60 protein-coding genes, 1 pseudogene and 1 riboswitch (1 of these 62 cut by a window edge) are annotated in these 55,767 nt (G+C 54.8%); of the genes and pseudogenes, 32 read left to right on the forward strand and 29 right to left on the reverse strand.

All coding sequences use genetic code 11. The features are described from left to right. From ET33_RS24220 to ET33_RS24240, 5 genes are all read left to right on the forward strand, one after another. Positions 1-1,154, forward strand: the 3' portion of a protein-coding gene (locus ET33_RS24220; RefSeq protein ID WP_036687957.1) for a putative bifunctional diguanylate cyclase/phosphodiesterase. The gene continues 1,099 nt to the left of window position 1, outside the view; 1,154 of the gene's 2,253 nt are visible here — the last part of the coding sequence; the start codon falls outside the window, past its left edge; its stop codon occupies positions 1,152-1,154. Positions 1,155-1,178: 24 nt separating this feature from the next. Further along, a complete protein-coding gene (locus tag ET33_RS24225; protein WP_036687961.1) occupies positions 1,179-2,825 on the forward strand; it encodes a thiamine pyrophosphate-binding protein in 1,647 nt (548 codons plus the stop codon). A gap of 39 nt (positions 2,826-2,864) precedes the next feature. After that, positions 2,865-3,275 carry a carboxymuconolactone decarboxylase family protein gene (locus ET33_RS24230; protein WP_036687966.1) on the forward strand — a complete coding sequence of 137 codons (411 nt, stop codon included), beginning with the start codon at positions 2,865-2,867 and terminating at the stop codon, positions 3,273-3,275. 158 nt (positions 3,276-3,433) lie between these two features. After that, positions 3,434-3,922 carry a hypothetical protein gene (locus ET33_RS24235; RefSeq protein WP_036687969.1) on the forward strand — a complete coding sequence of 163 codons (489 nt, stop codon included), beginning with the start codon at positions 3,434-3,436 and terminating at the stop codon, positions 3,920-3,922. Positions 3,923-4,171: 249 nt separating this feature from the next. Further along, complete coding sequence (locus tag ET33_RS24240) at positions 4,172-4,483, forward strand: hypothetical protein (RefSeq protein WP_036687973.1); 312 nt, start codon at positions 4,172-4,174, stop codon at positions 4,481-4,483. A 323-nt stretch (positions 4,484-4,806) separates the two neighbouring features. Here the strand turns inward: ET33_RS24240 and ET33_RS24245 are convergent, their stop codons facing one another. The 6 genes from ET33_RS24245 to ET33_RS24265 form a co-directional block, all read right to left on the reverse strand. Beyond that, on the reverse strand, positions 4,807-5,007 hold the full coding sequence (locus tag ET33_RS24245) for a hypothetical protein (RefSeq protein ID WP_036687976.1): 201 nt from the start codon (positions 5,005-5,007) through the stop codon (positions 4,807-4,809). Next, a complete protein-coding gene (locus ET33_RS24250; RefSeq protein WP_036687979.1) occupies positions 5,004-5,417 on the reverse strand; it encodes a HAMP domain-containing protein in 414 nt (137 codons plus the stop codon). The genes ET33_RS24245 and ET33_RS24250 overlap by 4 nt, the downstream gene beginning before the upstream one ends. Positions 5,418-5,516: 99 nt before the next feature. Continuing rightward, the gene (locus ET33_RS40455) at positions 5,517-5,672 is read right to left on the reverse strand and encodes a hypothetical protein (RefSeq protein ID WP_327204068.1); all 156 of its coding nucleotides are present in this window, start codon (positions 5,670-5,672) and stop codon (positions 5,517-5,519) included. An 84-nt stretch (positions 5,673-5,756) separates the two neighbouring features. Then, on the reverse strand, positions 5,757-5,990 hold the full coding sequence (yedF, locus tag ET33_RS24255) for a sulfurtransferase-like selenium metabolism protein YedF (protein ID WP_036687982.1): 234 nt from the start codon (positions 5,988-5,990) through the stop codon (positions 5,757-5,759). Continuing rightward, positions 5,980-7,188: a selenium metabolism membrane protein YedE/FdhT gene (gene yedE, locus ET33_RS24260; RefSeq protein WP_036687986.1), complete on the reverse strand. Its 1,209-nt coding sequence runs from the start codon at positions 7,186-7,188 to the stop codon at positions 5,980-5,982. The genes yedF and yedE overlap by 11 nt, the downstream gene beginning before the upstream one ends. Before the next feature lie 383 nt (positions 7,189-7,571). Further along, positions 7,572-7,799, reverse strand: coding sequence for a helix-turn-helix domain-containing protein (locus ET33_RS24265; RefSeq protein ID WP_036687989.1), 228 nt, complete (start codon positions 7,797-7,799; stop codon positions 7,572-7,574). Positions 7,800-7,970: 171 nt separating this feature from the next. On the opposite strand from ET33_RS24265, the gene ET33_RS24270 reads away from it, so the two are divergent. Further along, positions 7,971-8,213 (forward strand): hypothetical protein, encoded by a 243-nt coding sequence (locus ET33_RS24270; RefSeq protein ID WP_036687992.1) that lies wholly within the window; start codon positions 7,971-7,973, stop codon positions 8,211-8,213. 77 nt (positions 8,214-8,290) lie between these two features. Next, entirely contained in the window at positions 8,291-8,941 is a 651-nt protein-coding gene (locus tag ET33_RS24275) for a hypothetical protein (RefSeq protein WP_036687995.1), read from the forward strand. A 30-nt stretch (positions 8,942-8,971) separates the two neighbouring features. Here the strand turns inward: ET33_RS24275 and ET33_RS24280 are convergent, their stop codons facing one another. Further along, entirely contained in the window at positions 8,972-9,280 is a 309-nt protein-coding gene (locus ET33_RS24280; protein WP_036687998.1) for a hypothetical protein, read from the reverse strand. Between the two features lie 168 nt (positions 9,281-9,448). Here ET33_RS24280 and ET33_RS24285 point away from each other — a divergent pair, with 168 nt between their 5' ends. The 3 genes from ET33_RS24285 (at position 9,449) to ET33_RS24295 (ending at position 11,519) form a co-directional block, all read left to right on the forward strand. Continuing rightward, positions 9,449-10,039 (forward strand): MarR family winged helix-turn-helix transcriptional regulator, encoded by a 591-nt coding sequence (locus tag ET33_RS24285; RefSeq protein ID WP_036688001.1) that lies wholly within the window; start codon positions 9,449-9,451, stop codon positions 10,037-10,039. A gap of 108 nt (positions 10,040-10,147) precedes the next feature. Beyond that, positions 10,148-10,630, forward strand: coding sequence for a hypothetical protein (locus tag ET33_RS24290; protein ID WP_036688003.1), 483 nt, complete (start codon positions 10,148-10,150; stop codon positions 10,628-10,630). 22 nt (positions 10,631-10,652) lie between these two features. Further along, complete coding sequence (locus tag ET33_RS24295; RefSeq protein ID WP_036688005.1) at positions 10,653-11,519, forward strand: SDR family oxidoreductase; 867 nt, start codon at positions 10,653-10,655, stop codon at positions 11,517-11,519. Positions 11,520-11,580: 61 nt separating this feature from the next. On the opposite strand, the gene ET33_RS24300 is transcribed toward ET33_RS24295, so the two are convergent. Beyond that, the gene (locus ET33_RS24300) at positions 11,581-11,811 is read right to left on the reverse strand and encodes a hypothetical protein (protein WP_036688008.1); all 231 of its coding nucleotides are present in this window, start codon (positions 11,809-11,811) and stop codon (positions 11,581-11,583) included. A gap of 380 nt (positions 11,812-12,191) precedes the next feature. Here ET33_RS24300 and tnpA point away from each other — a divergent pair, with 380 nt between their 5' ends. From tnpA to ET33_RS24325, 4 genes are all read left to right on the forward strand, one after another. Then, on the forward strand, positions 12,192-12,590 hold the full coding sequence (gene tnpA / locus ET33_RS24310; RefSeq protein WP_036688012.1) for an IS200/IS605 family transposase: 399 nt from the start codon (positions 12,192-12,194) through the stop codon (positions 12,588-12,590). A gap of 4 nt (positions 12,591-12,594) precedes the next feature. Next, entirely contained in the window at positions 12,595-13,650 is a 1,056-nt protein-coding gene (locus ET33_RS24315) for an RNA-guided endonuclease InsQ/TnpB family protein (protein WP_036688014.1), read from the forward strand. 391 nt (positions 13,651-14,041) lie between these two features. After that, positions 14,042-14,141: riboswitch (purine riboswitch) on the forward strand. Between the two features lie 77 nt (positions 14,142-14,218). Next, a complete protein-coding gene (locus tag ET33_RS24320; RefSeq protein ID WP_036688016.1) occupies positions 14,219-15,652 on the forward strand; it encodes an NAD(P)/FAD-dependent oxidoreductase in 1,434 nt (477 codons plus the stop codon). Positions 15,653-15,821: 169 nt separating this feature from the next. Further along, a complete protein-coding gene (locus ET33_RS24325; protein WP_051775571.1) occupies positions 15,822-16,445 on the forward strand; it encodes a uracil-DNA glycosylase in 624 nt (207 codons plus the stop codon). Between the two features lie 110 nt (positions 16,446-16,555). Here the strand turns inward: ET33_RS24325 and ET33_RS24330 are convergent, their stop codons facing one another. Then, positions 16,556-17,029, reverse strand: a complete 474-nt coding sequence (locus ET33_RS24330) for a hypothetical protein (RefSeq protein WP_036688018.1) — start codon at positions 17,027-17,029, stop codon at positions 16,556-16,558. A 225-nt stretch (positions 17,030-17,254) separates the two neighbouring features. Here ET33_RS24330 and ET33_RS24335 point away from each other — a divergent pair, with 225 nt between their 5' ends. Continuing rightward, positions 17,255-18,517 carry a Glu/Leu/Phe/Val family dehydrogenase gene (locus tag ET33_RS24335; RefSeq protein ID WP_036688021.1) on the forward strand — a complete coding sequence of 421 codons (1,263 nt, stop codon included), beginning with the start codon at positions 17,255-17,257 and terminating at the stop codon, positions 18,515-18,517. Positions 18,518-18,993: 476 nt separating this feature from the next. On the opposite strand, the gene dapA is transcribed toward ET33_RS24335, so the two are convergent. Next, positions 18,994-19,884, reverse strand: coding sequence for a 4-hydroxy-tetrahydrodipicolinate synthase (gene dapA / locus ET33_RS24340; protein WP_036688024.1), 891 nt, complete (start codon positions 19,882-19,884; stop codon positions 18,994-18,996). Between the two features lie 130 nt (positions 19,885-20,014). Here dapA and ET33_RS24345 point away from each other — a divergent pair, with 130 nt between their 5' ends. After that, complete coding sequence (locus ET33_RS24345) at positions 20,015-20,887, forward strand: LysR family transcriptional regulator (RefSeq protein ID WP_036688026.1); 873 nt, start codon at positions 20,015-20,017, stop codon at positions 20,885-20,887. A 113-nt stretch (positions 20,888-21,000) separates the two neighbouring features. Here the strand turns inward: ET33_RS24345 and ET33_RS37715 are convergent, their stop codons facing one another. Then, on the reverse strand, positions 21,001-21,099 hold the full coding sequence (locus ET33_RS37715) for a hypothetical protein (RefSeq protein ID WP_054974735.1): 99 nt from the start codon (positions 21,097-21,099) through the stop codon (positions 21,001-21,003). A gap of 548 nt (positions 21,100-21,647) precedes the next feature. On the opposite strand from ET33_RS37715, the gene ET33_RS24355 reads away from it, so the two are divergent. Further along, positions 21,648-22,979 carry an IS3 family transposase gene (locus tag ET33_RS24355; protein WP_036688441.1) on the forward strand — a complete coding sequence of 444 codons (1,332 nt, stop codon included), beginning with the start codon at positions 21,648-21,650 and terminating at the stop codon, positions 22,977-22,979. Between the two features lie 342 nt (positions 22,980-23,321). Here the strand turns inward: ET33_RS24355 and ET33_RS24360 are convergent, their stop codons facing one another. Beyond that, positions 23,322-23,822, reverse strand: coding sequence for a DinB family protein (locus ET33_RS24360; RefSeq protein ID WP_036688031.1), 501 nt, complete (start codon positions 23,820-23,822; stop codon positions 23,322-23,324). 72 nt (positions 23,823-23,894) lie between these two features. Further along, positions 23,895-24,884 (reverse strand): helix-turn-helix transcriptional regulator, encoded by a 990-nt coding sequence (locus ET33_RS24365; RefSeq protein WP_036688032.1) that lies wholly within the window; start codon positions 24,882-24,884, stop codon positions 23,895-23,897. 118 nt (positions 24,885-25,002) lie between these two features. Between ET33_RS24365 and ET33_RS24370 the strand changes: the two genes are divergently transcribed. Next, on the forward strand, positions 25,003-25,185 hold the full coding sequence (locus tag ET33_RS24370) for a hypothetical protein (RefSeq protein WP_036688035.1): 183 nt from the start codon (positions 25,003-25,005) through the stop codon (positions 25,183-25,185). A 28-nt stretch (positions 25,186-25,213) separates the two neighbouring features. Here the strand turns inward: ET33_RS24370 and ET33_RS24375 are convergent, their stop codons facing one another. After that, positions 25,214-26,350: a stalk domain-containing protein gene (locus tag ET33_RS24375; RefSeq protein WP_036688038.1), complete on the reverse strand. Its 1,137-nt coding sequence runs from the start codon at positions 26,348-26,350 to the stop codon at positions 25,214-25,216. Between the two features lie 209 nt (positions 26,351-26,559). On the opposite strand from ET33_RS24375, the gene rsgA reads away from it, so the two are divergent. Beyond that, the gene (rsgA, locus tag ET33_RS24380; RefSeq protein ID WP_081890468.1) at positions 26,560-27,639 is read left to right on the forward strand and encodes a ribosome small subunit-dependent GTPase A; all 1,080 of its coding nucleotides are present in this window, start codon (positions 26,560-26,562) and stop codon (positions 27,637-27,639) included. A 148-nt stretch (positions 27,640-27,787) separates the two neighbouring features. Further along, positions 27,788-29,077 carry an MFS transporter gene (locus ET33_RS24385; RefSeq protein WP_036688043.1) on the forward strand — a complete coding sequence of 430 codons (1,290 nt, stop codon included), beginning with the start codon at positions 27,788-27,790 and terminating at the stop codon, positions 29,075-29,077. Between the two features lie 51 nt (positions 29,078-29,128). Here ET33_RS24385 and ET33_RS24390 read toward each other — a convergent pair whose 3' ends face one another. Beyond that, entirely contained in the window at positions 29,129-29,737 is a 609-nt protein-coding gene (locus ET33_RS24390) for a methylated-DNA--[protein]-cysteine S-methyltransferase (protein ID WP_081890469.1), read from the reverse strand. Next, on the reverse strand, positions 29,731-30,372 hold the full coding sequence (locus ET33_RS24395) for a bifunctional transcriptional activator/DNA repair enzyme AdaA (protein ID WP_051775572.1): 642 nt from the start codon (positions 30,370-30,372) through the stop codon (positions 29,731-29,733). Before ET33_RS24395 ends, ET33_RS24390 begins: the two co-directional genes overlap by 7 nt. A 158-nt stretch (positions 30,373-30,530) precedes the next feature. Here ET33_RS24395 and ET33_RS24400 point away from each other — a divergent pair, with 158 nt between their 5' ends. Further along, positions 30,531-31,490, forward strand: a complete 960-nt coding sequence (locus ET33_RS24400) for a DNA-3-methyladenine glycosylase family protein (RefSeq protein ID WP_081890470.1) — start codon at positions 30,531-30,533, stop codon at positions 31,488-31,490. Here ET33_RS24400 and ET33_RS24405 read toward each other — a convergent pair. Then, the gene (locus tag ET33_RS24405) at positions 31,466-33,814 is read right to left on the reverse strand and encodes a sensor domain-containing protein (protein ID WP_051775573.1); all 2,349 of its coding nucleotides are present in this window, start codon (positions 33,812-33,814) and stop codon (positions 31,466-31,468) included. The genes ET33_RS24400 and ET33_RS24405 overlap by 25 nt on opposite strands. A 311-nt stretch (positions 33,815-34,125) precedes the next feature. On the opposite strand from ET33_RS24405, the gene ET33_RS39330 reads away from it, so the two are divergent. Beyond that, positions 34,126-34,266 (forward strand): hypothetical protein, encoded by a 141-nt coding sequence (locus ET33_RS39330; protein ID WP_167336446.1) that lies wholly within the window; start codon positions 34,126-34,128, stop codon positions 34,264-34,266. Positions 34,267-34,407: 141 nt separating this feature from the next. Further along, the gene (locus ET33_RS24410; RefSeq protein ID WP_036688047.1) at positions 34,408-34,734 is read left to right on the forward strand and encodes a YnfA family protein; all 327 of its coding nucleotides are present in this window, start codon (positions 34,408-34,410) and stop codon (positions 34,732-34,734) included. An 81-nt stretch (positions 34,735-34,815) separates the two neighbouring features. On the opposite strand, the gene ET33_RS24415 is transcribed toward ET33_RS24410, so the two are convergent. Beyond that, positions 34,816-36,489, reverse strand: coding sequence for a glutamine--tRNA ligase/YqeY domain fusion protein (locus ET33_RS24415; protein WP_036688053.1), 1,674 nt, complete (start codon positions 36,487-36,489; stop codon positions 34,816-34,818). 277 nt (positions 36,490-36,766) lie between these two features. Between ET33_RS24415 and ET33_RS24420 the strand changes: the two genes are divergently transcribed. After that, a complete protein-coding gene (locus ET33_RS24420) occupies positions 36,767-37,345 on the forward strand; it encodes a hypothetical protein (RefSeq protein WP_036688056.1) in 579 nt (192 codons plus the stop codon). A 95-nt stretch (positions 37,346-37,440) separates the two neighbouring features. On the opposite strand, the gene ET33_RS24425 is transcribed toward ET33_RS24420, so the two are convergent. The 3 genes and pseudogenes from ET33_RS24425 to ET33_RS24435 all read right to left on the reverse strand — a co-directional run bounded on the left by ET33_RS24425 (position 37,441) and on the right by ET33_RS24435 (position 38,627). Then, the gene (locus ET33_RS24425) at positions 37,441-37,752 is read right to left on the reverse strand and encodes a hypothetical protein (RefSeq protein WP_235206804.1); all 312 of its coding nucleotides are present in this window, start codon (positions 37,750-37,752) and stop codon (positions 37,441-37,443) included. 235 nt (positions 37,753-37,987) lie between these two features. Continuing rightward, positions 37,988-38,200: pseudogene (locus ET33_RS24430) on the reverse strand (family 4 glycosyl hydrolase); the annotation flags it as partial. Between the two features lie 79 nt (positions 38,201-38,279). Continuing rightward, entirely contained in the window at positions 38,280-38,627 is a 348-nt protein-coding gene (locus ET33_RS24435) for a helix-turn-helix domain-containing protein (protein ID WP_036688066.1), read from the reverse strand. Positions 38,628-38,684: 57 nt separating this feature from the next. Between ET33_RS24435 and ET33_RS24440 the strand changes: the two genes are divergently transcribed. The 3 genes from ET33_RS24440 (at position 38,685) to ET33_RS24445 (ending at position 40,106) form a co-directional block, all read left to right on the forward strand. Beyond that, a complete protein-coding gene (locus ET33_RS24440) occupies positions 38,685-38,909 on the forward strand; it encodes a hypothetical protein (RefSeq protein ID WP_036688069.1) in 225 nt (74 codons plus the stop codon). A gap of 99 nt (positions 38,910-39,008) precedes the next feature. Further along, on the forward strand, positions 39,009-39,734 hold the full coding sequence (locus ET33_RS38580) for a hypothetical protein (RefSeq protein WP_088833617.1): 726 nt from the start codon (positions 39,009-39,011) through the stop codon (positions 39,732-39,734). Between the two features lie 81 nt (positions 39,735-39,815). Further along, entirely contained in the window at positions 39,816-40,106 is a 291-nt protein-coding gene (locus ET33_RS24445) for a hypothetical protein (protein ID WP_036688072.1), read from the forward strand. Between the two features lie 383 nt (positions 40,107-40,489). Here the strand turns inward: ET33_RS24445 and ET33_RS24450 are convergent, their stop codons facing one another. From ET33_RS24450 to ET33_RS24470, 5 genes are all read right to left on the reverse strand, one after another. After that, positions 40,490-41,476: an N-acetylglucosamine kinase gene (locus tag ET33_RS24450; protein ID WP_036688075.1), complete on the reverse strand. Its 987-nt coding sequence runs from the start codon at positions 41,474-41,476 to the stop codon at positions 40,490-40,492. Positions 41,477-41,504: 28 nt separating this feature from the next. Further along, complete coding sequence (locus ET33_RS24455; RefSeq protein ID WP_036688458.1) at positions 41,505-42,515, reverse strand: LacI family DNA-binding transcriptional regulator; 1,011 nt, start codon at positions 42,513-42,515, stop codon at positions 41,505-41,507. Positions 42,516-42,649: 134 nt separating this feature from the next. Next, complete coding sequence (locus ET33_RS24460; RefSeq protein ID WP_036688079.1) at positions 42,650-44,020, reverse strand: ABC transporter substrate-binding protein; 1,371 nt, start codon at positions 44,018-44,020, stop codon at positions 42,650-42,652. 42 nt (positions 44,021-44,062) lie between these two features. After that, on the reverse strand, positions 44,063-44,944 hold the full coding sequence (locus ET33_RS24465; RefSeq protein ID WP_036688083.1) for a carbohydrate ABC transporter permease: 882 nt from the start codon (positions 44,942-44,944) through the stop codon (positions 44,063-44,065). Continuing rightward, positions 44,941-45,834, reverse strand: a complete 894-nt coding sequence (locus tag ET33_RS24470) for a carbohydrate ABC transporter permease (protein WP_036688086.1) — start codon at positions 45,832-45,834, stop codon at positions 44,941-44,943. Before ET33_RS24470 ends, ET33_RS24465 begins: the two co-directional genes overlap by 4 nt. Before the next feature lie 409 nt (positions 45,835-46,243). Here ET33_RS24470 and ET33_RS24475 point away from each other — a divergent pair, with 409 nt between their 5' ends. After that, on the forward strand, positions 46,244-47,587 hold the full coding sequence (locus ET33_RS24475; protein WP_036688091.1) for a DUF2252 domain-containing protein: 1,344 nt from the start codon (positions 46,244-46,246) through the stop codon (positions 47,585-47,587). 170 nt (positions 47,588-47,757) lie between these two features. On the opposite strand, the gene ET33_RS24480 is transcribed toward ET33_RS24475, so the two are convergent. After that, on the reverse strand, positions 47,758-48,627 hold the full coding sequence (locus tag ET33_RS24480; protein ID WP_235206805.1) for a hypothetical protein: 870 nt from the start codon (positions 48,625-48,627) through the stop codon (positions 47,758-47,760). A 126-nt stretch (positions 48,628-48,753) separates the two neighbouring features. Continuing rightward, positions 48,754-49,647, reverse strand: coding sequence for a LysR substrate-binding domain-containing protein (locus tag ET33_RS24485; protein WP_036688099.1), 894 nt, complete (start codon positions 49,645-49,647; stop codon positions 48,754-48,756). A gap of 170 nt (positions 49,648-49,817) precedes the next feature. On the opposite strand from ET33_RS24485, the gene ET33_RS24490 reads away from it, so the two are divergent. From ET33_RS24490 to ET33_RS24505, 4 genes are read left to right on the forward strand one after another with little or no spacing between them, the layout of a single operon-like run. After that, on the forward strand, positions 49,818-50,789 hold the full coding sequence (locus ET33_RS24490; protein WP_036688101.1) for an ABC transporter ATP-binding protein: 972 nt from the start codon (positions 49,818-49,820) through the stop codon (positions 50,787-50,789). A gap of 18 nt (positions 50,790-50,807) precedes the next feature. Then, positions 50,808-51,902 carry an ABC transporter substrate-binding protein gene (locus ET33_RS24495; RefSeq protein WP_036688104.1) on the forward strand — a complete coding sequence of 365 codons (1,095 nt, stop codon included), beginning with the start codon at positions 50,808-50,810 and terminating at the stop codon, positions 51,900-51,902. Between the two features lie 12 nt (positions 51,903-51,914). Then, positions 51,915-53,585, forward strand: a complete 1,671-nt coding sequence (locus ET33_RS24500; protein WP_036688109.1) for an ABC transporter permease — start codon at positions 51,915-51,917, stop codon at positions 53,583-53,585. Positions 53,586-53,591: 6 nt separating this feature from the next. Beyond that, positions 53,592-54,884 (forward strand): MBL fold metallo-hydrolase, encoded by a 1,293-nt coding sequence (locus ET33_RS24505; RefSeq protein ID WP_036688113.1) that lies wholly within the window; start codon positions 53,592-53,594, stop codon positions 54,882-54,884. Here the strand turns inward: ET33_RS24505 and ET33_RS24510 are convergent. Next, complete coding sequence (locus ET33_RS24510; protein ID WP_036688117.1) at positions 54,881-55,744, reverse strand: EcsC family protein; 864 nt, start codon at positions 55,742-55,744, stop codon at positions 54,881-54,883. The genes ET33_RS24505 and ET33_RS24510 overlap by 4 nt on opposite strands. Positions 55,745-55,767: the final 23 nt, after the last annotated feature.

Genomic DNA, 55,767 nt, shown 5'->3' on the forward strand with positions numbered 1-55,767 from the left:
TGGGGCATTCCAACGGAGATCTGCTGCTCAAGCAAATTGCCGAGCGGCTGACAAGCAGTCTCGAGGCGACGGATCTGGTGGCACGCATGGGCGGCGACGAATTTATGTTCCTGTTTCCGATCGTGACGGACGAGCAGCAGGTCGTCCATCGGGCCGAACGAATTCTGAGCCTGTTCCAGCATCCGTTCAACATGAACGGGTACGAGTTTCATATTACGGCCAGTATCGGCATCGCGTTCTACCCAGACGACGGTCTCGACATCGAGATGCTGATGATTCATGCGGATACGGCGATGTACCGGGCGAAGCAGCGCGGCAAAAATCAATATGTCATTTATTCCGACGACATGCAGACGAAGTCCCATGAGAAGATCAAGATGGAAACGTCGCTGCGCCGCGCGATCGACAATAACGAATTCGTGCTGTATTACCAGCCGCAAATCGATATCAAAAGCGGAGATATCAAGGGTGCCGAGGCGTTGATCCGCTGGATGCACCCCGAGCGCGGGCTTGTGTCTCCCTATGAATTCATTCCGTTAGCCGAAGAAACTGGACTTATTATCCAGATGGATCAATGGGTGCTGCGCACCGCTTGTATGCAGAACAAGAGCTGGCAGGAAAAAGGACTGCCGCCGATGCGCGTCGCCGTGAACTTGTCCTCCCAGCAATTTTCCAAAGAATATTTGGCCGAGACGGTCAAAGGTATTTTGGAAGAGACCGGGCTTGAGCCGAAGTTCCTTGAGCTGGAAATAACCGAAACGATGACGATGGATGTGGAGCATACGATTCCGACGCTGCGGCAGCTGCATGGTCTCGGGGTCCAGATCAGCATTGACGATTTCGGAACGGGGTACAGCTCGCTCAATTATTTGAAAAAGTTTTCGATCGACCGCCTGAAGATCGATCAGTCGTTCGTGCGGGATATTATGACGAATTCCCACGATTCGGACATCGTCGGCACCATCATCGCGATGGCGCACAATCTGGGGCTGGAGGTTATTGCGGAAGGCGTCGAAGAGAAAGACCAGCTCCGTTTCCTGCAGTACCAAAAATGCAACGAAGTGCAAGGGTACTACTTCAGCGAGCCGATCCCGGCAGAGAAGTTCGAGCTGCATTTTCAGGAGCTGCAGGAGAAGGTCAAAAGAAAATATTGATGTCTTCAAAAAAAGGGGATCACCATGAAAACTGTGGCTCAATTATTAGTGGAGCATTTGATTCGATGGGGCGTTACTCATGTATTCGGCATCCCAGGAAAGCCGGTGACGCCTCTGGTCATGGAGATGGACCGGCAGGGCATCGCCTTCGTGCTGAGCAAGCATGAAGGCGGTGCAGGATTCGCAGCGGCGGGCTACGCCTTCGAAGGCGGGCGGCTTGGCGCGGCGCTGGGCACGGCGGGGCCGGGCGGCATCAACATGCTGACCGCTGCAGGACAAGCGAAGGCGACGGGGGTTCCCGTCCTGTTCTTGACTGGGCAGCCACCGATCAAAGAGATCGGCAAGGTGCTCGGGCAGGACAGCACGCTGTTCGGCACCGACCTCGTCAAGATGTTCGAGCCGGTGACGAAATTCAGCGCGCGCATCGAGCGCGGCGAGCTGCTGGAGACGTACCTGCGCCATGCGATCGAACAAGCCTGCACCGGGGTGAAAGGCCCCGTCCATCTCTCCATCCCCTTGGACGTTCTGACAGAGGAAGTCCGACCTTTTCAAATTCCGCTGCCGACGCATTATCCGGCCCTTCTTTCCGCTAACCTCGATCAAGTGATCGAATGGCTTGATGCGGCAAGGCATCCGGTGCTGTTCGTGGGCGGCGGCGTGCACGCTTGCCGGGCTTACGAAGAGCTCCAGCAGTTGGCCGAACGATGGAGCATTCCCGTGATGACGATGCCGGGAGGCAAGGGTGCGTTCGTATCCGGGCATCCGCTGTCGCTCGGACCGTTCGGTCTTGGCGGCAACGAGACGTCCAAAGCCTATATGAGCGAAGGCGTCGACGTGATGATGGTCGTGGGCAGCCAGCTCAGCGACTTGGAGCTGCCCGGACTGACGCCGGACATGTACCCGCAGCGGATGATCCATTTCGACTACGAGCCGACGTTTATCGGCAAGGCGGTGCCCGTGCCGGTGCTCCCGGTGCTTGGAGACTTGAAGCGCAATCTTCAGGAGCTGCTACGGTTGACGGATGGCCGTCGGGTAGAGCTGACAAGCTCGTATGCCGAGGTTGCAGCCGCGTCGGAACCGGCCGCCGAAGCGGAGGAGCCGGCGGAGAGCCGGTGGCTGACCGGACGGCAGACGATGCGTGTCTTGCGATCGGCGCTGCCGAAGGAGGCCATGGTGTACGGCGATGCGGGCAGCCATTCCTTTTATGCGGTGAAGCACTTTGACATCGAAGTGCCGGGGACGTTCTACTTCGAAGAAGTGTATGCGACGATGGGCCGCGCTATCGGGTACGCCGTCGGCGCCCAGCTCGCGGAGCCGGACAAAACGATCGTCTGCCTGACCGGGGACGGATGCCTGTTCATGAACGGCACGGAAATATCGACGGCGGTAAATGCCGGCGCTCCGGTCATTTTCGTTGTGATGAATAACAGCAGTCTGGATATGGTGGAGAAAGGGATGGCCCGGCATCTGGGCCGCGCGATCGGGACGAATTATACGGTGCCGGTGCACGCCGCCAAGTTCGGGGAAGCGATGGGAGCGGAAGCGTTCCGCTGCTCGACCGAGGCCGAGCTGTATGCTGCGGTGACGCAGGCACTGGCGATGAGGCGTACGGCCGTGATCGAAGTGATGGCCGACCCGCTGGAAATTCCACCGACGATGGCGCGCGGGTAACCGGAGAGGGTCATGAATACATAAGCAGAGGTGAGTGCGATGGGAAGCGAAGACCGGTTGACGAATGCCGAGCGGTATGAACGGGGCATGAAGACGTTAGTGGAGATGGTTGGAGAAGAAGGGGCGCAGACGATCGGGAATATCGGCGCTTTTTTTCCGGATATGGCACATCAGATCGTATCCTTCGGATTCGGCGATTTGTATTCGCGCAAGACGCTGGACCTGAAGCAGCGGGAGATTATTACGATCACCTCGCTCATCACGCAGGGGGCGACGGAGCAACTGCCGTTCCATGTGCATGCAGCGTTGAACGTCGGCTTGACACCGGAGGAAATTTTGGAGATCGTCCTGCACTGTGCAGGCTACGCCGGGTTCCCAAAAGCATGCGGAGCCTTGAATGTGGTCAGCGAAGTGTTCAAAGCACGGAACATTACGCCGGTTACGGCGTAGAAACAAACAGCAACGGCCCAAGCGCGCGAAATTTGGAAAGGCGCAGCTTGGGCCTTTTTTTGCAAGTAAGGGTTTCCGCGATTTTGGTGAAATTACTCACATCATAGAGGATTTTGACAAAAATTGTAGAGTCCTTATGTTCCAGAATGAGGTGAAATATGAGAACTAATTCCAAGATGAAACAGTACCTTGATTCTTTGATGAAGAATAACAGAATAAATAACTTCACAATTGATTTAATTAAAATTGAGAGTATTATATTTCCAAAATTTTTTGAGTGGGATGGTTGTGTTCTCCTAAGTCAAGGAAGAAATTATGAACTATCGAGCCACTTTTTACCGAATCAGTTTATGCCTGATAGAACAGCATTTGAAGCTGATTATAACCATATTCACTTAAATGATATTTTTGACGAGGGTGTTCATCCTGATGTAATCTTACACATCGGAATAAAGATACTCGAAGTCTGGGCGGCTGTTCTCTATAGGCAATACAACGGTCGTAGGAAGTTTATGCTACTACTCTCTTATGACGGTGAAGAGGTCGTTTTACGTTTCTATGCTGTTAGGGAGAAGGAAGTACCGTGGCTTGATACATCTAAACTAGAATCATATTTAGACGGATTAATGCTTATTGAAGGCGGCTAATCTTACGTTGGTATAACATTTACCGCGGGGAAAGAATATATTTTTAAGTTTTCAAAAGAAATAACATTTTATGGCCGCAAACGAGACTAACTCCTTGTTTGGGTTCTTTTCATAATGAGGCAACTTGGATCTAGAAGTGATTTAGCGGGTCAGAGGATTTGTTATTGAGTGGAAGATCAAAATTTCTCATATAATGGTGCCACGGCTATGCGGAATATGTTTAGCGATGAAGGATGGTGATAAATTGTTTTGAAACGAAAGTTATTATTATGGATATCTATAATTTTACTAGTAATTACGGCAGTTACATTGCTTTTTAGCCATAATCAATTGGAAGAGAAACATGAAGAAGAGATAAGAAGGGTTATATCATCTAATGGAGGGGGAGTAGTAAAAATCGAAAGGGTGGAGCCCGAAGATAGCCCTTTTGCAGATGATTTTAACAAGAGCAATGTTGTTTATAAAATAACCTATCATAAAAGAGTGCAAAACAAGGGGGATGCGATTGAATTTTACTCTATTGGTTGGTCTTCCAATTTTAAACATGATGTATCTTATTAATAACTACATGCTAGGTTACAAATCTAGAACATCAGTATTTTTGGCAATCATATTTTAATGTACTGTTTTTTTTACTTTCGTTATATGCAATTGGATTTTCGCACCAACTACTCCTTGAAGTGATGGTGTTTATTGCTCTTTATGGATGGATAGCTAAACGAAAAGTATAGCTGCTCAGTAGGAAGCGGGGGAAAATCAATTTTCCAGGGGCCACAGATGTTGCCAGCGGGATTTTTAAAGGCTTATTCCAACTTGAACGACGAGGTGTGAGGATATGGACGGCTCTATATGCCGTATAGAAGGCTGCGCAGGTATGTTATTTATCAGCTCTGTCTTCTTCTTCGTTTACCAAGACAATAAGTTGGTCTATGGTAATTGGACGTATGGATGGCTTGATTGCCCTGCAGCGCGGCTTCCTCCGTCATTTGGATCGCATTGAAGACGTCTCCAGACTTGGCAGCGGTCTGCTGGGCGTTCAGGGCAATCATCCCGATAATTTTCGGAGCTATGCCCGACCGCTTCATTCTGCGTTTCCGTTCCGCTCGCGACCTCCCGTACCGTGGCCGCAATATGCTCGGATGCGGCTCGTTTCCTCGGCGCGGACGCTGAGTTGGACCGCATACGCCGCGAACCGTTCCGCATGAGCGCCAACCTGCCGCACAAGTCCCTGCAGGTGCCGGACCATATGATTAAGCGACGAAGCCAGCTCTTGAAACTCGCCTCCCGACCGGATCGCAAGCTGCTTGGTCAAATCCCCTTCCCCCTCGGCAATTTCTTTCAGCTGCCTATTAACCATGACAAGCGGCTTCGAAACCCGCGAGGCTACGATCAGGCCGAAAACAAGGGCAATTCCAATGGCCGCGGCGCTGGGCGTTACGATGAGCTGCTGGGTGGAGGCGACACGGGCTGCATTGGTTTCATAGGCATGGCGCATCGCTTCTTCCTGCCGGTCCACGATGATTTTAGCTTTGATTTCCGTGCCTGCCGGCAGCGCCTCCTGGCTGACGACCCCGCGCCTGCTTCGGGTTCGTTTTCAGCAAGGCGACCACTTTGTCTGTGCTCTTTTGCAGCGTTCGGTTCCATTTGGTAATTTGTGTTGACTTGGAAATGATACCTCAAATGTCGTACCAACGCCTTGCTCGCTATGCACGGTAATCGTGCCATCATGTTTTTCAATAATTGTTTCCACGATGGACAGGGAGGACGTTAGCCGAAGCTACAATAAGAAAAAGGATCGGGCCGCGAATGATTCGCTCCCAATCCTTTGGTTTTTTTAGGCCTGAATATAAAAGTTTAAATCCTGCCCATTTTTGACGGGTTCCTGCGCGAACGTATAGCCGTGCTTGACGACTTCTTCCGGGATGTTGCGGAAAGCCGCCGGACAGTCGACAATGACACGAAGCAGCTCCCCCTTCTTCATGTCCCGCAATGTTTCCAGCGTATAAATAACAGGGTATGGACAAGATTCCCCTCTAAGATCCAACGTGAAATCAACTTCAACCGACATTGTTATAGTCCCCTTTCTTGAATCCAACGCCGAAGCGGTAATTTTTTTGCCAGTATACGGCTACGGCATATCCGATTCCCAGCAAGATCAATGTCACCAGCAGCGCGCCGACCGGCCCCATGTTCGTGAGCAGATTGATTTTGGCGCCGCTTTGCACGAGAACGTTGTAGACACCGAGATGATCCCAAGCGTAGGCGAGGGCCGTGGCCCCGATAATGTTGCCGATAAATACGGGTAAGAACACGACTTGTCCTTCCATCAGCCGGTACATCATGCCTGTCTCGCAGCCGCCAGCCAGTACGATGCCGATGCCGAACAGCACGCCGCCGATAAATGTGCTTGGCGCGGCGATCTTGGTAATCGGGTCCAAACCGTAAATCAGGATGATTAGCAGTGTCGCCACGGAACTAATTGCCATGCCGACCGTGATTGCTTTCGTCATAGTGGCCCGCCCGCTGATCCATAGATCGCGGAACGCAGATGTAAAGCAAATCTGCCCTCTTTCAATCAAAATGCCGAATGCAGCCCCGAATAGAGCAACTACGCCCAACATCATGCGGCCGGAGATAAAAAAGTAAACGATAAGACCTGCATATAACAAAGCAATGACGGTCCCTGCAATAGGTTGAATTTTTCTGGTCTTGGCAGCGCTTTGGGCCATATTGCCTTTTTGCAGGACAGGCTTGCCTTTCCACCATCTTGTATTGACGATTTTAACGCCCGCGTAAGTACCGATTGCGGTGGCGATCATAAATATCCAAGCATGAAATGAAAACTGAGGCACGCCAGTGAAAAGGGCAGCCAGATTGCAGCCTAGAGCCAAACGGGCGCCAACACCCGCGATAAATCCGCCAATCAGCCCTTGCAGCAAGCGGCGCTTTTGCTTCGGAACTCTTACCTTAAAATTATTGCTGAGCAAAATCATAATCAAGGCGCCAATGAACATGCCCCACACGATCCAGCCGTCTGTTCTGCTGAAGGTCGTTCCATCCATATGAATCAAGCCATAATAGGCCCAATTGGAAATATCCACGCCGAAAAGCTGTAAAACATGACCTCCCAAACGAGTGAATTCGCCGGTTACGGCCCATACGGTTCCGGTAATTCCGAAGTAGAGTGCGCTCAAAACACCTGCAATTCCCATCGCGGCATAAGGGCTCCAGTAATTGTTGAGCAATTTACCTAACATGTGTTTCATTTTTCTTATCCCTTCAATCTGTCAAAATGCAATCCTTGACCGGTTTGTATGCGGCAACGCACTTCTTATATATACGTGGAGTGAAAATGCCATCTCCATTTTACTACAATCAGCGTCCGTTGTGGGCAGAATCTAGCAAAAGCAGGTCCGGGAGACTTTGGCGATACGACTCATAGCGAAAGAAACCGTGTGCGCTATAAGCTGCTTATTGATGTGTAGGATGCGGGGAAAATCAGATGTTGCCGACGGGATTTCTAGAGGCATATTCCAACTTGAACGACGAGGTGGAAGGGGCCTTTTTTGCATACCTAAAACACCGTCAAGATAGGGTGCACGGAGAAAGTAGATGGCTCTACAGCCATATAGAAGGCTGCGCAGGTATGTTATTTATCGGCTATGTCTTCTTTCTCGTTTACCGAGACAATGAGTTGGTCTACGGTAATATCCAAGGCATCGCAGATTTGTTCCAACGTGCGGATGTATACTCTGTCTACAGAATCAGAACAGAGATGGCTAATGGTTGCGGGGCGCATATTCATTCTTAGTGAGAGCTGCCGCTGGCTAATTCCTCTTTCCTCTAACAGTTCCTTCAATCGAATTTTGATTTTCATATGGTATTCCTCCACTAAAGAGAAGTTACGTTTAACAGTATAACTCACAATTACTATAGCATAAGAATCAAAAGATATCATTGAAACTTACGCTTAAAGGTAATATAATATTTACATACTCTTAAGAGTAAGACTCATAAAAGTATCAAAACATTGGCGGGAGGGATAAGTATGGAAGATGTAGCCAAGCATAAGATCTTGTTAGGTGAAGAAGCTAAGCTGCTGTTGCAGATTCAAACGTGCCAAGAAGTTATTTTCACACTCAAAAGTATTGTTCGTCAGTGTGGAAAATCGTTGCATATGTTGACAATGGAAGATATCCTCACGCTCATTCACCAGATGGAGATGGATTTCCGGGTCGAATTGCTCCATGTGAACCTTGAGCAAGCTAGGCAAGATAGTAAATATCATTAGTTTTGCTGGAGTATAATAGGTCAAAGAGGATAGCTTTCGGCAAAAGAGGCGGAAATTACAACGGGAAGTGATTCGATTTGTCTGATGCATCTAAGGCAATTAACGAGTTGGCGAGAGACCGTCGTTATTCGAAAGAAGAGATGATAAAGAGGCTTGAACATCTAATAACTCAACTTGAATTGGGGCAGCAATTGGAGCTGCACAGTTCGCTTTCGGAAGAGGCCTTAAGCATGATTTATTCTTTTAGAAAAAGATTGGCCGTCGCTCCGGCAGTACAAGAGCATCTCGTATGGCGATACTTTAAGGGGGGAGTCTCGAAAAGTGGCGACAGCATTGACGCAAAGCTGTTTGATGAAATGATTCATGAATTCATTGATTCTGGGTCGCTGGGTGTCGAAAGTATTATTATACAAGTGGTAAAATCGGACATTTTGACAGAGTCGCAACTGGAAAAAGCCAAGTCGGTATTGACAAGCAAAGCTTTTGAAAAGGAGTATCTGGCTTGTTCTTTTCGCAAAAAAATAGATTCAGGGATGATGTTAGATTCCGGGGATATTCATAAATTGCTTGAAATTAGAGCTTATTCCATACTAGAGCTTGCCATTGACAAAAAGGCAGTAACATCTGATGGCCTGAATTGCTTTGTGGCTCCGGGAGAGGGTACATCGGATAAAAAAATGAAATTGAATCTATTCCGAAAAGCGCAGCTAAATAGAACCTTATCCTAGCTATTCTACTACAATGCGACTGGCTCACGTTTAATCGCCGGCCACATAGATCGCTTGAATATGGCTTTGACTCAAGGCATCGATTAAACAGTCCAACGCTGCGTGATACGTGGAATCCATAAACAATCTGATTTGTTTTAAATCTTCGACAAAATGGTGCAGATCGGGTTGGTGAAACCGGATATTCGTCTTGTAGTAATCCTTAATTTTGCTTAAATAGGGATAGCTGCTCCAAAGCGGCGGCATTCCCATGAATATAGCTTCGTGTAAACTACTCGGAATTTCAATGAATCCTGCCCTAGCGCCTTTGTCATCGTATAGGATAATATCCAGTCCCATAGCTCCTCCAAATATCTTGCATGTGATGATGGCTTGCGATAACCTTGCCGAACTGCAGGTTGCAAGCCGATTTTATTTTAATTCGCGGTATCCCCAGATTCAAGCTCAAACTCGCTGAGCAAGAAAAAATTTCTTGACAACAAATTAGTTAGGTGCCATACTATATTCATGGCTAACGATAACAAAGTTTGGAATCAGAATGATGCGATTCCCTCGCTTGTCCAATCGAAGCGTCAGATTGAGCGTTATGGGTTGGATGTTGACGCACAGGCCATCCTTGTTGCTACCAGACTGCTGGCAGCAGGAACGAAGCTTGGGCATGCCTCCGAGGTCCATTTTGCAAGATTCGGTTTATCGACAGGGCGATACCGGGTGCTAGTCGAACTGGAGGATAACGAGGGAGAAGCGTTGCCGTCGCAATTGGCGGAAAATTTAGGTGTTACGCGGGCTACAATGACAGGGCTGATCGACACTCTGGAGCGGGACGGGCTCGTATCCCGCCGGACCAGCGCTCAAGATGGCCGTCAGAGATCGGTCGTTCTGACGGAGGAAGGAGCGAAGAAGCTTCAAGCTATGGCTCCGGAGCACTTCGCGAGGCTGGAAGCGATGGTTGGCCTTCTCAGTATCGAGGAACGCGGCGTATTTCTTGACCTGCTTGGGCGGATAACGCAAGGCATCTCGGCACTTACGGACGAGACGATCGAACCGGACAAACCGGCGGGCGAATCCAAGAGAAAGCAACACAGAAACAAAGGGTAAAACGGGCTAGTATCACTAGCCCATTTTCACCCACATATAGTTAGGTTCCTAATTATGTGTGGCATAAATAAGTGTCGAACAACATGAGCACAAGAAAGGAGCAAGTGCATGAACAGGATGAAATCCGCGGATAAGCGGGGAGGCGCTCCTTACATCGCGTCTGCCGGTTCTCGCGCAAAAAGCTTTGTGCTGTGGCGAGAAGTGGCCATGGCCTATATCTCCCCCGCCGTCATGGCGGGAATCGGAGGATTGGTTACCGCCGACAAGGGTCTTCAAATTGCGGCGCTGACCACCATTGGCGGAGCATCGGCCTTGATCGCCTGGATGCTGGGCCTCTGGCTGCGAAGCGCGGGAGGCAAAAATCGTTGGGTTGCCGGCGCGAATCGCCTGATTGTCACGGGTACTTTTACCTTGGGCGGTATTGCCTTCGGTTTATTGGCTGCCTGGGCGACGACTTATTTGTTCGGGATCATGCGGCCGTTTGATCCTGTGGCTTGGGTTGATCGGGTATGGCTCGATTTCCCAATGTCCGGAGCGATAGCAAGCACGATCATGATCTGGCGCTGGCGGCTCGCCGCAGCCAAAAACTAATTATTCAAAGGAGAAGATAAAGATGATTGTTATTCTTGGAGCAACAGGTACGATTGGCAGTGCGCTTGTGAAACGTTTGGTTGATCTCGGTGTGCCCGCGCGGGCGCTGAGCAGAGAGCCGGAGAAGCTGCGGCATCAGCTTGGGGAGTGGGGCGGATCGATGATTGAGGTCGCGGCGGCCGACGCTACCGATCCTGAGTCGATGCGGCGCGCTTTCGCAGGGGCCAGCCAGCTTTTCCTGGCGATGTCCAACAGTCCGAGACAGGTCGAGATGGAGACCTCGATCATTCGTATGGCAGCCGAAGCCGGAATCGGGCATATCGTAAAAATATCCAGCCCTGCCTACGACCCGAGCGCCCCGGTAGCCGTGGCGGGATGGCACCAAAAAATCGAGAAATTTTTGTCCGAATCCGGGCTCACGCATACCGTGCTGCGTCCTTATGCGTTCATGCAAAACCTACAGCGTCTGGCGCCGACCGTCGTCCACCAAGGGGCTTTCTACGGCTGCATGGGCGAAGCGGCGTGCAATTTCATCGACTGCCGGGATATTGCGGATGTTGCCGCAGAAGCGCTGACCAACCGCGAGGCCGCCGGCCATGTATACACGCTTACCGGGTCGGAGGTTTTCAGTTATCCGCAGATTGCGGACAAGCTGGCTGCCCTGCTCGGCAAGCCGGTCCGGTATATCAATATGGACCCCGAGGCGCTCCGCCGCGATCTGATGGAGTTCGGCCATATGCCTCTGTGGCTTGCGAACCATGTGACGGAAATTCAGTCCATGTCGGTGGCACTGCCGGAAAAGCCTACGGATACCGTGAAGCGTCTGCTCGGAAGAGAGCCGCGCACGCTGGATGCTTTTCTGCGCGAGCATGTGGACATGTTCAAGTAACGTTTACGGCCTGGTGTGCTTCCTTGAGAAGCTGCCCGGGCCGTTTTTTTGCTTACCGGCTTCAAACTTTAAAGCGGTGGATCGATTGCTGAAGCTCTTGGGCCATCTCCAGCAAGTGCCCGGCCGACGCCGCGATTTCCGCCATGGCATCCAGCTGCTTGCCGCTGGCTCCGGCGATATGTTGGGTTCCTTCAGCGTTAGCCGTTGCAGCCGCAGCGATCGATCCGATGGAGCCGGCGATGTGGCCGCTGTCCTCGGCCATTTTGCTTGAGGCGGCGGCCACATCCTCCATCTGCCCGCGGATGCTTCGAGTCTGTTTTCAGCAAGGCGACCACTTTGTCCGCGAATTCGCTCAAATCCGCGTTCGTTCGCTGAGACCCCTGAAAATACTGGCTTTCCTGTACGACGAAGTACGCATTGAGGAAGTTCATCTGCTGCGCGGCGTCGAACTGAATGACGTGGGTATCCAACGCCGCTTGAATATCGCTGCAGGTCAAGTCGGAGTATGAGTGGTTCACGGACCGCAAAGAGTAGAAGGACATGCCGCCGATGACGCCGAGCAGCAGGGGTACTACGAGGAAGCCGATCACAATTTTTGGCGATAGGCAGCTTCGTTATTCTACATTCTTTTTGATTGTTGCAGTTGTATATTCGAACTGATACAATCGGTGTATGGGACAAGAATATAGAAGAACGACAACAACCGTATCACTCATCAACTATCATTTTGTGTTTTGCCCGCGATACCGAAGAAAAGTACTTGTGAGTCAAGTAGAAGCGCGATTTAAAGAGCTTGTGCAAGAGTTGTGCCAGGAAAACGATTGGCTTATGGTTGCGATGGAAGTCATGCCCGATCATGTGCATCTATTCTTAAACGTGCGACCAACGGATTCTCCAGCGGACATTATGGCAAAATTGAAAGGTGCGACCTCGCGATTTTTGCGTCAAGAATTTAAGCACTTGAAGCATCTGCCAAGCCTTTGGACACGTTCCTATTTTGTCAGTACGGCAGGGAATGTTTCGAGCGAAACCATCAAACGTTATGTGGAAGAACAAAAGACAAGGGGGTGAAGCCATGCAAACCGTAACCGTTCAAATTCGAATATTCCCAAACGATGTTTCCCTGCTCAAGGAGATGGGGGGCGAATACATCAAAACGGTCAATCTCCTAACCGAGCAAGCGGAAGCATCGGGCACATTTCCAAAGCTCACCTCCAAGGATGTCGATGCCAAACTTCCATCCGCAGTAAAGAACCAAGCCATTCGAGATGCGCGAAGCATTCATAAAAAGACGAAAAAGCAAGGAAAACGACCGGTTCTCAAGCGCAGAACCTACTACGTAAATAACCAGAACTATTCACTTGGGGAGCAAAGTGTTGCATTTCCTGTTATGTTGGACGAAAAGGTACAGCGACTCAAGATTTCGGCTCGTGTAACGGAACGCGAACAACGTTTGCTATCCAGCGGTAAGCTTGGCCTCTTAAAAGTGGTTGAGAAATCGGGCAAGTGGTATGTACAAATTTCTGTTGAAAGAAAGCCAGAACAAACAACAGGCGATGTCGTGATGGGCATTGACTTGGGCTTAAAAATCCCTGCCGTTGTTGTCACCTCAATAGGTAAGACGAAATTTGTTGGCAATGGCAGACAGAACAAGTACATTCGCCGCAAATACAAAGAGCGTAGAAGAAAGATGGGCAAGTTAAAGAAACTGTCTGCGATCCGTAAGCAAGAAAATAAAGAACATCGCTACATAAAAGACCAGAACCACAAAATCAGCCGTAAGATCGTGAACATGGCGATCGAAGAACAAGTATCGGTCATCAAAATGGAAAAGCTAACGAACATTCGCCAAACGACAAGAACAAGTCGTAAAAACGCTAAAAACTTGCATAACTGGACGTTCCATCAATTGCAAACGTTTATCGCATACAAAGCGGCATTGGCCGGGATCAAAATCATCGAAGTTAATCCAGCCTACACCTCCCAAACGTGTCCAAACTGCGAGAAACGGAACAAGGCAATGGACCGAACGTATCAGTGTTCATGCGGGTATCGCGCACACCGCGACAGAGTTGGAGCTATCAACATCATGCGCCAACCTGCGATAGATGATAACAGTCTATCAGCCTAGATAGCTATACGCTCTGATCTAGGATGAGCTAATGAGCTAGCTCTTAACTTAGCAGTCTGCACAAAACAGAAATGGCCTGCGTGCGTTAACTAGCTAAGAATCCCTCGGCTTTAGCCGTGTTGGAGGCTCAAAGGAACGTCTTCGAAGATAGTGTTAAGTTATTGTAGACATCTCGTGGCCGCAAAAAGGGCGTCGGCGCATTCAGAAGCGGCATGATTCTCGAATGATGGGAATATCAAGCGGATAAAAATAGTAATGTTCGGGATTTCATTTTATATTGGACGAGATCACGGGGAGAATGTATAATTTTTCTGTAAAACACGAACAAAATTAACAGAATCCCTTGACACTGATCTGAAATTCCAGTAACGTAATTTATGTAAACCGAATAAGCGTCTCAGATGAGACTGTTCGTATATCTTCGGCATGACGGGCCGGGGGTCTCTACAAGGAACCGATAATTCCTGGCTACGAGCGGCGGGTTTTCCATACCCGTTCGAGGCCGGGATTTTTTGCGTCTCCGGGCGGGTAGGCACGAGATTATTCGTTCGATGGAGGGAAAGCGAAGATGGGCAAACGCTTTGATGTGATTATTGTAGGAGCCGGACCGGCGGGGATTTTTGCCGCTTATGAGCTGACGTTGAAAGCGCCTCACAAACGCGTTTTGTTAATCGATAAAGGGCACGATATCGACAGCCGCCGGTGTCCGATTCTGGAGGAAAAGATCCGGCTCTGTCCTCCTCCGGCGGGGAAAAAGGAGTACGCAGGCTGTCTGCCGGCCTGTTCGATTACGGCCGGGTTCGGCGGAGCGGGCGCTTACAGCGACGGGAAGTTCAACATTACGACGGAATTCGGCGGATGGCTGACCGATTATTTGCAGCCGTCGCAGGTGCTAGAGCTTATTCGTTACGTCGACAGCCTCAATCTGCGGCATGGCGCTCCCGACACGATCACCGATCCGATGACCGAGGTCGTGCGCTCAATAGAGCAGCGCGGCTATGCGGCCGGACTCAAGCTTTTGCGGGCGCAGGTCAGGCATCTGGGCACCGAGAAAAATTTGCAAATTCTGAAATCGATCAACGATTATTTGAAGCGGCATGTCGAGATGCGGTTCAAGACGGAAGTGGCCGACGTGCTGACGTTGAAAGAAGCGGAAGGCTACCGGGTGCAAGGCGTCGTGCTTTCCAGCGGCGAGGAGTTGGAAGCGGACGCTGTGATCGTCGCGCCGGGACGGGACGGTTCGGCTTGGCTGACGGAAATTCTCCGCAAGCGGCGCATCCCGATGTTCAATAACCAAGTGGACGTCGGTGTCCGGGTGGAGACGGCCGATGTCGTCATGCGCGAGATTAATGAGCATTTGTACGAGGGCAAATTTATTTTCAACACATCGGTCGGCACGCGGGTGCGGACGTTCTGCAGCAATCCGTCGGGGCATGTCGTGGTCGAAAACCACAGCGGGGTGATGGCGGCGAACGGGCATGCTTTCAAGGACCCGGCGCTCGGCTCGCTTAATACGAACTTCGCGCTGCTCGTCTCTCACCGGTTTACTGAGCCGTTCGACAAGCCGAACGAGTACGCGCGGGAAATCTGCAAGCGGGCGAACGATTTGTCGGGCGGCGGCGTGATCGTTCAGAAGTACGGCGACATCATTCGCGGCCGACGCTCGACGGCAGGGCGCATTCAGGAAGGATTTCTGGAGCCGACGCTGAAGGAGGCCGTTCCGGGCGATCTGGGCCTCGTGCTGCCGTACAACACGATGAAAAGTCTGATCGAAATGATCGAGGCGCTCGATAAAGTGACGCCGGGCATTGCATCGGACCATACACTGTTCTACGGCGTGGAGGCGAAGTTCTATTCGGCCCGGCCGAAGCTGAACGCGCAGCTGGAGACGATGATCCGCGGCTTGTACTGCGGCGGCGACGGCGCGGGCGTGACCCGGGGGCTGGCCCAAGCGGGCGCCGCCGGCGTGTGGATGGCACAGTCGATTGTGGAGCGGATGTAGCGGAGCTGACATGGTGGAAGCCGAAGGAGCCGGGGGCTGCTTCGGCTTTTCTAATGACCGGGCTTCGTCTGAGGGAGACATGGAAGACTACACCGCGCCGCATGCATAAACGCAGAACTTCCGGAACATCCTGTAAACCGACAATCCTATCGGGAAGGAAGCCAAATCCATGACCGACAACGATCCAATTGCTCTGCCGGAGGAAGCCGCACCGCCGTATGCGGCCTCCTGCCGGCTATGCGAGCTGGCGAATCAGCGGACTCACGTCATATGGGGGGAGGGCAATTCGGAAGGCCGGATCATCATGTTGCTGGATAATCCCGGGGCGCGGGAGGACCGGGAGGGCCGCGCCTTCGTCTGCGGTACCCGCGCCACGCTGCAGCTCGGTGCGGCAGAGGCGCGGCTCGATATGAACGACGTTTACGTGACCTATGTGTTGAAATGCCGGCCGATACGCAAATACGACAAAGAGGCCGCGAGGAATAGCTGCAGGGCGCACCTGCTTTCCCAGTTGGAGCTGAAGCGGCCGAAGCTCATGATCTGCTTGGGGAACGTGGCGGTACAGGCGTTTTTTCAAGATCCGGAAGCGGAGGTCAAGCGGCTCAGGGGAAGCTGGTACGATATCGGCGGGCTGCCGACGACCGTCAGCTACCATCCGCTTGCCGTCCGGCGCAGGCCGGGGCTTATGCATTTGTTCGTGGAGGACCTGAGACGGGTGGCTGTAAGGTCGGCCGAAACAGGCGCGGCAGCGGTCACCACATCAGGTGGGCCACAGCCGGAGAAGGGGAGCTGACGGATCGAAGAAGTCCGTCTCAGCTTGAAGCGTGAGTTGCTTGCTGTCCGATAGTTGTGATTAGGACATGTCCGCCCTTGGCAGACATGTCCTTCGCAGGTGGGAGGGGGCTATTGCCGCGAGAAGCCTTCCTCCGCTAAATATTCTTCGGCTTCCCCGTACGTTTCGAAGGCCGCTTCGAGATTCAAACCGGCATAGACGCACCACAGCTCGTTCTCGTACAGCAGCATCAAAGTCTGCTTATCCGGACCGATCCAGCGCTCTTCGATCTCCGCATCGCCGGTGACGGCTTGTTCCTTTGCCGTCTTGGGCGCAAGGGAGCGGATCGAGGCTTCGACAATCGAGCGGAGCTCATCTGCGGTGAAGTCCCGGATGTTCACCATCCCCCGCTCATCAATGTCGTAACCGGACAGATGGCCGGCATAGACGAAGCCGTTGCCGTTCGGATGCAAATGATATACAACAGTCTTCTTGTCATAAGCGCTCTGCTCATAGTGATAGTTTACCCGGCCTAAGGACACGTTTTTCCTCTCCAGCTCCGCAAACGATTCGATCACGACAATCTTTTCCTCAAACGTCAGCATGATTTCCTCTTCCCGTCATACAAATTTTGGATGTGCGTCAGCTATATTATACATCATTATTAAAATAAAAATAACATATGATGAAAGGTTTATTAAGGTTTTCTGATAATTTTTCGAATATTGTCAAAAAAAACGGTTGAAAGTGGAAGTCGATACCTATAGAATAAAAAACAACTCATTATTTCAGTATTACGTTAAAGCATAGAAGGAGATGGAGATGAATCGATGACTGTAACTACACTGACTGCCGAAAATCTAAATCCGTTTAAAATCGCCCAAAGGCAAATCGAACATGCGGCTTCTCTACTAAACTTGCCCAAAGAGGCCGTAGAAATTCTGAAACAACCGAAACGGGTACTGTCCGTCACGTTCCCCGTGAAGATGGACAACGGCCAAGTCCGCGTATTTGAAGGCTACCGCTCTCAGCATAACGATGCGGTCGGTCCGACGAAGGGCGGCATCCGGTTCCATCCGGACGTGACGCTGGACGAGGTTAAGGCGCTGTCGATGTGGATGAGCTTCAAATGCGGCGTTGTCGGCCTCCCGTACGGCGGCGGAAAGGGCGGAGTCATCTGCGACCCGCGCGAAATGAGCAAGGGCGAGCTGGAGCGCGTCAGCCGTGGGTTCATGGAAGCGATCGCCGATATCGTCGGACCGGAGAAAGACATTCCGGCGCCGGACGTGTACACGACCCCACAAATTATGGGCTGGATGATGGATACGTTCAGCCGTTTGAAGGGCTTCAACAGCCCGGGCGTCATTACCGGCAAGCCACTGATTATCGGGGGCTCCAAGGGAAGAAACGAAGCGACGGCCCGCGGCTGCGTCTTCACGATTCAAGAGGCGCTGAAGGATATGGGCAAGACGCCGGAAGGCGCAACGGTAGCCATTCAAGGCTTCGGCAATGCCGGCCGGATTGCGGCGAAGCTGCTGTCGGAGCTGGGCTGCCGCATTGTGGCCGTCAGCGACTCGCGCGGCGCGATCCATGACCCGCAAGGACTCGATTTGAACCGCGTGGAACAGTTGAAGGATCAGGGAGACCTGTCCGCATACGGCGCGTCGTTCGCCATTCAACCGGAGAAGCTGCTGGAGCTGGATGTCGATATTTTGGTGCCGGCTGCGCTTGAGAATGTCATTACATCGGCCAATGCTGCACAGATCAAGGCGAGCATCGTGGCTGAAGCGGCCAACGGACCGACGACGCCGGAAGCGGACGAGATTTTGTTCGGCAATGGCGTGAAGGTGATTCCGGATATTTTGGCGAATGCCGGCGGCGTGACGGTTTCCTACTTCGAATGGGTTCAGAACCTGATGAACTATTACTGGAGCGAAGAAGAGGTAAACCTCAAGCTCAAGACGGCGATGACGGAAGCGTATCGCGCGGTTCAAGATCTGGCGACCCAATACAAAACTGACCTGCGTACGGCTGCTTACATGATCTCGATGGAGCGGATTTCCAAAGCGATGGAAGCCCGCGGCTGGGTGTAAGCGTACAGACGGAATCGAATATGTAATAAACCATCGCCGCCGGCGGTCTAGTACCTTACCTTGGTACAGAAGCGCCGGCGGCGATTCGCGTTCCTGAGGTAGTTCGGTTTACTATGTAAAAATGCGGTAAAATATGAATTTGAAACTTATTCGCAGGTTCAATCGTCTAATAGATGACGGCCTTTCTGTCCAATGACATCTGGAGCCGCAATTAGGCACCGTACGCCGGAAGCGGGTGAAGCTTGGCGCTTCTATCGTTGGCGAACCTAAATGATATTGGAGTTGAAGAAATGAAGTTTTTGAAAAACGTTATCCTCATCGTGCTTAGCTGCATCGTTAGCTACTGGCTCGTTGGCGGGGCGTTTGTCGATTTGTTTTCCCGTATGAAACATTAGGTTTGGGTCCGAAAAAGCCCTCCGCTTACAGCGGAGGGCTTTTTCGTGCATCTGACGATTCGTATTGTTCAGACCGTCGATTTATTTTACCGGTTCACCAACTTGGCTCCAATACGCTTCGAGCTCCTGCCGGAGCTTCGAGCTGATGGTGGTCATCGGCAGGCGGAGAGCCTCCGAGGCGATAATACCCCGATGAGCCAGAATCCACTTCACCGGCGCCGGATTCGATTCCTTGAAGAGGAGCTGAATGAGCGGAAGCAATCCTTCGAACGTTTGTTTCGCTCCGTTCGAGTCTCCTTCGGCGAACTGCCGGTGCATTTCTACTAAAGCTTCCGGCACTACGTTGGAGGCAGTGAGGATGCCGCCCTTGGCCCCGCAGCAAAGCATCACATAAGCATAGGAGTCGTCACCGCACAGCACCGGTTTGCTGCTCAAGCGGGACAATTCCGTAAGCAGCTGAATGCCGCCGGAGCTGTCCTTCAGGCCGATCACTCCGTCCAGCTCCAGGATGGCTCCGGCCGTCTGGGCCGTAAGGCCCACCCCGGTACGCGATGGGTTATCGTAGGCGATGACGGGGATGCCGACTTCCGCCGCTTTGCGGAAATGGGCGGCGATGCCTTCCTGGGACGGGCGGTTATAGTAAGGGACAACGACAAGCACGGCATCCGCGCCAAGCTGTCCCGCAAGCTCCGTACGCTTTAGGGTCGAAGCGGTATCGTTCGTTCCGGTGCCGACGATCACCGGCAGCTTCCCGCCGACTGCGTTCTTGGCGGTCTTCACCAAAGCTTCGACTTCTTCCCATGCTACCGTCGGCGATTCTCCTGTCGTCCCGTTGACGACCAGGCCATGGATGCCGCGGTCCGCAAGCCAGCGAACATGCCGCTCGAATGAAGTTAGATCTACGGCGCCGCTGCTGTCGAACGGGGTGACGATCGGGACGTAAACACCAGTTAGCTGCTCTTGGGTTAGCATTTTTTACATTCCTCCATGGAGTTCAAATAATTTTTCCTTGGCTCTACTTTACCATGGTTTGAATCATCGGAGTTAGCTATAATAAGTGATAGTCATCATCAATAATATTGATAGTAGGAGGAAAGATCACATGGAGCTGACGTATCTCCAGACGTTTCGTGAGGTGGCTAAACGTCAAAGCTTTACCCGGGCGGCCGAGGAGCTTGGCTATGCGCAGTCCAGCGTCACGATGCAAATCCAGAAGCTGGAGCGGGAATACGGCGTTTCCTTGTTCGAGCGTCACGGCAGGCTGCTTCGGCTTACGCCGCCCGGCGAAGTGCTGCTGAAGCTCGCCGTGCAGATGCTGGATTTGTATGCGCAGTCCAAAGAAATCGTCGGGAATCAGGTCGGCGGGACGTTGACGATCGGCACGATCGATTCGCTGGCGGCCTACTACCTTCCTCCCTATTTGCAGCAGCTGAGGGAACGGTTTCCCGAATTGAACATCCACATTCAAGCGGAACGCGAGTCGCTGATCATCAGCAAAGTGAAGGAGGGGGAATTCGACATCGGCCTGCTGCTTGACGGCAAGCCGGTTGACCCGGCTCTAAGCTGCGAGACGATCCGAGAAGAGCCTCTGGTGCTGATTGCACCGCCCGGCCATCCGCTCACGCAGTTATCCGGAGGTGTAGGCGTGGATCATCTGAACGGAGTCGAACTAATCATGTCGGAGGAAAGCTGCAATTACCGGGGCATGTTCGAGAACGTGTTAAGAGCGCACAACGTCTCGTTTCTCATCCGCTTTGAGCTGGGCAACCCGGAGGCGATCAAGCAGTGCGTGATGAACGGGCTCGGCGTAGCCCTTCTTCCGCAGATCGTCGTCGAAGAGGAGGTACGGCGAGGGCGCCTCAAGGTGCTGCCTTTTACCCACCCCGATATCCGGTTCGATCTGCAGCTGTTTGTCCATCCCAAGAAATGGATGTCGCAGCCGCTGCTGGCGTTCATTCGTCTGCTGAAGCCATGACCGGAATGATGCAGCTTGAAGGCCAAAAGAGGGGGTTCGCAGCGAGCCTCCTTCCCGACGCCCGTGATTTAAGAAAAAAAGCCCGGGCCGCGGCCCGGGCTTTGTGCCTCGAATCAGAACCAGACGGCACAAGATACGATTACCAACAAAATAAACAATACGAGGATTACGCCCGTAGAAGTAAATCCGCCGAACCCTTTTACGCAGCTCATACATCCATCCTCCTTCCGTTTAGCCTAGTATACTTTATGATGGTCAATGGCCCTGTGATTGGGTGGGCGGGAAAATGTGCATTAGCGGAGATGCCGGAATAGGGTAGATAAGCTGCAAAAGAGAACGTTTTGCGACGGACGGGCACTCAGATTTACAATGCCCACTGATCTAATAACTGAAATGAGCAAAACGCATCATAAAATTGGGTATTTTTTCCTGTGGGCATGTGTTATAATGCAAAGCAGGATAACGGAGAACGGTGGAGGAAGTGACCACGGCGCAGCCCTTCTGCAAAGGAGGTGATTGCCCTGGTCACCCTTGTGGCGCTGCTGGATGTAGTCAAATGGATTGCAACTATTCTCAGCTTATGGTTGAGCGGTAGGAAGCTGTTCAAGTTGATCAAACGGAAGCTAAGCAAGCGAAAAAACCACCGTAGTTAGGTTGGCCCCTAAACTGTAACCCGTGAGATGGACACTTGAAAAAAGTGACCTCTTACGGGTTTTTGTGTTTTAATCATACTATCGAGAAAACACGGGGAATGAACATCATGAGGAAAATCAGAACAGGATTTACTGAAGTAGAGATCAGGCTGTTGGAGTCCAATCCGAACGTAAGCCGCGTATCGGGGAGGAACATCTCGTATGCTCCAGCTTTTAAGCTCGCAGCGGTGCAAGCTAACCAAGCGGGAGAGCCACCAATGGAAATTTTTCTGAAAGCAGGCTTTAATATCGAACTCATCGGTCAGAGGACACCTACAGAGAGCCTATACCGTTGGAGAGAGACCTATGCTAAGTACGGTGAGGCTGGCTTGCTAGCGGAGCGCAGAGGTATAGGAAGTACAGGTAGACGATCAAAACGTGAATCGTCAGCAGAAGAGAAGCTGAAACAAGCAGAAGCTCGGATTAAACTCCTCGAAGCGGAGAACGAGCTTTTAAAAAAGCTAGAAGCGCTCGAAAGGCGAAACAGTAAGGAGTTGACGCCTTCCGAGCGCTTTCGGCTCATTAATCAAACGGTTCGTAAGCATGCGTTACGACGTTTAACACGTTACCTTTGTCAAATTGCTGAAGTTAGTTCGAGCGGCTATTATCGTTGGTGCAGCTCTGAAGAAACACGTCAGCTGCGAGAGACAGCCGATCAATACGACTTCCAGCTTATTAAGGGGCATTTTGAAGCCTTGAACGGAAAAGCAGGCGCATTGGTCATCAAAATGAGGCTGGAGAAATTGAATGGCATAGTAGTGAATCATAAAAAGATTCGTCGTATCATGCGCAAGTTCGGGTTAGTAGCTACGATCCGTCAAGCCAATCCCTATCGCAAGATGGCTAAAGCGACGCAAGAACATCGTACATGTCCTAACCTTCTGGAGCGCAAGTTTGATCAGGGAGAACCAGAGAAGGTCTTCCTTACAGACATCACATACATGCGCTATGGTAGCGGTCAGTGGGCGTATCTTTCTTGTGTGAAGGATGGTGCTACGAAGCAAATATTGGCGCACTATCTCTCTTCAACTTTGGAGTTAACGTTGGTTGAACGGACCATGGCTCGCTTATTCAAACGATTGGACGGCAATATTCATCCAGACGCCATCTTCCATTCCGACCAGGGGACACACTATACACACCCTAAAACCCGTCTCCTCATCGCCAAGGCTGGGTTTAAGCAGTCGATGTCTCGTAAAGGAAACTGCTGGGATAATGCGTCCATGGAGTCGTTCTTTGGTCATATGAAGGACGAACTTAACTACAAAGATTGTCAATCTCTTAAAGAATTGCGTCTACAGGTTAATGAGTATATGGCCCATTACAATTCAGAACGCTATCAATGGACATTAAAAAAGATGACTCCTGATGAATTCAGAAGCCATCTCTTAGCTGCCTAAGACCATAGTCACTTTTTCAATGCTGTCCACAAAGGGGGTTACAGTTCACCCTGACCGGTGGTTTTTCGCTTAGGTTTTAACTATGCGCGCCGTGGGGAAAACCACAGCTTCGTTTATCCAAAGAGCCGTTTAGTGTTGGCGCACTAGCGGCTCTTTTTAGTATTCCCAAATTTCAACTGAGACAATCTGAGATGCTCTGATGTAATCTGAGTAAATATCAGTTTACTGATACCTATCATATCACTTATTCACTTCATACGCTACATATTCATGTCTTGCTTCTTAGACTCAGGCTAACTTTTTCAGTCGGGTGAAACGCTCGGCGTCGCGGCGTTAGCCTCATCAGACGAGCGGCTGCATGCCTCTCTCCAGCCAATCTTCCCGCGTCGGGCCGTAAATGTCCGGAACTCTGAGCCCGGCTTGGCGCATCAGGACGGTCATTTGGCCCCGATGATGAATCTGATGCTGGATTAAAATCCGCAAGGTCAGGCCATTCGGCCACGTGTCGCCGTACATTTCCGTCGTTTCCGCCAGCTTGGCGTCGGTCCACTGCGTTTGGACGGCATTCAACGCCGCTTGAGAGGCGTTCCGGTAAGCTTCGGCGATAGCGGCCGCCGAGTCCGGTGCATGCTGGTCTTCTCCGGCCGATGCGAATTCCAGGCCAGTCCGAGACAGCATCTCATGTACCGTCGTCGTCAGATGCCAGGCAAGCTGTCCGAGCGTCCGATGGTCCGGAGTAACCGCCTGATCCAGGGCTTCGTCGGTCAAGGCATCCATGACTCTCTGGGTAGCGGCAGCTTCTTGCTGCCATTCGGCTATAAAATCGGCTGTTTTAATAAACATCTCGAATTCCTCCCTGTGTTCGCAATTTAGTTTACCCCTTTACAATAGCATGAATTCCCTGACAACTGTATGTCAGGGTTGCTCGTAGAGCCGCGCGATGGCGAGCGCCTCCTCCCGCACCCGGCTGGCAACGGCCTCCGGCTCCAGTACCTTCACATCGGCGCCGTAAGACAGCAGATGGGCGTACGTCCAGTGCGCGTCCGGATGGGAAGTGCGAACGATAAGCGTCCCGTCCGGGCCATATTCGATTTGCTCGGGCTTGTAATAATCCTCTACAGGAACCCTGACCTTTGAGGTGAATTGCAGCACGAGGTTCACGGAATGGCGAGTTTCGCGCTGCGTCCAGCGGCTATCCAATTCTCCCACCGGCAGCTGGCGGCGTTCGAACGTCTCCGTTCCGGCCTGCAAATTCCGCATCCTGGACAGCCGGAATATCCGAAAATCTTCCCGCAGCCGGCAATAGCCGTACATGTACCACACGTAGCCTTTAAGCACCATGCTCATCGGTTCGCACAGACGCTCGGCCTGCTCCCCTTTCCCGTTCGTATACTCAAAGGCGGTAAGCCGGTTTTCCCGGATCGCTTGCCGCAGCGTTTCCAGCTTTTCTTTGTCGGCGGTGCCGTTCCTCCAGGGATTCATATCGATAATGATCTGCTTGGGCGCGTCCGTCACGCTTCCCTGCTCGGATTTCGCCAGAAGCGCGCCGACTTTGTCCAGCAAGCTGCCGAAATGCCGGTCGTCCAAGGTGGTCTGCATCCCGCGCAGCGCGACGATGAGCGACTGGAGCTCGTCGAAGGACAAGAGCTGGCGGTCCAGCCGGTAGCGGTCCGTAATCTCGTAGCCGCCGGTCTGGCCGGCATAAGAAACGATCGGAATCCCCGCTTGATTAATCGCTTCGATATCCCGGTACACCGTCCGCAGCGACACTTCGAAGCGCTCGGACAATTCCTTGGCGCTTACCCGTTTGCGGTTAAGCAGCAGCATGGTGATGGCCAGCAGCCGGTCGAGTTTCATACAATGCAGTCGTCCTTTGTTCCCGATTTGATGTCGGTTGGTGTTCATGCCTAATTCTCCGCCGGGGCAGTCGAATCCTTTTTATAGAGGCGGCAAGTTGCTTTTTAACGATTGTTTCCATGGAAATCCGCCCCGTCGGGAAGGTATCTGATAGAGAGAGGACAAATTGACGCAGGGGATGGTTGAAATCACGTCGCTCGGGGAGATCGTCGCGATCGTTAGGCCGTTTAACGCCCCTTTCAGGAGGGTGGTTGAAAAAGCGGGCTTCGAGCATCGGCGAAGGGTTACGTTGTCGGATCAATGCGAGTACGATTATTTCATTTTAAGCAAAGCAAAAGAGCGCCGTTAAGCGCTCTTTCTTGGTCTATAGGGGGGAACTAACGGATCGTGATCGTCCCGGCTTCGGACTTCACGTCCGCTTTCAGGATGTCCGAGAAAAAGGCCAGCGGCACGTACATTTTCCCTTCGCTGTTGATCGCCGGAGCGGTACCCAGGGAGACCGGAGCCATTTTGTTGATGACGTACTCATCCTTGCCCGTCCGCACGATCGTCCACTGGGCTCCCTTCTGCAGCTCTACGGCTTGCTGCTCGGCGTTCCATTTCAGCTCGTAGCCGAGGGCTTCGGCGACGCTCCGCAAAGGCACGGTCACGGTGCCTTTGGCGTCCGCGTAGACGGCTGCATCGACGGTGGACAGCTCGGTGCCGTTCACGACAAGCTTCTGCGGCTGGCTGCCCGCTTCGGTGCCCGGTGTTGGTGCTTGATTCGGCAGCGGGATGGTGAATTCCGGCATGCCTGCGGCGTAAGGCGCGATCTCGTACGGCGCGAAGACGATGACGGCGCTGCCTTGATGAATATAGAACGACTGCGTATCGGCGATGCCTTCGAAGCCGTCTTTGAAATAATCGTCAGGATGCTTGGCGATCTCATCCTTGATGTGCTTGTCGATCGTCTGTTTGTAGTCCGCGCCGAACAGGTCTTTCAGCTCGATCCGCTTCGCGGCGTCTTGATTCAGCACATTGTATGTATCGGTGCGCGGCAAACCGTGGGCTCCTCCCGTATACACGTAGGTCGTCACTTCGATGGAGAACATGTCCGCATCGGCCGCGCCGCCTCCGGCTTTTACTTCATATTTTACGGTGACCTCGTACGGTCTGAATTCGAAGTCCGCTTTTTTGGCCTCGGCCGCATCATTTTCTGCTTGCTTCTTCAGCAGTTCCAAGTCTTTCATCGCATGACGCTCCAGGATATCGTTCAGCTCGTCTTGGTACTTTTTATCTTTGAGTCCTTCGATGACCGGGATGCTCAGATCCGCGGAGTACAGGTCGGTCTTCTCTTGTACGGCCTTGGCCGATACTTTGACGGCACCCTGCTGAACGGCAGCGGAGACTGGCACGGCTTGAACGGGAACGCTCGCGGAGGAAGACTCGGCGCTTACCCGGGAACCAGGGATGCCTGCGGTCAATAGGCAAGCTCCTGCGATGCTGAGAGTCAATAGTTTGAACGGTGTTTTCATAAAAGTCCCTCCTGGGTTGTAAATGACTTGATGCTTTGATTATAGGACGGATGGCTGGCAAGAAAGTTACAATCAGGTTACAAACTCCCGTGACGGCTGGTTCGGTAAAAGATGATTAGAAGTCTTTTTTTACTTTGATGCGGTCGGTCCGGTTCATTACAATAAATGATACAACAGTTTTATCGGTTTGAAGAATGGGAGGAAAACAATTGACCATAGGCAATCTGCGCGATTGGGGCTGGAACGACCGGCGGGAGGAGGCGTTCGCCCCTTACCGTGAGGCCGGACATGAGCCCGGGCGCATTATTTTGGAGCATAAGCACGTTTACCGCGCGGTGACGGCTGGCGGAGAGCTGCTGGCCGAAGTGTCGGGGCGGCTCCGGCATCAAGCGGCCGGCCGGGCCGATTATCCCGCTGTCGGCGATTGGGTGGCGCTGCAGGTGCGGGCGGAGGACGGACGCGCGATCGTCCACGTGGTGCTCCCGAGGGAGAGCAAGTTTTCGCGCAAGGCAGCCGGGTCGGCTGTCGAGGAGCAGATCGTCGCAGCCAATGTCGATACGGTGTTTTTGGTGCATGCGCTGAATGCGGATTTTAACGTGCGGCGGCTGGAACGCTACTTGACCTTGTCTTACGAGAGCGGCGCGGCGCCCGTCGTGCTGCTCAGCAAAGCGGATCTGTGCGAGGATGTACCAGGCAAAATAGCCGCTGTAGAAGCCGTGGCGCCGGGAGTGCCGGTGCATGCGATAAGTTCTGCACGCAGTGAAGGCTTGGATGCGCTGGCCGCCTATTTGAAGCCGGGGCAGACGGTGGCGCTCCTCGGGTCCTCGGGAGCCGGGAAATCCACGCTGGCCAATCTGCTCTACGGCGAGGCCATCTTGGACACCGGGGCGATCCGCGAGGAAGATGGCCGCGGCCGGCATACGACGACCCACCGCGAGCTTGTGCTGCTGCCCGGGGGTGCTCTGCTGATCGATACGCCGGGAATGCGGGAGTTGCAGCTGTGGGAGGCGGAATCCGGCTTGGACGCCGCCTTCCGCGATGTGGATTTGCTTGCCGAGGGCTGTCGGTTCGGCAACTGTACGCACCAGGAGGAGCCCGGCTGCGCCGTCAAGGAAGCGCTGGAGAACGGCACGCTCGACCGGGGGCGGTACCATAACTACGTGAAGCTGCAGAAGGAGCTGGCGTTCCAAGCCCGTAAGGAAGACAAGGGCTTGCAGCGGGCGGAGAAAGACCGGTGGAAGAAGCTCAACCAATCGATGAAAAAGCATCCGAAGCGTCCATTGGATTAAATATGCCGTTCAAGGCGATACAAGGCCCATTCCCTTCGATAACCGGAGAGAATGGGCTTTGCGCTTGGTTTTGCCGCACGAGTCTTTTATTTTTAATAGTTTCGGTATACAATCCAGAGACAGCTTCAAATCTAAGGGAGAACCGTATATGTGGAAGAATCGAAACGTGTGGATAGTTTTGGCGGGGGAATTTATCGCCGGGCTTGGCTTGTGGATGTCGATTATTGCCAACTTGGAGTTTATGCAGCAGAAGGTGCCTTCGGATTTCAATAAATCGCTTATTTTATTCGCCGGGCTGCTCGCCGGCGTGCTCTTCGGTCCGCTGGCCGGACGGGTCATCGACACAACCTCAAAGAAAAAGGTGCTGCTGATCTCGGGTGCCGGGCGCCTTGTCAGCGTCAGCTTTATGTTTGTCGCACTGTATTTCGATTCCATCTGGTGGATGGTGCTGTTCGCCGTGACGCTGCAAATATCGGCTGCGTTCTATTTCCCGGCGCTGCAGTCTGTCATTCCGCTGATCGTGAAGGAGCGGGAGCTGCTGGCCTTAAACGGCGTACATATGAACGCGGGTACAATCGCGCGTATTCTGGGGACGACCTTGGCCGGACTGATGCTGACGGTGATGAGCCTGCAAGGCTTGTATGTCGCCTCCTTCGTGGCTTATGTGGCGCTGCTTGCGTCTACCGCCTTCCTGAACGTGCCCGAGCCCGACCTGCAGCGGGCGAAAGGGGCTGACGAAGGGGCGGCGGCTGTATCCGGCGGGGAGCCGGAGCAGGCCGAAAACGGCCGGCGCGGCAGCGATCCGGCAGGGCAGGCGCTGCCGGCGGAGCAAAGCGGCTTCAAGGCGCTTCTGCCGCTGCTGCGTTCGGAGCCGATCGTGCTGACGGTGCTCTGGCTGACGCTGGTGCCGACGCTGTTCATCGGGGGCTTCAACCTGATGGTCATCAACATCAGCGAGCTGCAGCACGATGCGCAGGTGAAAGGGCTGCTCTATGCCGTGGAAGGGATCAGCTTCATTCTGGCCGGCTTTCTGGTCAAGTGGATGGCCGACCGCGGCGGCTTGATGAACCGCTTGTTCCTGTTTGCGGCGATCGTGGCGGCGGCGCAGTGCCTGCTGTTTTTTGCCGATTCGAAGCTGTGCGCTTTGCTTTCGTTCGGGCTGTTCGGCTTGGCTGCGGGCGGATTTTTCCCGGCGGCGGCGACTTTGTTCCAGAAGCAAATTCCGAAAGCGTACCACGGCCGCTTTTTCTCGTTCCGCAGCATGCTCGACCGCGTCGTGTTCCAGGTCGTTCTGCTGAGCACGGGGCTGCTGCTGGATTTGATCGGGCTGCAGCTCATGGTGTTGGTGTACGGGGTGCTGTCGTTTTTGCTCGTTGCCATTTTTGCCGTTCGCGAAGCCAGATCGGCGAAGAAGGACCGGGCGGAAGCTTCATTTTGATTCGAAAATAAGGGAAAAGCCGGCTCTTGTACAGAGGCCGGCTTTTTGGCTTTAATTTTTGCGCAGGGCGCCTTCCTCCCGGAGCGGGAAGCCCTCCAGGCGCAGCAGCCGCGTTTTGGCCTCCAGGCCGCCGAGGTAACCGGTCAAGGAGCCGTCCTTGCCGATCACCCGGTGGCAGGGCAGCACGATCGGCAGCGGATTGGCGCCGACGGCGGCACCGACGGGCCGGGCCGCCAGCGGTCTTCCCAGGACCGCGGCCAGCTCCGCATACGTCCAGGTGCTTCCGTACGGAATGAGGCGGAGCGCTTCCCAGACCTCAAGCTGGAACGGGGTACCCCGCACGTCAAGCGGCATGTCGAACGGGGTGCAGTCCCCCCGGAAATAAGCGGCGAGCGGCTCCATATAGGGGCGCAGCGCCTCCGCGCTTTCCACAAGCGCTGCCCCGGGCCAGTGAATGCTCGCCCAAGCAGCCAGCGCCCCGGGCTTCTCGTTCGGGAAACGAACGCGGCAAAGTCCTTGATCCGTCGCCGCGATCTTCAGCATCCAATCCCCGTCCTGATAGGCGGTCCAATAAACGTACGGCGTCTGCGTGCCCTCCACGGAGCCGCGCGAAGTCGGCGTAGCGTTCTTTGTATCGGTAACGACGGCTATATCTAACATGAGCGTCCCTCCTCTGTTCTCTTCTTCGACGGATAGGAGCCCGAGGCTTCCTGCGCCTGCCGGTAGGCGGTCGGCGAGAGCCCGGTTCGTTTATGAAAAACGGTCGAGAAATAAGCGGCGTTCGGGAAGCCCGTGCGAAGCGCCACTTCGGTTACCGTCTCGCCGGTTTCCTTCAGCCGCCGCTTGGCCGCCTCCACGCGGGTAGCTGCGATATATTCCGCAGGCGTGACCCCGGTTAGCCGCTTGAACGTACGGTGAAGATGGTAAGGGCTGGCGTGCTGCGCATCCGCCAGCACGGCGAGGGTCAGCGGCTCCGCATAGTGCGCTTCGATCCACTTGGCGGTGTGCCGGATCCATTCTTCGTCCGGCATCCCCTTGCCGTCGGGACGGCATCGCTTGCAGGGGCGGAAGCCTTGAGCGGCGGCGTCAGCCGCGCCGCGGAATATCCGCACGTGCTCCCTCTTCGGGGGCTTCGATTTGCAGGAGGGACGGCAAAAGATTCCCGTTGTCTTCACGGCGTAAATCAATCGGCCATCAAGCGCCGCATCGTTGGCGATGATGGCGTTCCAAATATCGTCGGTTAATGCCGGCCCCGTCTGTTCGCGGTACGCCGGCCGTTCATGCAGGTCAGTCATAGCGATCACCTCACGTGCTTAGTATACCCCGGCAGGTCCGGCGATGTAAGGGGGGACGAGTGAGAGCGCAAGATTTCAAAAGCGCTTGTGACCGGAGTATGGTAAAAAGGTATCATGAAGAAAAACAGCGGACGTTGATTGGACAAAGGAGAGAATGGATGATGAACGAAGCACAGCTTGGGGCCGAGCTTGAATTTCAAGAAGGATGGAAGGACGGCGGACACGAAGGGGAGCTTATTCCGCGGGGGCCTTTCCGGTTTTCCGCGGCGCTAGCCTATATGGGGAGATCGGAGAACGAATGCCTGTTTTACGTCGACCAGGACCGCGTGTACAAATGGATCGAAGCCGGAAATGAGCGGGTGCTCGTCGAAATCTTCGGCGGTCCGGAGGACCGTACCGTGCGTCTTAGGTTCCTCGACGAAGCGGCGCATGGGAAGCCGCAGACTCGCATGGCAGCAGCCCGATACGTGTGGGAATGGTTCGACTTGGGAACCGATCTCGACGCGTTTTACCGGCTGGCCGAGAGCGACCTGCTGCTAGGGCCGTTGACGCACCGGTTTTACGGGCTCCGGTGTATCGGCATTCCGGATTTGTTCGAGGCGCTGTGCTGGGCCATTCTCGGGCAGCAGATCAATCTGGCGTTCGCCTACACGCTCAAGCGGCGGTTCGTCGAGTCGTACGGCGCTTCCATGGCTTGGGACGGCCGGACCTATTGGACGTTTCCGACGCCTGAAGCGATTGCGGGACTGTCGGCGGCCGACCTCACGCCGCTGCAGCTTACGTCCAAAAAGGCCGAGTATGTGCTTGAAACGGCGGCGCGCATGGCGGACGGCCGGCTGACCAAGGAGCGGCTGCTGCGTCTAGGCGATGCACAAGAGGTCGAACGCGAGCTGACCGGCATACGCGGGATCGGGCCATGGACGGCCCATTACGTGATGATGCGCTGTCTCCGGCTGCCGTCGGCTTTTCCCGCCGGGGACGTCGGCCTGCAGAATGCGGTCAAGCATCTGATCGGCATGGACAGCAAGCCGACGCCGGCCGAGCTGCGGCGGCTTGCAGCCGGCTGGAGCGGCTTTGAAGCGTATGCGACGTTTTATTTGTGGAGGGTGCTGTACTGAGGCGAGCCTTCCGCAGCGCTCTTGTCTTTGGGCGGGATCGAGGCCAGAAAAGCTTCCATCTCGCACGCGGGCAAAGGCCGGCTGAGCAAATAGCCCTGCACGGTATCGCAACCGATCTGCTTCAGCCGCGCCAGCTCCGCTTCCGTCTCTACGCCCTCGGCGACCGTCCGGAGCCCGAGCGCATGGGCCATGCCGACGATCGCTTGGACCAGAGCGCGGTTGACCGGATCATGGTCCAGCCCCCGGATGAACGTCTTGTCGATTTTGATCACGCTGAAATCAAACCTTTTCAGGTAAGCGAGCGCGGAATGACCGGTGCCGAAATCGTCGATGGCCGTCCCGACGCCAATTCGGCGCAGCTCCTTCAGCAGCCCGATCGTCGCCTCGGCCTTCGTCATGCCGACGCTTTCCGTAATTTCAATCTCCAATTGGGAAGGATCGACCTCGTGCCGCTGCAGGATCTGCCGGATGCGTTCGGGCAAATGAGGCCGATGCAGCTGCCGCGCGGATAAATTGACGGCGACCTTGATCGGATGCCCGAGCAAGGAGGTCCACTGGGCGTGCTGCATGCACACTTTCTTCAGCACCCATTCGTCCATATCGGCGATCATGCCGATCTCTTCGGCTACCGGGATGAACTCTTGCGGGCTGAGAAGCCCCATCACCGGATGGTTCCACCGCGTCAGCGCTTCCAATCCGGTCAAGCGGCCGGTCCGGCAATCCATCTGCGGCTGATAGTACACTTCCAGCTCGCCGGCCTCCGCTGCCGCGCGCAGGCCGTTTTCCAGCATCAGTTGGCGCGGTAGCTTCTCCGTCCACTTGGGCATGTACAGCCGATATTCGTTCCGGCTCTCCTTGGCGGCGTACATGGCGGAATCGGCGTGCCTCAGGAGCGTTTCCATGTCGCTTCCGTCCTTGGGATAGAGACTGATGCCGACACTGCCGGTGATATAAAAATCATGTTCTGCGACGTGAAACTTCTGCGCAAGCTCTGCCAAAACGGTATCCGCAACGGCGGTCGCCTCCTTGGGGTCCCGCAGATGGGGCAAAATGATCGTAAACTCGTCCCCGCCGAACCGGGATACGATCTGTGGCGCTTCAACGCTCTGAAGCAGCCGCTGCCCGGCTTGCATGAGCAGCCGGTCTCCGATGTCGTGACCGAGCGAATCGTTGATGACCTTGAACCGGTCGAGGTCGATGAAGAGCACCCCGACCATCGAGCCGGATTGCTGCGCTTCCTGCAGCGCGGCTTGCAGCTGATTTTGAAAATGACGCCGGTTCGGCAGTCCCGTCAGCCCGTCATAATGGGCTAGGTAACGAAGATCTTCTTCCGCTTTCTTGCGCTCCGTAATATCGGAGAGAATGCCCGCATACGCCCGGACATCGCCATGCTCGTCCTTGATCGCTTTGATCGTTAGCCATTGGGGGTAAAGGTCTCCGGATTTCCGCTTGTTCCAAATTTCCCCTTGCCAGCTTCCGATTTTTCGAATCGTTGTCCACATGTGTTGGTAGAAAGCTTTGTCGTGCTGCCCCGAGTATAAAATTTTTGGCGTCTGCCCGACCGCTTCCTTCGCCGAAAACCCGGTGATGGTTACGAAAGACGGGTTGACCGACAAAATTTGGCCTTCGATATCGGTAATCATGATTCCCTCGTGCGACGCTTCAAACACGCCCGCGTGCATCCTCAGCGTCTGCTCGTCTTTTTTGCGTTCGGAGATGTCGGAGTAAATGCCCACATAATTGACGATCCGTCCCTGATCATCCTTGACGGCGTTGATAATCAGCCAGCCGGGAAACAAGCTGCCGTCCTTGCGCCGGCCCCAGATCTCGCCCTGCCAGCTTCCATGGCGGATGCAGGCCCACATGTTGGCATAGAAGTTATCGTCGTGCTTTCCGGATTGCAGGACGCAGGGCGTCTGGCCCAGCAGCTCGCCGGCTTCATAGCCGGTCATCCGGGTAAACGATTGGTTGATGTCGATAATCCGCGAGGCCGCATCCGTAACCATGATGCCTTCCTGTGCGGATTGAAACACCCGCGCATATAACCGCGAGTGCTCCTCTGACGATCGCCGCCGGTCCGCCTCACGCCGCAGCCGGACGCTATAGCGCTGCAGGATGCGGTAAAATACGACGGAGTTCAACAAAAACAGCCCCCAGCGCAGCAGCGTCGGCACATCCGGCGCCCCGTATCCCATAGCGTCAATGAAGTTTGTTACCGCGTTCACAATTGCATTCGACAAAAAAATAAGAATCAGATTCGATATGATGAAAAAAAGCGTCACCGAGTCCAAAACGGGCAGCTTGCCTCGGTTGGCGGATCTCATATATAATTGCCACCTTTGCCATAGAATCAGTTTACTTCCTCGCATTGGAAAAAACTCTCTCCACAAGGTTATACTAGCAGTCGCTCGTTGCCTGTGATCAAAATCACACATGATTTCCCATATTGTTGCGATATTTTGTCCGCATTGCTTTGTTACCTTAAGGCTGCAGGAATAACACTGCCTCCCAAGTCAATTAACCTGACGGTACGAATAAAATGAACTGAGAAAGCATACATTTTGCCGAATAGTCCAAACGTGCGGAAGGGCAGGACCATAGGATGTAGCATGTAAACGAAAGGAGGGACCGAACAATGGGTTTTGGTGGCTTTGGTGGCTTTGGTGGTGGTTGCGGAGTTGGTGGTTTTGGCGGCTGCGGCGGGTTTACTACCACAGGTGTCATTCTCGTTCTCTTCATTCTGCTTGTAATCGTTCTTCGTTCTTTGTGGTTCTAATTGCAAGCAGTTCCCTGAAGATCCCGTTGACGGGATCTTTTTTTATGCTTGGCCTTAGGGAATCGGTATACATCAAGGGGCGCAGCGGTTAGAATGGAGACAGAATCATGCCGGGGAATAAACGGGGAAAGGAAGGCTGCGATGGTACAGGCCGTCATCTTATTTATTCTCGCGGGGCTGGCCGAGATCGGCGGAGGGTACCTTGTCTGGTTATGGCTCCGCGAAGGAAGAGCGATCGGCTACGGCATCGTCGGCGCGCTTATTCTTGTCGTGTACGGGATTATTCCGACATTGCAAAGCTTTCCGAGCTTCGGGCGGGTATACGCGGCGTACGGCGGGGTCTTCGTAGTCCTGTCGGTTCTGTGGGGCTGGGGCATCGACAAGAAAGCTCCGGACGTCTACGACTGGCTCGGGATGAGCTTGTGTCTGGCCGGGGTCGCCGTCATGCTGTACGCTCCGCGTTCCTAGCGCGGCTTCCTGGGAGGAGAGCAAAAAAGAAGCCTTTCGCAGCGGATTAACATCCGGCGAAAAGGCTTCTTTGAGCATGGGTTATTTTTTCGGGTCGAACGAGCTCTTCAGCGACACGATCCGGTTGAACACCGGGCGGCCCTCCGTCGAGTGCTTCGGATCGACGTTGAAGTAGCCGTGGCGGAAAAACTGGAACTTGTCCTGGGGCTTCGCGTCCCGCATATTGTTCTCGACAAAGCCTTGCACCGTTTCGAGGGACTTCGGATTAACATTGTCGAGGAACGATTCGCCTTCTTCCGCTTGCTCGTCGAGGATGAGCGGCTCGTACAGGCGGAATTCCGCCGGGACGGCTTGCGTCGCTTCCACCCAGTGAATCGTCCCCTTGACCTTGCGGCCGGTAAATCCGCTGCCGCTCTTCGTTTCCGGATCGTACGTGCAGTGCAGCTCCGTGACGTTGCCGTCCGCGTCCTTGATCACGTTCTCGCATTTGATGAAGTAGGCGTGCTTCAGACGCACTTCATTGCCGGGGAACAGGCGGAAGTAGCCTTTGACCGGCTCCTCCATAAAGTCGTCCCGCTCGATATAAATTTCCCGCGAGAACGGAATTTGACGATGGCCCATCGCTTCGTTCTCGGGATTGTTCTCCGCATCCAGCATCTCCACTTGCCCTTCCGGGTAGTTCGTGATGACCACCTTCAGCGGCTGCAGCACGGCCATGGTACGCGGCGCCTTCAATTTGAGGTCCTCGCGGATGAAATGCTCCAACATTTTCTCATCGACGACGCTGTTGTTCGTCTTCACCACGCCGACCTCGCGGCAGAACGTACGGATCGCTTCCGAAGTATAGCCCTTGCGGCGCAGGCCGGAGATCGTAGGCATCCGCGGATCATCCCAGCCGTCGACGACCTTCTCGTCCACGAGCAGCTTCAGCTTCCGTTTGCTCATCACCGTATTGGTCAGGCTGAGCCGGTTGAATTCGTACTGCCGCGGCACGTTCTCCATCTCGCACTCCTGCACGACCCAATCGTACAGCGGACGGTGATCGGCGAACTCCATCGTACAGATGGAATGCGTGATGCCTTCGATCGCGTCCTCCAGCGGATGAGCATAGTCGTACATCGGATAAATGCACCACTTGTCGCCGGTATTATGGTGATGCGTATGGGAAATCCGGTAAAGCACCGGGTCCCGCAGGTTGATGTTCGGCGAGGCCATGTCGATTTTGGCGCGCAGCACCTTCTCGCCGTTGGCAAACTCGCCTTTGCGCATCCGCTCGAACAGGTCGAGATTTTCCTCCACGCTGCGGTCGCGGTACGGGCTGTTTTGGCCGGGCTCGGTCAGGGTACCCCGCGTTTCGCGGATTTGCTCCGCTGTCAGATCGCATACGTAGGCTTTGCCCTTGCGGATCAAGCGTACGGCGCGCTCGTACATTTCATCGAAAAAGTCCGAAGCAAAATACAGCTGCTCCCACTCGAAGCCGAGCCACATGATGTCTTCCTGAATCGAGCGTACAAATTCCTCGTCTTCCTTCACCGGGTTCGTATCGTCAAAACGCAAATGCGTACGTCCGCCGAATTCGTCGGCAAGCTCGAAGTTCAGACAGATCGATTTCGCGTGCCCGATATGCAGGTAGCCGTTCGGCTCCGGAGGAAAGCGGGTGACGACGGTTTTCACCTTACCCGTGTTCAAATTTTCGATCATGATGTTTTTGATGTAATTGGAGGATGATGCAGAAGCCGGTTTCGTCGTGTCCAATGGGATCAACCTTTCTCACAAATTAGCTGTCAAAATCTATTACTCTCTATAATACACAAAATGGAGGGCAATTATAAATGGTTTTCCGTACGATTCTTTGAAGAAAGCCCTTACTTGACGGACTTTTAGCGTTTTCCATCAAAATCTTGGGCGGTATCTATGAAAATGGAAAGCTTTTCTCTCTTTTGCAAAGAGACATCCATAAACTCCGCACCTTGCGGCCTAAAGAACATAAGGTGAAAAGAAGAGGGAATTGCATAGAAAGGAGAGGGTCATTGTGAAAACGAACCATGGAAAAGAAACGAACCGTCTTGTGACGGTACCGGTGCTGCGGAAGACGCTGGCCGCCATGATTCCGTTTTACCGGCGGATTGCTTCGGACCCCGCTTATGCCGGAGCGTGGACCCGGGGCGTACGCCGTGCGGATCTGGATACGCTGATTCGGCTGTTTCGGCAAGTTGGCTTACCCGAGCGGCGGTATGCGTCCTTGTCTACGAACGGCATCGGCTACTTCGTCGATTTCAACGCGCCGAAGCCGATCGTGCTGTATTCGAACGGCACCACGATTCTTCCGGGAACGACACAGTTTTATTTTAATACCAAGGTTCACCGCGCGGTGGCCAAGGCGATTCTGCCGTTTTATCAAGAAATCGTCACCAACCGGCCGTTCGCCTGCATCGTCGTTCGGGCGATCCGCAGCGGAAACCGCGGGCTGCTTGACCGGCTGGTCCGCAGTATGATCAAGACCCCTCATCTGCGTTCGGTCTCTATCGAAAGCTCAGGCATCCGGTGCAGCTTCAAATACGCGGCCAGCCCGTTCCGCCTCGACAACCTGATCTTTGGCGGTGAGCCTTAACCTTCATGGCGGCGAAAGGTGCGCATGACGGCAAATCCCCCGCGGACCGGGCGAGAAGCCGCCGGTCGCAGGGGATTGCTGGCTAGAATATAAGATTAGAGCAGAGCCGAGGCCGCCGGGGGCTTCTCCTCATACTGCTGCAGCAGCGCTTCGGCTTTGTGTAAATCCTTGGCGTGCACATCGAGCTTCAAGCTTTCGGGGTGATGGAGATCGACGGCTTCGGCCGCCGTCTGGATCGCGCTCAAGCCGGCATCGGTATCGGATTTCACCCGGCATTTCACCTGCTTCGACTTTAAGAAGGCGTGCCTCGCTTGAAGGTCGCGTGCCTCGGGCCCGGAAGCGGCCATCACCGTCTTCCACTGCGCGGAGCGGCTGTATAGCAGGTACATCGCGGTAATGATAACCAATAGGAACAATAAACCTCCCATTACCATTAAAAACACCACCTTCGTCTAATTGATTCTGCGGATGGAGGACTGCCGGTAGTCTAGGGTGGGCGGACGCTTGCTTGCATTTACCCGTTTCCGGCCGGGTTGAAACATGGATTATTTTGCCATAAATGTCGAACAAGCCAGCTATCGGTTCGGCGACCGATGCCGGCTTGCTGTAAGTCTATTATAAGGTTTTAAGCATTAGAACTGCTTACACGGTCTGCGCGGCGAAAAAACGCGGCAAAAACGCTTTGTTCTGCTCCAGCATCTCGTCCAGCATCGGCTCCGCTTTGTTGACCGAGGTCACGAGCGGATGGTGGGCGAGCGCTTGCAGCGCAACTCCGCGGTCGCCTGAGACGGCGGCGGCGATCGCGAGGCGCTCGTACGTTTTCACCGCATGGATCAAGCCCTTGGCGGCTTCCGGCCGAGCTGCACCCGAAACGTCATGCAAACACCGAACAAGTTTGCTGATTGGAGTGGCAAATTGTTCGGTTTATCCGTTGCTAATTTTGTTCAGATTCATCAGGCTCAATCAGGGCATGCAAGAGACGGTAAGCCTTCCGCTGTGTTTGTTCATCACTTTTGAGCAGCAGTACAAGGCTCTCCCAAACCCACTTTTTCTTTTGCAAGTGGGCTTCTTGTTCATTTAAAAACAGATCATACACGCTCATATCCAGGGCGTAGGCTATTTTTTCAATGGTATTCAGTTTGGTGTTCTTTTCTCCGCGTTCAATCTGGCCTAGATAGGTCGCAGCCATGCCTATAGATTCCGCTAATTGCTCCTGTGTCAAATTTTTTTCAATGCGGTACATACGAATTTTTGCGCCGATTTGTTCCGCGAATGTTGCCATTTCTCCACAACCTCTCTATAAAAAGTGTAGACGAATGGTTGTAGGGAATGGAGTATCTTGGTCGGGGAAAGTCAGGATCGAATTATTTACCTCACTCGGATCGGCGCAATCTTTGAAAAGCTTTACGGCATCAAGGATTTACACGACGCGGAATACCGAGCATCGACAGGTGGCGGGTTTGCTGCCCGAAGGCTGGCCGAGCTTGGTTATAGTAATGAGGAAATTGAAAAGCTTTTACGCGAGCGATTGTTCTTCTATCGGACAAACAAAATAGGACATTAGAACCATTTATGTGAATTATCAACTTTTTTGAGCAACATTTCCAAATTGGAATGCGTATGTATATTTGGATGTCCAAAAATTTAAAATGAAGGTAATATCTTGAAAAAGAAAATTGTATCTGTTATTTTGTCCGCTGCTTTAGTTTGTTCCTTCTCTTCTTCTGTTTTTGCCCATGGTACAACGGCTTCTAGCAATAGTACCATCAAATCTCCCAACATTGTAATTGGTTCTGGTGTTGAGGGGAACATAAACATAAGCCCATCTTATTTAGAACAACTGAAAAAAGACTTCCCGGATGCTAAACAGATTACAATTCAGAGAATTGATTCCAATCAGACTGATATTTCTTCTCGTTTAAATCAAAATCCCACCCCTGAAACAACACCAAATGCTGCTCTTATCGACTGGGGGACAAAAGACGTACTAGACTTATGGCAACTAATCAAAAATGATAGCAAAAGGGATCCATATATTCTTTACGCATCAGCAGCAAAGGGACAACAAATAAAAACTACACAAGCCATGGAAAAAACAACGCAAACCACTTATACGGCTGAAGTTTCAGGATCGATTAAAAGTATCGTCAATTTAAAAGGAACTGGCTCAGTTCAGGGTACTGTTAAATCTACGGTTACTAATGAAACTACTTTATCCGGACCTCCTGAAACAAGCAGCTCAAACAGTCGGCTTTTTTATATGCAAGCTGCCTATAATCTTTATTCATGGGGAGTCAAAACTTATGGTGTTCCAAGCGGCAATGAGATAAGTGGAGCATTAGGCGGAGTATACGTTCCTGTTTGGTTGTACTTTTCTGTTGACAACTAATTGATATTTTTTACTCTTTTGTTGACAATTAACTATTCTTCCTTACATAATGCATTAAGAAAATAATTACTGGGAGGAAGAATGAGAAAAGAAAATTATGCAGTCCTGTTATCTTTGTTAAGTTTGATTATAAGTGGTTGGTTAGTGATTTCCGATCTTACCCATGAAAAGAAAAATGAAACTCCTCCAGTTCCAGCTTCAACTTTGCGTGGGGACTTCTCTTTGAATCAAGGTGGAGTCTATACATCAGTGACACAAAATGGTGAATTATGGATTTATATTTCCAATCAAGATAAGTTCTATTTTATCTCTAAGCCAGATGCCAATGGAAAGTTTAATGTTACTTCAGATACTCTGTTAAAAAAACAGTAGTATGCATTCTAGTTCATCCTAATTACCTCGATTTTGGCTTGAATGGTGATTTTGATTTCGTGAAATAATGCAAAAAAACGGCTCTTGTTCGCAAATTTTCGCGGCAAGAGCCGTTTTTAATTTCCCCAGATTATACTGGTCTTGTGAGAGAGCAACTCGATCTAGATGAGCGTCATGCTAGTGTGTCGAACCCATCATAAGCTCTATGGGGCAGGGCGATCACCTTTACTTTCGCTCTAGTCCGCACGTAGCTCTTCCATTATCCTTGGCGATATCAAGCAGCACGGGAATCGGCGCAGCTTGTGCTCCCCTTCCGGATGTCGATCAGCTCCGGCGTGTACGACGACCCCCCGCCGATCACGACGACTTTCAGCCCTTTGGTTTCAGCCACCAGTAAGCACTCCCTTCAAATCGGATATGCGTCGAACTTGCTCCTGTACCGACTCGGAGATGGTCGTGCCGTCTTTCTCCATGGCCAGCCATATCGCCCCGACCACCGGTTCGACATCCAGCACCTGAAGCCGGCAGCCCGGCGCCTCCGGCTGCACCGTATCTACGATAAACGGATGAACGAATTGCCCGTTTCCTCGTGTCAGCACACTGCCCGCAAGCACCAGATCGAACGTCTCCCTCTGCATCCCCAGACGCCGGATGACCGCCTGGGCAGCCAGCCCGAGCTCCGTTCCCTGCACGCGGAGGATGCGGGCCGCCACGCGGTCTCCCTGGGCGGCGGCTTCGAACAGCAGCGGCGTCAGTTCAAGCGGGACAGGCAGCGCATGATCCAGAAAATGATGGAACATGTGTTCGACCGAAGGGTGACCGAGCTCCTTCGTGACCAAAGCGGTCAGCAGTGTCTCTTCCTCGCGGCCTTCCCATGCCCGGATGACTGCCCGGAATGCTTCTGCCGCCAAGTCTCCGCCGCCGCCGAAATCGCCGTACGGATAACCGAAGCCGCCGCATTGGTACATCTCGCCCGAAGGGGAAACGCCGATGCAGTTCGTGCCGCTGCCACAAATCGCCACGACGCCGTATGGGTTCGACGTACCGGCGCGCAGGGCGATGACGGTGTCGCAGACGACGTCGGAGACCGGCAGCCCCAGCTCAGCAATCATCGGACGCAATATGCGGAAGTCGGCTTCGCGGTCGGCGCCTGCCAGCCCGAAGCAGGCCGCGGCAATATCCTGCTCGCGCAGGCCTGCTTGGCCGAGCGCTTGAGCGACGGCTTGGCGGATGCTCCGCGCGGCTGTATCGCGGTCAATCTGATGGTTGCCGGGGCCGCCCTTGCCGGCTGAAACCAGCCGGCCCGTTTCGTCGGTAATGACGGCATACGTTTTGCTGCCTCCGGCATCCATCCCCAAGTAGTATTTCAATGTACTCCACTCCCGTCCTTAGAACCAGCTACGGTGCGGGGGAATATGGCAACGTGGATTCTCTCACGATCAATTCCGGCTTCAAGCAGACCGAAGTATTCCGTTTCATGGAGCCGTCGATCAGCTTGAGCAGCAGGCGGACGGCCTGCTGCCCCATCTGCTCCATCGGCTGTCTGACGGTCGTCAGACGCGGATGAATATCGGCGGCGAACACTTGGTCGTCATACCCGACGATGGAAATATCGCGCGGAATGCGGTATCCCTCGTCCCGGAACGCATCCATGACGCCGAGCGCAAGGCCGTCTTCCCCGGCGAAGACGGCCGTCGGCACGTTCCCGCTGCGCAGCCATTCCTTGGCGACGTCGAAGCCGCTGCGGATATTGAATTCGGTGCAGGCCACGGCCAGCGGCGTCAATCCCGCTTCGGCCATGGCCGCTTCGAATCCGCGTCTGCGCTCTCGGGCGCTGAGAAACAGCTCCGGTCCGCTCACGTGCGCGATGCGCGTATGTCCCAGGCCGATCAAATGCTTGGTCGCCTCGTAGCCGCCCGTATAGTTGTCCACATTCACCGTAGTGGCATTTGTTTTTTCAATCTGATTATCGATAATGACAAACGGGATCTTCTTCCGTTTGAGCTCTAGCACATACTGCTCTTCTTCCATGGGCGACAGCACGATGATGCCGTCGACCCGGTCTTCCTGAAACAAAAAGTTGGTCGGCTTCAAACCGCCGTCCGGAGAGGAGCACACGTTCAGCGCCAAAAAATAGCCGTTCTCCTCCAACGCTTCGTTCACGGCATGCACGATGCCGTCGAACACCGAATCCTGCAGGGTGATCAGCGTCAGGCCGATCAGTCCCGTCGACCCCCGCGCCAGATTGCGGGCGGCGGCATTGGGGCGGTAATCCAGCTCCTGAATGGCCTGCAGCACCTTCTGACGGTTGCTCTCCCGGACGGTGGGCGAATTGTTAAGCACCTTCGACACGGTCACGAGCGACAGTCCCGATTTTTTTACGACGTCCCATATGCTTACTTTTTTCATAATCAGATCAAACTCCCGGATCGGTATTCGTTCGTATAAGCAATAGTATACCATAGCTCCGTCCGGCCCCTCCGTAAGGAGAGGCGGGGGTGCACAGGGAGTCGTGGCGCGGCAGGGTCAGAAGGCTTGCGCGCTTATTTTTTGGCTTTGCCGGCGTTTTTCTCCTTCAGCAGGTCGTTCACCTTTTTCTCCAGCTGCGGGCTGACTTCGGCTACGGTTTTTTGCCCGTTGTCCACGAGGTCCAGCTCGTTCTTGACGATGTTCAAAATCTCGGAGTAGTGGGTGATCAGATGATTATACGATTCGACGCCGTATTTCAGGCCGCCCTCGACGACGTTCTTCATGTCTTTGGCGTCGATCGCTGGCGCGTAGAGACTGAAATACTTTTCCGCCGCCTGCTGGTTGGCCGGAGGCGTGCCGCCGCTCAGCTCGATCGACTTTTCCTGGATATCCTTGCCGAGTTGGAATTTGATCCATTCGTACGCTTCCTTCGGATGCTTGGAATCCTTCAGGATAAGGAGCGGGTCGACGTACAGCACGTTGCGGTTCTTGTCGCTGCCGCTGTACGGGACGGCGGCCACGCCGACCTTGAAGCTGTACTCTTTGACCGAGGCGAGAATCCAGGCGCCGGCGACGGACATCCCTACGCGCCCGGTGGCGAACGGATCGCCGCCCTGCCCGGCGACGGCCTTGGTGAATTCCGGTGACGGCATCACCTTGTCCTTCAGGATCAGGTCGGACAAGCGCTGGTTGATTTTGACGACCTCTGGCGAATTGAAGTGGAAGGACGTTGCATGGCCGCCGTTCGTCCACGTGTCGTCGGAGTACACCTTCGCTCCGAAATACACCGGACGCATATCCTTCTCGCCCCAGACCCAGTCCAAGCCGAACTCCACTTTTTCGAAATCGTTGCTCGGCTTGCTCAGCTTTTTGGCGGTTTCGACCATTTTGTCGAACGTCCAGGACTTGTCTTCGTAGTTCGACGGTGGGTACGGAACACCCGCTTTGTCAAACATGTCCTTGTTGTAGAGGAGCATCGTCACATAGCTGTAAACCGGGATGCCGTAGTTTTTGCCGTCGATTTTGTAGATGTCCATCAGGTTGTCGGGAATGCCGTAATCGGACGCTTTGAAGTTGTCCTCTTTCATCAGGTCGGTCAGGTCGCGCAGCAAGCCCTTGTCATAATATTCGATGAAGCCGCCCTCGCCCCAATGCGAGGTGACGTCGGGAGCCGTACCGGCGGCGATCATCGCCTGCAGCTTCGAGTCGAACTCCTCGTAAGGCGTCTTCATGATCTTGACCTTGATGTTCGGGTGCTTCGCTTCGAATTCCGGAACGAGCTTCTCGACAAAGGTTTTATCCGGAACGTCGGGAACGAACTGCGTGATCGTGACCGTGGAGTCCCCCTTGGACCCGCCGTCTTTCGTGTCGCTTGAGCAAGCCGGCAGCAGTACTGCGCCTGTCAGCAGAATCGCGCCGAGACAAGCCGTCTTGTTTCTTTTCATCTTTCCTCACTCCTTCATTTGGTGACTCCGCAGACGGGTTATTCATTTCACTCCAGTCAGCACGATGCTTTCTACGAAATATTTTTGTGCGACGGAGAATAAAACCAGGATCGGAACGAGAGCCAGCACGGCGGACAGCATGACAAGGTTCCACGGCACCAGCCGGGTGGCAGACGAATACATCGCGGTCATGCCGATCGTCAGGGTGAAATGCTCGGACGAGTTCAGGTATAGCACCTGCCCGAGCAGATCGTTCCAGCCGTACATGAAGGCGAAGATCGCCACGGTCGCCAGCACGGGACCGGAGAGCGGCAGCGCGATGTTCCACCACTGGCGCCACTCGGAGCAGCCGTCGATTTTGGCCGCGTCGTACAGCTCGCCCGACAGCGAAGCGAAGAACTGCCGGATGAGGAAGATGTTATAGGCCGAGCCGAAAAAAGCGGGGACGGTAATCGGCAGAATCGAGTCCATCCACCCGAGATTTTTGAACAAAATGAACTGCGGAATCATCAGGGCCGGATACGGAATCATCATCGTGCTGAGCAGAAACAGGAACAGTACGTTTTTCCCCCGGGCGTTATAACGCGCGAACCCGAACGCGACAAGGGACGACGAAAGCACGGTCCCGATGACGCTGAAGAAGGCGATCAACAGGCTATTCTTGTACCACAGGCCGTACTGGTATTGGGTGAACAGGTTCTTGAAATTGCCCCAGGCAAACTGCTCCGGGATGAGTCTGGGCGGGAATTTGAGCACCTCCGCCTGCGATTTGAACGCGGTCGAGAACATGTTGAGCGTCGGGAAAATCATGATGACCGCGATGACGATCAGCAGCAGAAAGACGAGCCACTCGAACGGGGTTGTTTTGCGCCTGCCGCCCGTTTGCCGAATCGAACGCTTCTGCGTTACGGTTGCCGTACTCATACGCCGCCGCCTCCTTCATAATGAACAAGCTTCCGCGATACCCTCATGATGAGGAACGTCATGAGCATGATCACGATGAGCAGCAGCCAGGCCATGGCCGAAGCGTAGCCCATCTTGAAAAATTTGAAGCCGTTCTGCCATAGGTAGTACACATAAAACTGGGTGGCGTAGTGCGGCCCGCCCTTGGTCATGACGAACGCCTGCGTAAACACCTGAAACGAATCGATAATGCCCATGATGAGCTGGAACAGCACGACAGGCGAAATCATCGGCAGCGTGATGCGCCAGAGAGACTGCCACCTTGTGACGCCGTCGATCTTGGCGGCCTCGTACAGAATCGGAGGCACGCCCTGCAGACCGGCGAGGAAGATGACCATGCCGGCCCCGGCGCTCCACATCGTCATGATGACCATGGAGGCCAGTGCCCAGTTGCTGTCTTCGAGCCACTTGGGGCCGTCGATGCCGAGCAGCCCGAGCGCCCAGTTGAACATGCCGATCTTGGAGTTGAACACCCATAGCCAGACGAGCGACATGGCCACGCCTGAGATCATGCTGGGAAAATAAATCGCCGTCCGGAAAAACCGCTTGAACGGGATTTTCTGATTGACCAGCAGCGCCAGAAACAGCGACAGCAGAAGCTGCAGCGGTACGCTGAATATCGTGAACAGCACCGTCGTTTTCACCCCGCGCCAGAACAGATCGTCCTGAACCATCTTGGTGTAGTTCTGCAGGCCGATCCACTTCGGCGGGCTGGTGATGTTGTATTCCGTGAAGCTGATGTAGAGCGAATACAGAATCGGGTACAGTGTGAATATCGCCGCTCCGATCAGCCACGGGGAAATGAACAGGTAAAAATATTTGGTCTCCCGTCTGCGCGCCCCCTGCCGCATGGGCAATCCCTCCTTAAAGTATAAACGTTTATATTTTTGTCGAATTAAGGCACGCCCCCTGCCGGCCGGTGCAAAGCCGCTCGTCCGGTTCCACGCAACATAAAATTGATTTTTTCTTAATGATTTTCTGAAAAGTTTTGCCGGTTAAACTAGGATGTTGTTGAAACGAGGGGGAATTGCGGATTGCATCGAAGCTTTAAAATTATAAACGTTTATATTTTTATACGCCAATAGTAACCGTTTTCAAGGATGGCGTCAATCCCTAATTTTCCAGTACGTCCCCGGCAACTTGCGGATAAGGCGTCCGAAGCCGGGAGAGCCGGTCCGTACTTGAATTGACACGCTGTCGGCGCGTAAGCTACCATGAGAAAAATAGTTTGCTTATCGCCGCAAAAGGGGGAAACCGCGTATGAATTCGGAGCTGCTAACGGAACGTGTCCGGCTCACGCAGAAAAGGCTGCGCAAGGAGCTGCTGAGCCGCGTGCTGGACGAGTTCGACGGACAGATTATGGCGCTGCCCGAGGCCAAACGGGGGCAGAAATACGCCAAGATGGCGGGAAGCCCGTTTTCGTTCTTCCGGGGGAGCGCGTACTTGTTTTATTTTGACGCCAGCCGGGAGTGGTTTCCGTACCACAGCTCGCCGGAGCGGCCGACGTGGATTCAAGGGGATCTGCATTTCGAGAATTTCGGGGCGTTCCGCAGCGAAGAGGGGCGGATCGTGTACGATGTGAACGATTTTGACGAGGGGTATCTGGGCTCCTATCTGTACGATCTGCTGCGGATGTCGGTCAGCGTAGCGCTCGTGTGCCGGACGAAGGACATTGGTGCCGACGGGCAAAAGGAAGCGATCACCGCTTATCTGGACGCGTATGTGAACCAGATCCGGCGCTTTGCCCGGCGGAAGGACGATCCGCGGACGCTCGTCTTCAATAAGGAACGTACGGCAGGGCCGATCCGGAAGCTGCTGAAAAAGACGGAAAAGCGGATCGCGTCGCAGTTTCTGGAAGGCGTGACGACGCTGACGAGGACGACAAGGCGGTTTGCCAAATCGGAGGAGATCGTTCCCCCGACGACGCAGGAGCGCCGCATGCTGGAGGAGAGCTGGCCGCAGTATCTGCAATCGTTGGAGTGGAAGACGAAGCGTTCCGACGGCTATTACGCCATCAAGGACGTGGCGGTGAAGCACGGCTCGGGCACGGCCTCCATCGGGCTGGACCGCTTCTATGTGCTCATCGAGGGCGAAGGCGGCGAGCAGGCGCTGGACGATATCGTGATCGAGGTCAAGGAAGTGCGCGCGCCGGTCCCGGCTTATTTTATGCCGTATAACGAGGCGTTCTGGAATTATTTCGGCCACCAGGGCAAGCGGGTTATCGTGACGCAGCAGGCGATGCACCACGAGGCGGACCCGTTTCTCGGCTTCTTGACGATGGATGAGCGGCATTTTTACGTCAGGGAGCGCTCGCCCTACAAGAAGCGGCTGAAGGCGGATAAGCTGACGGAGAAGGAAGACCTGCTGTCCGTGCTGGACTGCATGGGCCGGATTACGGCGAAGCTTCATGCGCGGGCGGATGCGGACATGAAGCACGGGCTGATGGCGTACCACAGCGAGGAGGAGATTCAGCGCGCGATCGGGCCGGACACGGACGCGTTCTGCGACTATATCGCGCATTGGGCGATCGCCTACGCACATCAGGTCGAGGAGGACTATGCGCTGTTCGTAGAATGGCTGGGCGAGCGGAAGGAGCGGGCGTAGCCCGGTTGGCGTTCGTGAACGGCGATGCGCATCATCATCTTGCGAAAAAAGAGCTGTTCCCTCACAGCCGTGAACGGTTGCGGACGGGAGCAGCTCCTTTTGGTATGGTATGCGAAAACGGTGGTGTGCCATGCGGCAAAAACTTTCTTATCCGCCCGGCCCGCGCAGGCTTAGTAGCGGTCCATAATCAGCTGCGTTTTCAGCGAATCCTGGGCCAGGAACCAGCCTTTGCTTTTCAGATAAGTCACCAGCTCGTCGTGCTTCTGCGAGGCGGTGTCCCGGTCGTCCGTTTTGAACGAAATTTCGACCACATTCTCCGTGCCAGAGCCTGTTGCGCTGCGGATCGGCCACACCTCGATGTACGTTTTCAGGCCGCTATAGGTGCCGGTGTACCGCTTGGCCAGAACCGGGCCGTAGTTGCGGGATTTTTGAAGCTGCTCGGAGCCCCAGCCGGCGTACAGCCACTTGTCGAATTTGCCTGGAGCGTTATCGATCAGCAGCTGGCGGGAATCTTTGACCGAGGGCAGATCCATGCCGCTGTAGCCGGATTTTTTGACGTCTTTGGAGCGTGTGATGCTGAGCGTCTTGTTCTGGTAGCCCCATTCCACCTGTGCCTCGTAGTTCGTGTCCGACGCGTCGAAGCCTTCCTGATTAGCCTTCGTCAGCGCTGCATCGATATTGCCGTTGACGATCGGATAGCGCTTCTTGTAGCTCAGCTCGAACTTGCTGTCGCCTTCCTTCTTCCGAATGCGCGGACTCCAGCCGTTGCTGTAAATGTCTTTGCCGTCCGTATCCAGAAATTGCACGTTCATCTTCGTCACGCTGTCCGGCATGCCGAACGCGCTGCGGACCTCGCTCTTCAGCTTGTCGTCCGAGCCCAGCACAACGTTCGCGGGCATGAGCAGCTTCACCTCGTAATCCGGCACCAGGTTGCTTGCGGCTTTGACAGACGCGGCAGGGAAGACGGACGATACCGTCAAAGCGGCGGTCAGGACGACCGCGGACAGCGCCCCAATCCATTTGGATCGTTTGTTCATCATCGACAACTCCTTCATGTTTTGGAATAGGCTTACACGCTAGACTGTAATGATCATTTGTTATCTTGATGTTAAGCAGATATGTTGTTTTTGTAAAGAAAAATTTGGAAAATGATATAAATACTAGATTCATTGGGCTTCTTTCCGCAAAAAATCGATGAATCGCTCCATGACGGCGGACTGCCGCCGATCCGCATTGTACGCGCAGTACACGTAACGTTTGAACGGATTTTGCGGAATCGGGCGAAATTCGAGCTCCCCGCGCTCCACTTCCCGCTGCACGGCCTGCCGCGAAACGAACGACACGCTCTCCCCCTGCATGACGACTTGCTTAATCGCTTCCAGCGAATCGAGCTCCATATGCGCTTTCAACTGGACGCGGTTGCGCTGCGCCCACCGGTCGGTCATTTGCCGCGTGCTGGACTCCGGTCCGTGGAGCAGAAAAGGCGCCTCGGCGAGCTGGTCGGGATACAATTGCGGGTAGGCGGCCAGCCGGTGACGCGGCGCAAAGACGACGACCAGCTCGTCCTCGCACACGGTCTCGGCGATCAGTGGAGCCGATTGAAACGGCTCGGTGGACAGGATGCCGAGATCGATCTCGTGATTGCGCAGCAGCTCTTGGATGACGGGAGCCGTCTTGACCTGCAAAGACAAGGTGATTCGCGGGTACGCCTTGGCGAAGCCGCTGAGCACCTTCGGCAGCAGGTACGTCCCCGGCACGTAGCTCGCGCCGATCTTCAGCGTGCCGCGGCCCAACTCGTCGAACTCTTTCACCACCCGCCCCGCCTCCTGCGCCAGCGCGTTGATTTTGACCGCGTAATGGTAGAGCGACCGGCCGGCCTCGGTCAGCATCGTTTTGCCCGCGCGCGTCTCGAACAGCTGCACGCCGAGCTCCTGCTCCATGCTCTTCATATGGAACGTCACCGTCGGCTGCTTGAGCCCAAGCTGCTCGGCGACGGCGGTAATTTTTTTGTGCTTGTCCAGCAGCTCCACGATTTCCAGCTTCAGCAGACTGAAATTCAATGTACCCACTCCCCTTGTTCGGCTCTGCATTTTCCCACAGTATAGAAAAAATCTATGCGAATGAATAGTGTGCATTGAATTAATTAACACAATCTTTACGTCCCGCTGACAATCTTCTGCATTTCGCCATGTAAACTAGAGCTAGATTGCAAGATAGGATGGGTTGCAGCATGGATGTGGTCATACGGGGGTTGGAAAAATCGTTCGGAGCGATGCAGGCCTTACGCCGGACGGATCTGGTCATCAGGAAAGGGCGGTTTACGACGCTGCTCGGGCCTTCGGGCTGCGGGAAGACGACGCTGCTGCGGATGATCGCCGGACTGGAGCGGCCGGACCGGGGAGAGATCCTGCTCGGCGACGACTGCTTGTTCTCGGCCGAGAAGCGGATCGATCTGCCGGCGCATAAGCGGCATTTTGGCATGGTCTTTCAGGACTTCGCCTTGTGGCCGCATATGACCGTGTTCGAAAATGTCGCCTTCGGCCTGCGCGCCACCGGACAAACGAAAGAGCTCAAGCGGCGGGTGGAGGAAGCGGTAGTGCAGGTGCGGCTGCAAGGGATGGAGAAGCGGTACCCGCACCAGCTGTCGGGCGGGCAGCAGCAGCGCGTGGCGTTCGCCCGGGCCGTCGCGCTGAGGCCGCAGCTTGTGCTGTTCGACGAGCCGCTTAGCGCCTTGGACGCCGTGCTGCGGGACGAAATGCGGCTGGAGCTGATGAGCCTGGTGCGGGACATCGGGCTGACGGCGCTGTACGTGACGCACGATCAGACGGAGGCCATGTCGATGTCCGACGAGATCGTCGTCATGCAGGAGGGCCGCATTTTGCAGCAGGGCGCGCCCGAGGACATTTATCGCACGCCGGCCCATCCGTTCGTCGCCCGTTTCATCGGCAAGTCGAACTGGCTGGTGCCGGACCGCAGCTTGCTTCGTCCGGAGCATGTCCGCTGGTCGGAGCCGGAGGAAGGCGCGGCTGCGGCTTATCCAGGCATGATCCGCAGCGTCAGCTATGTCGGGGACCGCTACGAAATCGGGCTGGACATGGGCGTTATAGGCCAGTGGACGGCTTATCATTCCACCCGCTTGCAGGCGGGAGAACGCGTGACGGTGTACGTATCGCCGCAGCATATTCACCATATTAGCGAATAGTACGAGGAGGAACGACGGATGAGCATGGGGAAGGGATTGAAAAACGGGGCTTTGCTGCTGCTGACGGCTGTGATGGGATTCGGTATCGCCGGGTGCGGGGCGACGACAGCGGACAAGTCCGCGAACACGGGCGGCGCTGCGTCTGCGCCGAAGACGGAGCAGGCAGCCGCCAAGACGGATGACAAGAAAGAGGACAAGAAGCTCGGGGGCAAGCTGGTCGTTTACAGCGCCGGTCCGAAGGAGCTGGCCGAGAGCATTCAGAAAGGATACGAAGCGAAGACCGGCGTGAAAGTGGAAATGTTCCAGGGGACGACGGGCAAAATTTTGGCCAGGATGGAAGCCGAGAAGGCGAACCCGGTCGTCGATGTCGTCGTGCTGGCTTCCCTGCCGTCGGCCCAAGGGCTCAAAAAGAGCGGGCTCACTCTGGAGTACAAAAACGCGGCTAACGCCGACAAGCTGATTCCCGATTGGTCCGACAAGGACGGTCATTTCTTCGGCTACAGCGCCTCCGCGCTCGGCATTGTGTACAACACCAAGCAGGTGAAGACGCCGCCGAAGGAGTGGAGCGATCTCGCCAAAGACGAGTGGAAGGGCAAGGTGAACATCCCCGATCCGGCGCTATCCGGCTCCGCACTGGATTTTATCACCGGCTATCTGAGCACTAAAGGCGACGGCGGCTGGGAGCTGTTCGAGCAATATAAGAAAAACGGCGTCGCACTGGCGGGCGCGAACCAGGAGGCGCTTGATCCGGTCATCACCGGGGCGAAAAGCATCGTAGCGGCGGGCGTCGACTACATGACGTACCAAGCGAAGGCGAAGGGCGAGCCGGTGGACATGGTGTATCCGGCCAGCGGCACGGTCATCAGCCCCCGTCCGGCGGCGATTCTGAAGTCGAGCAAAAACCAGGATAACGCCAAAGCGTTCATCGATTATCTGCTGTCCGACGAAGCGCAGAAGATGGTGGCGGACACCTACCTGCTGCCGGGTCGCAAGGACGTGAAGGCGAAGGACCGCGCGAGCGTCGATCAAATTACGCAGATGAAGATCGATTGGACGTGGATGGACGCGAACGGCGACGCGGCGACGAAGAAATTTACCCAAATGTTCAAATAAGACGGTGAAGGCATGCAAGTAAGAAGCTGGATTTCTATCCGAACGGTAGGGATGACCCTCGCCTTGTTTCTTTTGGCGGTCCTGGTGGTCGTCCCGCTTTTTTTCATCTTTCTGACAAGCGTCTATCCGGAGCAGACGCTGGATTTGTCCGCGCCGCTGCGGACCATTCTGGAGAACAAGCTCGGGGAAGTATTCTGGAACTCAATCTGGCTCGGCCTGTGCGTCGTGCTCGGAACGACGGCATTAGCGCTACCGCTCGCCTGGATCTTGGCCAAGACGAGCCTCGGCCGGCACGCGTGGCTGGACATCGTGCTGCTGATCCCGTTCATGACGCCGCCGTACATCGGTTCGATGGGCTGGATTTTGTTCATGCAAAAAAACGGCTATATGGAGCAGCTTCTTCCTATGGCGGAGGCGTGGACGCCGAAATTTTTCAGCGTCTTCGGCATGGTGGCGATCATGAGTTTGCACTTGTTCCCTTTTCTTTATTTGATTCTGCGCAACGCGTTATTGCAGATCGGCGGGAGCAAGGAAGACGCCGCCGCCGTACACGGAGGCCGGTTCTTCTACAGCTTCCGGAGGATCGTGCTGCCGCTGCTGCTGTCCAGCTACGCGATGGGGGCGCTGCTCATTTTCGTCAAGACGATTGCCGAATTCGGCACCCCGGCCACCTTCGGCCGCAAAATCGGCTTTTACGTGCTGACATCGGAAATTCATAAGTACATTTCCAGTTGGCCGATCGATTTCGGCAAGGCGACGGCGCTCGCTTCCGTGCTGCTGAGCACGTGCCTGCTGCTGTGGTACGCGCAGACGGTCGTTACCCGGCGGTATACGTACCGTTTGGTCGGCGGCAAAGGAACGCGGAGCAAAATCTATCCGCTAAGCGGACTGACGCGGCTATTGGCTTGGGGTTATGTGATCGTTCTGTTGCTGCTGTCCGTGGGCGTTCCTTACTTTTCGATTATTTCCGCTTCGCTGATGAAGCTGCGGGGCGTCGGGCTCGCTTGGAGCAATCTGACGCTCAATCATTACGTGGAGCTGCTGACCTGGGGCTCCAAAAGCATGACCGCGCTGCTGAACAGCCTCGGCTTGTCGCTGGCAGCGGCGACGATCTCGGTGCTTCTGGGCACGTGGTTCGCGCTGACGATCAAGCAGTCCAGGACATGGCCGCAGCGGATGACCGACCTGTTCAGCCTGCTGCCGAACACGGTGCCGGGCATCGTGCTGGTCGTCGGCCTGATTCTGCTGTGGAACGCGCCATGGATGCCCGTGCCGCTGTACAACACGTACGGAATGGTCGTTCTGACGTATGTCGTCTTTTTTCTGCCGTACACAGTGCAGTACGTCAAAGCAAATTTCTCCCAGCTTGACGAGGCGCTATTTCAAGCGGGGCAAGTGTTCGGCGGTCGGCTGGCTTACGTCTTCCGCCGCATTTTACTGCCGCTTATCGTCCCGGGCATGCTGGCGGGCTGGATGATGACGTTCACCATCTCGGTCCGCGAGCTGGTGGCGTCGCTGATGATTTTGCCGCCTTCGATGGAAACGTCGGCCACGTATATTTTCGCGCAGTTCGAGCAGGGGAAAGTGTCGCTTGGCATGGCTATGGCGGTCGTCTCGGTCGGCCTGACGACGCTGATGCTGCTCGGGATTGACCGGTTAAGTTCAAAACAGAAAGTGGATTGAGACCTCATGCAGCTCGATATTTGGGGCGGGGCGGGCGAACACGGCCGCTCCTGCTACCTCCTACACAATGACCGCATCGGCGTATTGCTGGATTGCGGCGTCAAAAAGACGGGCGCGGGACAATACCCGCTCGTCGATCCGAACGTCATTCCGCGGCTGAATGCCGTTTTTTTGTCCCATGCGCACGAGGATCATTCGATGGCGCTGCCGCTGCTGTACAAGCACGGCTATCGCGGCGTCGTTTGGACAACCCGGGCGACGGCGCAGCAGCTGGACACGTATTTTGCTTCCTGGAAAAAATATGTCAGAGGACAGTCGGCTGAGCTGCCGTATAGCGACGAGCATGTGGAGGCGATCCGGTTCGCGTATTTGGAAGAGGCCGGAGCTACGGGGGAGTGGATCGACGCGGCTCCTCACGTTAAAGTCTGCTGGGGCCGGAGCGGGCACTTGGTCGGCTCCGTCTGGCTGATGCTGGAGCTGGAGGGCAAGCGGGTTTTCTTCTCCGGCGATTACTCTTCAGAGTCCGTGCTGCTTGCGGCGGATGGGCCGGAAGCACTGCCGCCGGGGACGGCGGGCCGGCCTGCCGATCTGGCGGTGATCGACGCCGCCTACGGGATGGACGCCGAGGCGCAGCCGGTCCTGCTGGAGCGGCTTGCCGCCCGGATCGGGCAGGCGCTGGCGCAGGGTGGCTCCGTGCTGCTGCCCGTTCCCGCTTTCGGGCGCGGGCAGGACATGCTCGTCTGGGCGCGGGAGCGGTTCCCGGGCGTTCCGCTCGTCGCGGAGCGGGAGCTGCTTCAGGCGTTCGGCCCGATGCTCGACCGGCCCGAATGGCTGAATCCGGGCGCGGCCGAGCGGATTCGGCGCTGCCTGGAAGACCCGCGCGTCGTCGCAGTGGCGACGGACGCGCAGCGGGAGCAGGCGCTAGCCGCGGGGCGGAGCGCGCTTTACTTCACCGCCGACGGGATGATGCAGTCGGAGCGTGCGCAGTGGTACTACCGCAGGCTGGCCGCCGCGGGGAACGGCTGCGTCATCTTAACCGGCCATCTGGCCCCCGGCAGCTTCGGACAGCGTCTGCTGGACGGGCCGGAGGCCGGGGGCGGCTGCTCGGTCGAAGGGATTCGCTACAAGGTGCACCAAGGCCTGACCGATGTCCGGCGGATGCTGCGGGCTTTCGGCAGCCGTCAGTCGGTCCCGGTGCATACGGGACGCAGTGCGACGGACGCGCTGTGCGCAGCGCTGGCCGCGGAGGGCTTCGCCGGGCTACATTCGCTCGGGCCGGGCGAAGCGCTGCGCTTCTAGCTGCTGTGCAGCCGCTCCAGCACCCGGCGCTTGCGGTACAGCATTTTGCCCGCTTCGGCGACGTCCTGCAGCGTGCTGCGGTTCAGCACCGCGCCGAAGATCATCCCGGCGACCGGGACAAGCTGGAACAGCTTCTTCCAGCCGAAATTGTCGCGGTAGATCGTCACGACCTCGCGCCAGCCTTGAAGCTGGGAGATCGCGTCCCGCTGCCGGTGCTCGTTGTCGAAATCGGCCAGCTCCTCCAGCACGGCCTTCTTCCCGACGATATCGGAGGAGGCAAACTGCAAGCACTTGATCACGAAGACGCGCTCGCGCTTGTCGTTCGGATCGTAGCCGTACACCATCGCCATCTCCTGCAGCACCTTGAGCGACAAGCCGAGGATGGCCGGAATGTCGATGGCGAGCGTGAACAGGCCGCCGAAGCCGGTCGTCGCCCCTTGGGCCGTCGCGAAGAGGGTGCGGCTGCGGGCGAATTCGTCGGCGGCGCCGTCCATGACGGTGAGTGGCAGCGAGGCGACCTCGCCTAAGGTGAGCGCATCGGCAAACGCCGGGGCGTCCGGCTTGCTCTGCCGGCCCGCGAGCTGCCGGTTCAACTCGTCGAGCACGCTTTGCTCGGAGATCAGATATCGGCCGCCCGTTTGCACGAAGCTTCCGACCTCGTCGATGGCCTGCGCCAGCTTGTTCTGCAGCGCCTTCGGCGTGAGTCGGTCAAGCAGCTGGAAGGGCAGCCGGCCGAGCTTCTCCCAGAACCACAAATCTTTCTGGCCCGCCTCCCACGATTCGATGTCTAGAAGCGCATGCCGGAGTTCCTCTTTCGTATCGGGGGCAGGCAGCGGATGAGCGTTATCATGTATCGTCATGAATGGATCAGCTCCTTTATACC

It is taken from the genome of Paenibacillus tyrphae, assembly GCF_000722545.1.
In the GTDB taxonomy this organism is placed as follows: domain Bacteria; phylum Bacillota; class Bacilli; order Paenibacillales; family NBRC-103111; genus Paenibacillus_G; species Paenibacillus_G tyrfis.

Bases quoted from the DNA above. Each gene is read 5' to 3' on its own strand.
- ET33_RS24225 (WP_036687961.1), top strand. From the start codon at position 1,179: ATGAAAACTGTGGCTCAATTATTAGTGGAGCATTTGATTCGATGGGGC.
- ET33_RS24230 (WP_036687966.1), top strand. From the start codon at position 2,865: ATGGGAAGCGAAGACCGGTTGACGAATGCCGAGCGGTATGAACGGGGC.
- ET33_RS24235 (WP_036687969.1), top strand. From the start codon at position 3,434: ATGAGAACTAATTCCAAGATGAAACAGTACCTTGATTCTTTGATGAAG.
- ET33_RS24245 (WP_036687976.1), bottom strand. From the start codon at position 5,007: ATGAAGCGGTCGGGCATAGCTCCGAAAATTATCGGGATGATTGCCCTG.
- ET33_RS24250 (WP_036687979.1), bottom strand. From the start codon at position 5,417: ATGCGCCATGCCTATGAAACCAATGCAGCCCGTGTCGCCTCCACCCAG.
- yedF (WP_036687982.1), bottom strand. From the start codon at position 5,990: ATGTCGGTTGAAGTTGATTTCACGTTGGATCTTAGAGGGGAATCTTGT.
- yedE (WP_036687986.1), bottom strand. From the start codon at position 7,188: ATGAAACACATGTTAGGTAAATTGCTCAACAATTACTGGAGCCCTTAT.
- ET33_RS24265 (WP_036687989.1), bottom strand. From the start codon at position 7,799: ATGAAAATCAAAATTCGATTGAAGGAACTGTTAGAGGAAAGAGGAATT.
- ET33_RS24270 (WP_036687992.1), top strand. From the start codon at position 7,971: ATGGAAGATGTAGCCAAGCATAAGATCTTGTTAGGTGAAGAAGCTAAG.
- ET33_RS24280 (WP_036687998.1), bottom strand. From the start codon at position 9,280: ATGGGACTGGATATTATCCTATACGATGACAAAGGCGCTAGGGCAGGA.
- ET33_RS24285 (WP_036688001.1), top strand. From the start codon at position 9,449: ATGGCTAACGATAACAAAGTTTGGAATCAGAATGATGCGATTCCCTCG.
- ET33_RS24290 (WP_036688003.1), top strand. From the start codon at position 10,148: ATGAACAGGATGAAATCCGCGGATAAGCGGGGAGGCGCTCCTTACATC.
- ET33_RS24295 (WP_036688005.1), top strand. From the start codon at position 10,653: ATGATTGTTATTCTTGGAGCAACAGGTACGATTGGCAGTGCGCTTGTG.
- ET33_RS24300 (WP_036688008.1), bottom strand. From the start codon at position 11,811: ATGGAGGATGTGGCCGCCGCCTCAAGCAAAATGGCCGAGGACAGCGGC.
- tnpA (WP_036688012.1), top strand. From the start codon at position 12,192: ATGGGACAAGAATATAGAAGAACGACAACAACCGTATCACTCATCAAC.
- ET33_RS24315 (WP_036688014.1), top strand. From the start codon at position 12,595: ATGCAAACCGTAACCGTTCAAATTCGAATATTCCCAAACGATGTTTCC.
- ET33_RS24320 (WP_036688016.1), top strand. From the start codon at position 14,219: ATGGGCAAACGCTTTGATGTGATTATTGTAGGAGCCGGACCGGCGGGG.
- ET33_RS24325 (WP_051775571.1), top strand. From the start codon at position 15,822: ATGACCGACAACGATCCAATTGCTCTGCCGGAGGAAGCCGCACCGCCG.
- ET33_RS24330 (WP_036688018.1), bottom strand. From the start codon at position 17,029: ATGCTGACGTTTGAGGAAAAGATTGTCGTGATCGAATCGTTTGCGGAG.
- ET33_RS24335 (WP_036688021.1), top strand. From the start codon at position 17,255: ATGACTGTAACTACACTGACTGCCGAAAATCTAAATCCGTTTAAAATC.
- dapA (WP_036688024.1), bottom strand. From the start codon at position 19,884: ATGCTAACCCAAGAGCAGCTAACTGGTGTTTACGTCCCGATCGTCACC.
- ET33_RS24345 (WP_036688026.1), top strand. From the start codon at position 20,015: ATGGAGCTGACGTATCTCCAGACGTTTCGTGAGGTGGCTAAACGTCAA.
- ET33_RS37715 (WP_054974735.1), bottom strand. From the start codon at position 21,099: ATGAGCTGCGTAAAAGGGTTCGGCGGATTTACTTCTACGGGCGTAATC.
- ET33_RS24355 (WP_036688441.1), top strand. From the start codon at position 21,648: ATGAGGAAAATCAGAACAGGATTTACTGAAGTAGAGATCAGGCTGTTG.
- ET33_RS24360 (WP_036688031.1), bottom strand. From the start codon at position 23,822: ATGTTTATTAAAACAGCCGATTTTATAGCCGAATGGCAGCAAGAAGCT.
- ET33_RS24365 (WP_036688032.1), bottom strand. From the start codon at position 24,884: ATGAACACCAACCGACATCAAATCGGGAACAAAGGACGACTGCATTGT.
- ET33_RS24375 (WP_036688038.1), bottom strand. From the start codon at position 26,350: ATGAAAACACCGTTCAAACTATTGACTCTCAGCATCGCAGGAGCTTGC.
- ET33_RS24385 (WP_036688043.1), top strand. From the start codon at position 27,788: ATGTGGAAGAATCGAAACGTGTGGATAGTTTTGGCGGGGGAATTTATC.
- ET33_RS24390 (WP_081890469.1), bottom strand. From the start codon at position 29,737: ATGTTAGATATAGCCGTCGTTACCGATACAAAGAACGCTACGCCGACT.
- ET33_RS24395 (WP_051775572.1), bottom strand. From the start codon at position 30,372: ATGACTGACCTGCATGAACGGCCGGCGTACCGCGAACAGACGGGGCCG.
- ET33_RS24400 (WP_081890470.1), top strand. From the start codon at position 30,531: ATGATGAACGAAGCACAGCTTGGGGCCGAGCTTGAATTTCAAGAAGGA.
- ET33_RS24405 (WP_051775573.1), bottom strand. From the start codon at position 33,814: ATGAGATCCGCCAACCGAGGCAAGCTGCCCGTTTTGGACTCGGTGACG.
- ET33_RS39330 (WP_167336446.1), top strand. From the start codon at position 34,126: ATGGGTTTTGGTGGCTTTGGTGGCTTTGGTGGTGGTTGCGGAGTTGGT.
- ET33_RS24410 (WP_036688047.1), top strand. From the start codon at position 34,408: ATGGTACAGGCCGTCATCTTATTTATTCTCGCGGGGCTGGCCGAGATC.
- ET33_RS24435 (WP_036688066.1), bottom strand. From the start codon at position 38,627: ATGGCAACATTCGCGGAACAAATCGGCGCAAAAATTCGTATGTACCGC.
- ET33_RS24445 (WP_036688072.1), top strand. From the start codon at position 39,816: ATGAGAAAAGAAAATTATGCAGTCCTGTTATCTTTGTTAAGTTTGATT.
- ET33_RS24455 (WP_036688458.1), bottom strand. From the start codon at position 42,515: ATGAAAAAAGTAAGCATATGGGACGTCGTAAAAAAATCGGGACTGTCG.
- ET33_RS24460 (WP_036688079.1), bottom strand. From the start codon at position 44,020: ATGAAAAGAAACAAGACGGCTTGTCTCGGCGCGATTCTGCTGACAGGC.
- ET33_RS24465 (WP_036688083.1), bottom strand. From the start codon at position 44,944: ATGAGTACGGCAACCGTAACGCAGAAGCGTTCGATTCGGCAAACGGGC.
- ET33_RS24470 (WP_036688086.1), bottom strand. From the start codon at position 45,834: ATGCGGCAGGGGGCGCGCAGACGGGAGACCAAATATTTTTACCTGTTC.
- ET33_RS24475 (WP_036688091.1), top strand. From the start codon at position 46,244: ATGAATTCGGAGCTGCTAACGGAACGTGTCCGGCTCACGCAGAAAAGG.
- ET33_RS24480 (WP_235206805.1), bottom strand. From the start codon at position 48,627: ATGATGAACAAACGATCCAAATGGATTGGGGCGCTGTCCGCGGTCGTC.
- ET33_RS24490 (WP_036688101.1), top strand. From the start codon at position 49,818: ATGGATGTGGTCATACGGGGGTTGGAAAAATCGTTCGGAGCGATGCAG.
- ET33_RS24495 (WP_036688104.1), top strand. From the start codon at position 50,808: ATGAGCATGGGGAAGGGATTGAAAAACGGGGCTTTGCTGCTGCTGACG.
- ET33_RS24500 (WP_036688109.1), top strand. From the start codon at position 51,915: ATGCAAGTAAGAAGCTGGATTTCTATCCGAACGGTAGGGATGACCCTC.
- ET33_RS24505 (WP_036688113.1), top strand. From the start codon at position 53,592: ATGCAGCTCGATATTTGGGGCGGGGCGGGCGAACACGGCCGCTCCTGC.
- ET33_RS24510 (WP_036688117.1), bottom strand. From the start codon at position 55,744: ATGACGATACATGATAACGCTCATCCGCTGCCTGCCCCCGATACGAAA.